Source organism: Tardiphaga sp. P4_G1, assembly GCF_056401215.1.
In genome coordinates this window covers 1-57,671 of record NZ_JBFUJU010000013.1, presented here as the reverse complement: position 1 = coordinate 57,671, position 57,671 = coordinate 1, and the positions used below count along the sequence as shown (strand labels likewise).

At 60.7% G+C, this 57,671-nt stretch carries 48 protein-coding genes and 2 pseudogenes (1 of these 50 running past the window's edge); 17 read left to right on the top strand and 33 right to left on the bottom strand.

Annotated features, from left to right (window positions below):
- Positions 1–1,011: the end of a TonB-dependent receptor gene (locus AC1DUY_RS26820; protein WP_478118264.1), read on the top strand. The gene continues 1,188 nt to the left of window position 1, outside the view; only the last 1,011 of its 2,199 coding nucleotides appear in the window; its start codon lies beyond the left edge, outside the window; the stop codon is at positions 1,009–1,011.
- A gap of 124 nt (positions 1,012–1,135) precedes the next feature.
- On the opposite strand, the gene AC1DUY_RS26815 is transcribed toward AC1DUY_RS26820, so the two are convergent.
- From AC1DUY_RS26815 to AC1DUY_RS26740, 16 genes and pseudogenes are all read right to left on the bottom strand, one after another.
- Positions 1,136–2,104 carry a Bug family tripartite tricarboxylate transporter substrate binding protein gene (locus AC1DUY_RS26815; RefSeq protein WP_231080973.1) on the bottom strand — a complete coding sequence of 323 codons (969 nt, stop codon included), beginning with the start codon at positions 2,102–2,104 and terminating at the stop codon, positions 1,136–1,138.
- A 362-nt stretch (positions 2,105–2,466) separates the two neighbouring features.
- Positions 2,467–4,791: a PAS domain-containing sensor histidine kinase gene (locus AC1DUY_RS26810; protein ID WP_478118261.1), complete on the bottom strand. Its 2,325-nt coding sequence runs from the start codon at positions 4,789–4,791 to the stop codon at positions 2,467–2,469.
- A 244-nt stretch (positions 4,792–5,035) separates the two neighbouring features.
- On the bottom strand, positions 5,036–6,004 hold the full coding sequence (locus AC1DUY_RS26805) for a zinc-binding dehydrogenase (RefSeq protein ID WP_478118259.1): 969 nt from the start codon (positions 6,002–6,004) through the stop codon (positions 5,036–5,038).
- 20 nt (positions 6,005–6,024) lie between these two features.
- Complete coding sequence (locus AC1DUY_RS26800; protein WP_089267106.1) at positions 6,025–7,020, bottom strand: NAD(P)H-dependent flavin oxidoreductase; 996 nt, start codon at positions 7,018–7,020, stop codon at positions 6,025–6,027.
- A 150-nt stretch (positions 7,021–7,170) separates the two neighbouring features.
- A pseudogene (locus tag AC1DUY_RS26795) lies at positions 7,171–7,314 on the bottom strand (fumarylacetoacetate hydrolase family protein); the annotation flags it as partial.
- Positions 7,313–7,618, bottom strand: a pseudogene (locus tag AC1DUY_RS26790) (2-dehydropantoate 2-reductase N-terminal domain-containing protein); the annotation flags it as partial. The pseudogenes AC1DUY_RS26790 and AC1DUY_RS26795, both read right to left, overlap by 2 nt.
- Positions 7,619–7,730: 112 nt before the next feature.
- Complete coding sequence (locus AC1DUY_RS26785) at positions 7,731–8,162, bottom strand: CBS domain-containing protein (protein ID WP_478118256.1); 432 nt, start codon at positions 8,160–8,162, stop codon at positions 7,731–7,733.
- A gap of 279 nt (positions 8,163–8,441) precedes the next feature.
- Positions 8,442–9,752 (bottom strand): oxalate/formate MFS antiporter, encoded by a 1,311-nt coding sequence (gene oxlT, locus AC1DUY_RS26780; RefSeq protein ID WP_478118254.1) that lies wholly within the window; start codon positions 9,750–9,752, stop codon positions 8,442–8,444.
- A 233-nt stretch (positions 9,753–9,985) separates the two neighbouring features.
- On the bottom strand, positions 9,986–11,275 hold the full coding sequence (gene oxlT, locus AC1DUY_RS26775) for an oxalate/formate MFS antiporter (RefSeq protein WP_089267112.1): 1,290 nt from the start codon (positions 11,273–11,275) through the stop codon (positions 9,986–9,988).
- 209 nt (positions 11,276–11,484) lie between these two features.
- Positions 11,485–12,990, bottom strand: a complete 1,506-nt coding sequence (locus AC1DUY_RS26770) for a tripartite tricarboxylate transporter permease (protein ID WP_089267113.1) — start codon at positions 12,988–12,990, stop codon at positions 11,485–11,487.
- 57 nt (positions 12,991–13,047) lie between these two features.
- Positions 13,048–13,545 (bottom strand): tripartite tricarboxylate transporter TctB family protein, encoded by a 498-nt coding sequence (locus AC1DUY_RS26765; protein WP_089267114.1) that lies wholly within the window; start codon positions 13,543–13,545, stop codon positions 13,048–13,050.
- 89 nt (positions 13,546–13,634) lie between these two features.
- Positions 13,635–14,648 carry a Bug family tripartite tricarboxylate transporter substrate binding protein gene (locus AC1DUY_RS26760; protein ID WP_089267115.1) on the bottom strand — a complete coding sequence of 338 codons (1,014 nt, stop codon included), beginning with the start codon at positions 14,646–14,648 and terminating at the stop codon, positions 13,635–13,637.
- A gap of 498 nt (positions 14,649–15,146) precedes the next feature.
- Entirely contained in the window at positions 15,147–15,284 is a 138-nt protein-coding gene (locus tag AC1DUY_RS26755) for a hypothetical protein (RefSeq protein ID WP_165826718.1), read from the bottom strand.
- 233 nt (positions 15,285–15,517) lie between these two features.
- Positions 15,518–16,795: a formyl-CoA transferase gene (gene frc / locus AC1DUY_RS26750; protein ID WP_120290951.1), complete on the bottom strand. Its 1,278-nt coding sequence runs from the start codon at positions 16,793–16,795 to the stop codon at positions 15,518–15,520.
- Positions 16,796–16,874: 79 nt separating this feature from the next.
- Positions 16,875–18,614 (bottom strand): oxalyl-CoA decarboxylase, encoded by a 1,740-nt coding sequence (gene oxc / locus AC1DUY_RS26745; protein WP_478118250.1) that lies wholly within the window; start codon positions 18,612–18,614, stop codon positions 16,875–16,877.
- Between the two features lie 85 nt (positions 18,615–18,699).
- Entirely contained in the window at positions 18,700–19,431 is a 732-nt protein-coding gene (locus AC1DUY_RS26740) for a GntR family transcriptional regulator (RefSeq protein WP_068730533.1), read from the bottom strand.
- 187 nt (positions 19,432–19,618) lie between these two features.
- On the opposite strand from AC1DUY_RS26740, the gene AC1DUY_RS26735 reads away from it, so the two are divergent.
- Entirely contained in the window at positions 19,619–21,781 is a 2,163-nt protein-coding gene (locus tag AC1DUY_RS26735) for an acetate--CoA ligase family protein (protein WP_478118249.1), read from the top strand.
- A 76-nt stretch (positions 21,782–21,857) separates the two neighbouring features.
- On the opposite strand, the gene pncB is transcribed toward AC1DUY_RS26735, so the two are convergent.
- Positions 21,858–23,159 (bottom strand): nicotinate phosphoribosyltransferase, encoded by a 1,302-nt coding sequence (pncB, locus tag AC1DUY_RS26730; RefSeq protein ID WP_093758946.1) that lies wholly within the window; start codon positions 23,157–23,159, stop codon positions 21,858–21,860.
- A gap of 295 nt (positions 23,160–23,454) precedes the next feature.
- Between pncB and AC1DUY_RS26725 the strand changes: the two genes are divergently transcribed.
- Complete coding sequence (locus tag AC1DUY_RS26725) at positions 23,455–24,303, top strand: cyclase family protein (protein WP_170849696.1); 849 nt, start codon at positions 23,455–23,457, stop codon at positions 24,301–24,303.
- A gap of 129 nt (positions 24,304–24,432) precedes the next feature.
- Here AC1DUY_RS26725 and AC1DUY_RS26720 read toward each other — a convergent pair whose 3' ends face one another.
- The 3 genes from AC1DUY_RS26720 to AC1DUY_RS26710 form a co-directional block, all read right to left on the bottom strand.
- Positions 24,433–25,215 (bottom strand): ABC transporter ATP-binding protein, encoded by a 783-nt coding sequence (locus AC1DUY_RS26720; protein WP_478118247.1) that lies wholly within the window; start codon positions 25,213–25,215, stop codon positions 24,433–24,435.
- The gene (locus AC1DUY_RS26715; protein WP_478118246.1) at positions 25,212–25,955 is read right to left on the bottom strand and encodes an ABC transporter permease; all 744 of its coding nucleotides are present in this window, start codon (positions 25,953–25,955) and stop codon (positions 25,212–25,214) included. The genes AC1DUY_RS26720 and AC1DUY_RS26715 overlap by 4 nt, the downstream gene beginning before the upstream one ends.
- A 61-nt stretch (positions 25,956–26,016) precedes the next feature.
- Positions 26,017–26,997 carry an ABC transporter substrate-binding protein gene (locus AC1DUY_RS26710; protein ID WP_478118244.1) on the bottom strand — a complete coding sequence of 327 codons (981 nt, stop codon included), beginning with the start codon at positions 26,995–26,997 and terminating at the stop codon, positions 26,017–26,019.
- A 186-nt stretch (positions 26,998–27,183) separates the two neighbouring features.
- Here AC1DUY_RS26710 and AC1DUY_RS26705 point away from each other — a divergent pair, with 186 nt between their 5' ends.
- From AC1DUY_RS26705 to AC1DUY_RS26670, 8 genes are all read left to right on the top strand, one after another.
- Positions 27,184–28,044, top strand: coding sequence for an alpha/beta fold hydrolase (locus AC1DUY_RS26705; protein ID WP_478118242.1), 861 nt, complete (start codon positions 27,184–27,186; stop codon positions 28,042–28,044).
- Between the two features lie 3 nt (positions 28,045–28,047).
- Positions 28,048–28,836, top strand: a complete 789-nt coding sequence (locus tag AC1DUY_RS26700; RefSeq protein ID WP_309944567.1) for an enoyl-CoA hydratase-related protein — start codon at positions 28,048–28,050, stop codon at positions 28,834–28,836.
- Between the two features lie 52 nt (positions 28,837–28,888).
- Positions 28,889–29,698 (top strand): SDR family NAD(P)-dependent oxidoreductase, encoded by an 810-nt coding sequence (locus tag AC1DUY_RS26695; protein ID WP_089267123.1) that lies wholly within the window; start codon positions 28,889–28,891, stop codon positions 29,696–29,698.
- A 305-nt stretch (positions 29,699–30,003) separates the two neighbouring features.
- Complete coding sequence (locus tag AC1DUY_RS26690) at positions 30,004–31,224, top strand: ABC transporter substrate-binding protein (RefSeq protein WP_120291209.1); 1,221 nt, start codon at positions 30,004–30,006, stop codon at positions 31,222–31,224.
- A 70-nt stretch (positions 31,225–31,294) separates the two neighbouring features.
- Entirely contained in the window at positions 31,295–33,193 is a 1,899-nt protein-coding gene (locus AC1DUY_RS26685; protein ID WP_478118239.1) for an ABC transporter permease, read from the top strand.
- Positions 33,190–33,957 carry an ABC transporter ATP-binding protein gene (locus AC1DUY_RS26680; protein WP_478118237.1) on the top strand — a complete coding sequence of 256 codons (768 nt, stop codon included), beginning with the start codon at positions 33,190–33,192 and terminating at the stop codon, positions 33,955–33,957. The genes AC1DUY_RS26685 and AC1DUY_RS26680 overlap by 4 nt, the downstream gene beginning before the upstream one ends.
- The gene (locus AC1DUY_RS26675) at positions 33,957–34,685 is read left to right on the top strand and encodes an ABC transporter ATP-binding protein (protein WP_092151506.1); all 729 of its coding nucleotides are present in this window, start codon (positions 33,957–33,959) and stop codon (positions 34,683–34,685) included. The genes AC1DUY_RS26680 and AC1DUY_RS26675 overlap by 1 nt, the downstream gene beginning before the upstream one ends.
- 69 nt (positions 34,686–34,754) lie before the next feature.
- Complete coding sequence (locus AC1DUY_RS26670) at positions 34,755–35,216, top strand: MarR family winged helix-turn-helix transcriptional regulator (RefSeq protein WP_478118235.1); 462 nt, start codon at positions 34,755–34,757, stop codon at positions 35,214–35,216.
- On the opposite strand, the gene AC1DUY_RS26665 is transcribed toward AC1DUY_RS26670, so the two are convergent.
- The 5 genes from AC1DUY_RS26665 to AC1DUY_RS26645 all read right to left on the bottom strand — a co-directional run bounded on the left by AC1DUY_RS26665 (position 35,217) and on the right by AC1DUY_RS26645 (position 42,563).
- Complete coding sequence (locus AC1DUY_RS26665) at positions 35,217–37,529, bottom strand: xanthine dehydrogenase family protein molybdopterin-binding subunit (protein ID WP_478118233.1); 2,313 nt, start codon at positions 37,527–37,529, stop codon at positions 35,217–35,219.
- Positions 37,526–38,005 (bottom strand): (2Fe-2S)-binding protein, encoded by a 480-nt coding sequence (locus AC1DUY_RS26660; RefSeq protein WP_089267129.1) that lies wholly within the window; start codon positions 38,003–38,005, stop codon positions 37,526–37,528. The genes AC1DUY_RS26665 and AC1DUY_RS26660 overlap by 4 nt, the downstream gene beginning before the upstream one ends.
- Positions 38,002–40,356, bottom strand: a complete 2,355-nt coding sequence (locus tag AC1DUY_RS26655; RefSeq protein WP_478118230.1) for a xanthine dehydrogenase family protein molybdopterin-binding subunit — start codon at positions 40,354–40,356, stop codon at positions 38,002–38,004. Before AC1DUY_RS26655 ends, AC1DUY_RS26660 begins: the two co-directional genes overlap by 4 nt.
- Positions 40,353–41,210, bottom strand: coding sequence for an FAD binding domain-containing protein (locus tag AC1DUY_RS26650; RefSeq protein ID WP_478118228.1), 858 nt, complete (start codon positions 41,208–41,210; stop codon positions 40,353–40,355). The genes AC1DUY_RS26655 and AC1DUY_RS26650 overlap by 4 nt, the downstream gene beginning before the upstream one ends.
- Before the next feature lie 156 nt (positions 41,211–41,366).
- Positions 41,367–42,563, bottom strand: a complete 1,197-nt coding sequence (locus AC1DUY_RS26645; RefSeq protein ID WP_478118444.1) for an NAD(P)/FAD-dependent oxidoreductase — start codon at positions 42,561–42,563, stop codon at positions 41,367–41,369.
- A gap of 378 nt (positions 42,564–42,941) precedes the next feature.
- On the opposite strand from AC1DUY_RS26645, the gene serA reads away from it, so the two are divergent.
- Both serA and dusA read left to right on the top strand, forming a co-directional pair.
- Positions 42,942–44,204, top strand: coding sequence for a phosphoglycerate dehydrogenase (gene serA / locus AC1DUY_RS26640; RefSeq protein ID WP_089267132.1), 1,263 nt, complete (start codon positions 42,942–42,944; stop codon positions 44,202–44,204).
- Positions 44,205–44,242: 38 nt separating this feature from the next.
- Positions 44,243–45,238 carry a tRNA dihydrouridine(20/20a) synthase DusA gene (dusA, locus tag AC1DUY_RS26635; RefSeq protein WP_478118226.1) on the top strand — a complete coding sequence of 332 codons (996 nt, stop codon included), beginning with the start codon at positions 44,243–44,245 and terminating at the stop codon, positions 45,236–45,238.
- A 5-nt stretch (positions 45,239–45,243) separates the two neighbouring features.
- On the opposite strand, the gene AC1DUY_RS26630 is transcribed toward dusA, so the two are convergent.
- From AC1DUY_RS26630 to AC1DUY_RS26615, 4 genes are all read right to left on the bottom strand, one after another.
- Positions 45,244–45,756 carry a TIGR02281 family clan AA aspartic protease gene (locus AC1DUY_RS26630; RefSeq protein ID WP_439076777.1) on the bottom strand — a complete coding sequence of 171 codons (513 nt, stop codon included), beginning with the start codon at positions 45,754–45,756 and terminating at the stop codon, positions 45,244–45,246.
- A 10-nt stretch (positions 45,757–45,766) separates the two neighbouring features.
- Complete coding sequence (locus tag AC1DUY_RS26625) at positions 45,767–45,985, bottom strand: DUF1289 domain-containing protein (RefSeq protein ID WP_068730727.1); 219 nt, start codon at positions 45,983–45,985, stop codon at positions 45,767–45,769.
- 45 nt (positions 45,986–46,030) lie between these two features.
- On the bottom strand, positions 46,031–47,632 hold the full coding sequence (locus tag AC1DUY_RS26620) for a sensor histidine kinase (protein ID WP_093758930.1): 1,602 nt from the start codon (positions 47,630–47,632) through the stop codon (positions 46,031–46,033).
- A 184-nt stretch (positions 47,633–47,816) separates the two neighbouring features.
- Positions 47,817–48,686, bottom strand: a complete 870-nt coding sequence (locus AC1DUY_RS26615) for an NAD(P)-dependent oxidoreductase (protein ID WP_231080950.1) — start codon at positions 48,684–48,686, stop codon at positions 47,817–47,819.
- 313 nt (positions 48,687–48,999) lie between these two features.
- On the opposite strand from AC1DUY_RS26615, the gene AC1DUY_RS26610 reads away from it, so the two are divergent.
- The 4 genes from AC1DUY_RS26610 to AC1DUY_RS26595 all read left to right on the top strand — a co-directional run bounded on the left by AC1DUY_RS26610 (position 49,000) and on the right by AC1DUY_RS26595 (position 53,836).
- Entirely contained in the window at positions 49,000–50,181 is a 1,182-nt protein-coding gene (locus AC1DUY_RS26610) for an Mrp/NBP35 family ATP-binding protein (RefSeq protein ID WP_478118225.1), read from the top strand.
- 203 nt (positions 50,182–50,384) lie between these two features.
- A complete protein-coding gene (locus AC1DUY_RS26605) occupies positions 50,385–51,473 on the top strand; it encodes a TRAP transporter substrate-binding protein (RefSeq protein ID WP_184515671.1) in 1,089 nt (362 codons plus the stop codon).
- A gap of 212 nt (positions 51,474–51,685) precedes the next feature.
- A complete protein-coding gene (locus AC1DUY_RS26600; protein WP_478118223.1) occupies positions 51,686–52,900 on the top strand; it encodes a hypothetical protein in 1,215 nt (404 codons plus the stop codon).
- A gap of 186 nt (positions 52,901–53,086) precedes the next feature.
- Positions 53,087–53,836: a 2-keto-4-pentenoate hydratase gene (locus AC1DUY_RS26595; RefSeq protein ID WP_478118221.1), complete on the top strand. Its 750-nt coding sequence runs from the start codon at positions 53,087–53,089 to the stop codon at positions 53,834–53,836.
- Positions 53,837–53,841: 5 nt separating this feature from the next.
- On the opposite strand, the gene AC1DUY_RS26590 is transcribed toward AC1DUY_RS26595, so the two are convergent.
- The 4 genes from AC1DUY_RS26590 to moaA form a co-directional block, all read right to left on the bottom strand.
- Positions 53,842–54,189 carry a GFA family protein gene (locus AC1DUY_RS26590; protein WP_184515675.1) on the bottom strand — a complete coding sequence of 116 codons (348 nt, stop codon included), beginning with the start codon at positions 54,187–54,189 and terminating at the stop codon, positions 53,842–53,844.
- A gap of 42 nt (positions 54,190–54,231) precedes the next feature.
- Complete coding sequence (locus AC1DUY_RS26585; RefSeq protein ID WP_120290994.1) at positions 54,232–55,641, bottom strand: TRAP transporter large permease; 1,410 nt, start codon at positions 55,639–55,641, stop codon at positions 54,232–54,234.
- Positions 55,642–55,716: 75 nt separating this feature from the next.
- Positions 55,717–56,253 (bottom strand): TRAP transporter small permease subunit, encoded by a 537-nt coding sequence (locus tag AC1DUY_RS26580; protein WP_089267141.1) that lies wholly within the window; start codon positions 56,251–56,253, stop codon positions 55,717–55,719.
- Between the two features lie 186 nt (positions 56,254–56,439).
- The gene (gene moaA / locus AC1DUY_RS26575; protein ID WP_120290996.1) at positions 56,440–57,471 is read right to left on the bottom strand and encodes a GTP 3',8-cyclase MoaA; all 1,032 of its coding nucleotides are present in this window, start codon (positions 57,469–57,471) and stop codon (positions 56,440–56,442) included.
- Between the last annotated feature and the right edge of the window lie 200 nt (positions 57,472–57,671).

The following is a 57,671-nucleotide window of genomic DNA, read 5'->3' as shown; positions in this document are numbered from 1 at the left end:
AATTTCAACGTAGCGACAGCGGAAGCCGAGACGGGTATTCTCAATGTCTCGGGAGCGCTGTTCAGGTCGAACCTGTACAATCCGCGTCAAAGTCCCTTCCCGAACGTGGACGTCGGCGCGCCTCGCAAAACTTCCGGCACGGACCAGTCCAGTTTCGGTGTTGCCGATACCATGTCGATCTGGAACAACCGGATCCAGCTCACCGTCGGTGTCCGGCACCAATATGTGGAGTCGGAATCGTTCGCCATGGGCACGGGAACGAGGACCGGCGGTTACGATGCATCGGCGACGACACCAGCCTATGCGCTCGTCATCAAGCCGCTGGAGAACGTCTCGGTTTATGCCAACTATATCGAGGCGCTGGAAACAGGCTCGATTGTCGGCGAGAGTTTTGCGAATGCCGGACAGGTGCTGCCGCCATACCGGTCGACGCAGCATGAGATGGGCGTCAAGATCGACTGGRGAAGGATCACGACCACGGTGAGCGCCTTCGACATCATGCGCCCATTCCAGATTGTTGATCGTCCGACCAATACGGTATCGCAGGGAGGCGAAAGCCGGAACCGCGGCGTTGAAATCAATGCGTTTGGCGAGGTGATCGAGGGACTGCGCCTGCTCGGTGGTGTCATGTTCCTCGATGCACGACAGGAGAAGACGGAGAGAGGGACATATGATGGTTTGCGTACCTTCAACGTTCCTGACACGCAGTTTAATCTTGGTGGCGAATGGGACGTACCATTCCTGCGCGGGCTGACGGTGACCGGCCGCGCGATCCATACGGGCGGATATTTTTCGGACCAAGCGAACAAGGTCTCTGGCGCGAGCTGGACACGCTATGACGCGGGGGCTCGCTATACGTTCGCTTCACCGTGGAACAGCAAGCCCGTTGTGATCAGGTTCTCGGTCGAGAATCTGCTCGACAGCAACTACTGGCAGGCGGCGACCAATGATGGATACGTGATCCTCGGTGCGCCGCGCACCTATCTCGTCTCAACGACGTTCAACTTCTAGCCTTGGCTTAGTGCGTCCCGGACGCGGTGCACTTTGATGACACGCACCGCGCCCGGGACTGTCTTCGAACACTGATCCGCTTAAACCAGACTCTGCGCTGCTTGAGAGACGTGTATCGCAGTTCCTACTGCTCCGGCTTGACCTTGCCGATCTCGACAACCGTCTTCCAGCGGGCGAGTTCCTTTTCCAGAAAGCTCTGAAATTCCGCGCTCGTATTGGCGACGACCTCGAAGCCGCTGTCGGTCAGCCGCTTCTTGAGATCGGGCGAGGTGAGGGCGGTGGTGATCGATGTTTCGAGCTTGGTCTTCACATCGGCCGGAAGGCCTTTGGGCGCGACGAAGGCCTGCCACGAATAGATATTGAGATCGTCGACGCCGACTTCCTTCATCGTTGGCGTCTGCGGGAATGAATCAGAGCGCGCGTCACTGGTAACGGCCAGAATTTTCATCTTGCCGCCTCGGATGTAGTTGGCGACTGCGCCGAGATTCTGGAAGGAGACGTCGACATGTCCGCCCATCAGGTCCGTATGGGCCTGCGAGCCACCCTTGTAGGGCGTGTGGATGCCGGTGGTCCCCGTTTTCTGCCAAAACAACACCGCCGTCAGATGGTCGGACGAGCCCACGCCCGATGAGGCGAACGTGACTTTGTCGGGATTCTTCTTGAGATAGTCGATGAGTTCCTGGACGGTATTGGCCGGGAAATCGGGGCGCGTGATCAGCACGTTGGGATTGCGCACAGCGACACTGAGCAGATCGAAATTCTGGAGCGGGTGATAGCCCGGGTCCTTGTAAAGCACCGGATTGATCGCGATGACCCCGATCGAGCCCACCATCAGAGTGTAGCCATCCGGCTTTGAGCGAGCGAGTTGCGTTGCGCCGATGGAGCCGTTGGCGCCGGGTTTGTTCTCGATGATGAAGGACTGCCCGAAGCTTTCCTGCATCTTCTGCGTCGTCATGCGCGCTGTCGTATCGCTGGCGCCGCCGGCAGTGAAAGGCACGATCACCGTGATGGATTTCGCGGGATAGTCTTGCGCGACTGCCATGCCTGGCACTGTCAGACAGAATGCCGCCACGGCGAGATGGCTCAGTTTCATCGTCGTTTCCTCCACTGGAATGCTTTTGTTTATTGAACAGGCGACAATCTCCGTGTCGCTCTTGTCTTGACGGCTCATCCATCTGCTGAAGAGCAGTGTGGTTCGTGAGTTCGGGAGCTCCCTTCAGTCGGCAACCGCTGGAGTTTTGTTGGTAGATACTTCGCAGATGGCCGCTTTGAAAATTGACAGATCACACGAGAAAGAACAGCGGTCCCAGTCCAGACCGGCCGTGCCGACGCGCCAATATAGCGACCTGCAACCTTTAGTATAGGTATGGGCAGGGGCCTCCCAAGCGGCCATTTGACGCTTGGGCATCATGCCATGGGCGTTGGCTCGGCCGGGTCAGCGGTAAGCATCGACGCCTAGGCGGCCTCGGAGATTTCCGCTGGCCTGTGTCTGCCGCGGAGCGGGATGGTGACGCAGACCACGGTGCCGGTGCCAAGCTTGGAGCGCAGCTTCATCGATCCGCCATGCAGGTTGGTCAGCGATTTGGCGATAGCGAGGCCGAGGCCCGAGCCGTGATAGGTCTTGGCGAGCTGGCTCTCGACCTGCTCGAACGGGCGTCCCAGACGCTTCAGCGACTGCGGGGCGATGCCGATGCCACTATCGGCGATCATCAGAGCGACGGAGTCGCGCAGCACGCGGCTGCGCACGGTGACACGGCCGCCATCGGGTGTGAACTTCACGGCATTCGAGAGCAGATTGACCAGGATCTGCTTGATGGCGCGGCGGTCGGCCACCACCGGTGCATCGGCCGCGATGTCGGCGCTGAGTGTCAGATTCTTGTCGTCGGCGCGGCCGGAGACGACACGCAGCGCTTCGGACAGCGTCTGTCCAAGATCGAGCGGCTCGAGGTCCAGCTGCATACGACCGGCCTCGATCTTCGACATATCGAGAATGTCATTGATGACTTCGAGCAGATAGTGACCGCTGGTGAGAATGTCGTGGCAGTATTCGGCATATTTGTCGGAGCCGAGATTGCCGAACATGCCGCTGCCCATGATTTCCGAGAAGCCGATAATCGCGTTCAGCGGCGTGCGCAGTTCGTGGCTCATATTGGCCAGGAATTTCGACTTGGTCTGGTTGGCTTCCTCGGCGCGGTTCTTCTCGTCGGAATATTTCTGGGCGAGGTCGGCGAGTTCGAGCGCCTGTTTCTCCAGCGCAGCCTGGGAGTGCTTGAGATCGATAACGCTGGCGCGAAGGCGCAGATCGTTGTCGACCAGCTTGTGCTCGTGCTCCTTGATGCGGGTAATGTCGGTGCCGACGGAGACGTAGCCGCCGTCCTTGGTGCGGCGCTCGCTGATATGCAGCCAGCTGCCGTCCTCGATCTGCGCTTCGAAGGTACGGGCGCCAGGGGCCGCAGCGCCGGATTCCGCGAGACGCGAGCGGACCTCGGGCATGCTGCCGACTTCGAGCACGGTCTCGTAGGACGTCCCCGGCGACACCGCCGAGTCCGGCAGCTTGTGCAGGCGCTGGAAATGCGAGTTGCAGAGGACCAGGCGATCCTCCGCGTCCCACAGCACGAAGGCTTCGGGAATGGTCTCGATGGCGTCGCGCAGCCGGACGTCGGCCTCGACGGTCTTCTCGGCGAGGCTCTTCTGTTCGGTGACGTCGATGGCGATGCCGATCAGGTGCTGGCTGCCATCGTTCTGGCCCTGCGCGAGTTCGCAGCGCAATTGCAGCCAGATCCAGTGGCCGTTGCTGTGCTGCATGCGGAAGGTCTGGTCGATGTGATCAATCTTGAACGAAATCAGCTGATCGGCGATCTCGAACAGGTTGATGTCGTCGGATTGTACCAGCGCATTGACTTCGCCGAAGGTCAGCAGGTCGCTGCGGCTGTCGAGGCCCAGCATGGTGAACATCGACTGCGACCAGAAGATGCGGCCGCGCGACAGATCCCAGTCCCACAATCCGCAGCGGCCGCGGTTGAGGGCAGTGTCGATGCGGCCACGCACGGCGTCGTTGATGGCGTCGCCTTCGCGGGCGCGGGTCGATTGCCAGTGGAAGGCGAAACCGAGGATCAGCACCACGAAGCCGGTGGTGGCCGAGAGCGTGATCGACAGCGCGGAGTCCGAGCGCCAGATCGGCTCGTTGTTCTCCTGAATGACGACCACCTGACCCGGCAGCGCCTTGACGATGCGGCGGGTGGCCAATGCATGGCTGTTGTCGGGCAGCTTCACATCGACAACGTCAGTGCGTTGACCCTGCGCAGCCGTGGCCTGTGTCGCACTGAGGACGTCGAGGATGCGATTGGCGTCGCCCGGTGGCAGGTCGATCGGCACGCGCGCGAGAATGCTCTGATCGGCGCCCAGCACGATGACGTGGCGTCCCCCGGCGATCCCCCAGGATGGAATCAGGCTGGGCAGCAGGCTCTGCAGGCGCTCGACGGCTGCAGAGCGATCCTGACGGATGGTGCCGTTGCGTTCGAGACGCTCGGCGAGCAGATCGGCGAGCGCTGCGAGATCGCGCTTCATCGATGCCTGCTTCTGCCGGCTCTGATCGACCACCTGCACGAAGGCGCCGAAGAAGATCGTGATGAGAAAAGCGATGATGAGTGTAGGGACGGCTCGGCGAAGTGCCGGCTCTGCGATCAGCAGCCTGTGATAGGCCGGCTTCGCGATAGACTGCGCCAATCCTTTGATCGAATCGGATTGGACGCATGCGTTGTCCGCATGCGCACGCGCCATACCTAAGCCCCCTCGAAGAATCTCGCCCGCGTCGCTCGAAACAACTGCCCCGCCACTTCGAATCGCAAGACCAATAAGAATCCACTTTGCCAGGGCTGTCGAGAGTCAACGAAACGTTAACGTGAAATAAATCGTATCCACCGGAGAATTTCATCACTGTTCGGTACTTGCATGAGTCCGAAACAGGAACGCCGCGCATGAGAATCACGCGCGGCGTTGAAATCAATGACTCGCAGAACGCGCGTTACAACGTGACCACGATCTTGCCGAGATGCTTGTTGGCTTCCATGTGGTCGAACGCCGTTCCGATGTCGTCGAATGTGTAGACCTTGTCGATCGGCAGTTTCAGTTGGCCGGCTTCGATAGCGGGCCAGATGTCCGTACGCACCGCACTGAAGATGTCGCGAATCTCCTGCATCGATCGCGTGCGGAAGGTTACGCCGATATAGGTGATGCGGCGGGCGGCATGGAGATCGAAATTGAAATCGCCATGGGTGCCGCCGAGGCGGCCGACATTGACGATGCGTCCCATCACCTTCGTGGCTTTCAGGTTCTGATTGGCGACGGGCCCCGAGATCTGGTCGACGATCAGATCGACGCCGTCGCCGTCCGTGGCCTTGAGCACCTGATCAACCCAGCCGGCATCTTTCGAATCGATGGCGAGGTCGGCGCCGAAGTCTTTCAGCCGGGCGCGACGTGCGGCGTCGGTGGATGAACCGATCACCGTCTTTGCGCCCTTGAGCCTGGCGATCTGCAGCGCCATCAGGCCGACGCCGGAACTGGCGCCCTGGATCAGGACCGATTGGCCGGGCTGCAGTCCGCCATTGGTCACCAGCGCATTGTGCATCGTGGTGATGGCGACGGGCAGAGTGCAGGCATCCTCGAAACTCATGCTGGCTGGCATGTGGAACAGCCGGCCGTGATCGGTGACGGCGAATTCGGCAAAGGCCGCACCGCCGGAACCCATCACGCGATCCCCGACCTTGACGCCCTTGGCCTCCGGGCCGAGTTCGGCGATCTCACCGGCCCATTCCATTCCCAGCACCGTACCGACGCCGCCGGCAGCGCCGTGGACATGGCCTTTGGTCATGCCGAGGTCGGCGCGGTTAAGGCCGCAGGCTTTCACCTTAACCAGCACCTGCGTGCCGGTGGGCGAGGGCTTCGGGGCATCACCGATCGCAGCGCCATTGGCGCCGTAGACATAAGCTTTCATGGTTCTGCTTTCCGTTCCGTCTATTCAGCGGCCTGGCGCTGGCTGCCATCAAGCATGGCTTCGAAGCGTGCGCGGATAATCGTCTCGGCATCATGCATGATGCGCGACACAAGTTCCTGGCAGCTCGGGATGTCGTGGATCAGGCCCTGGACCTGGCCGGCCGACCAGATGCCATCTTCGGCGTCGCCGTGCGAATAGACCAGCTTGCCGCGGGCACCGGCGACGAGTTCCTTGATCTGTTCGAAAGTGGCGCCTTCCTTCTCCATGGCGACGACCTGTTTGCTCACCGCGTTCCTGGCGACGCGCGAGGTGTTGCGCATGGTGCGGAAGATCAGGTCGGTCTCGCGTTCGTCATTGGCAACGATGCGTTCCTTCACCAGCTGATGGATCGGGCTCTCCTTGGTGCACATGAAGCGCGTGCCCATATTGATGCCCTCGGCGCCGAGCGCCAGCGCGGCGACAAGGCCGCGGCCGTCGCCGAAGCCGCCCGAGGCGATCATCGGGATCTTGATCTTGTCGGCCGCGGCCGGGATCAGGATCAGGCCGGGGGTGTCGTCCTCACCCGGATGGCCGGCGCATTCGAAGCCGTCGATGGAGATCGCATCGACGCCCATACGCTCGGCGGAGAGGCCGTGGCGCACGCTGGTGCATTTATGGATGACCTTGATGCCGTGCTTCTTGAATTCGGTGACGTGTTCCTGCGGCTTGTTGCCGGCAGTCTCGACCACCTTGATGCCGGCCTCGATGATGGCCTGGCGATATTCCGCATAGGGTGGCGGCTTGATGGTTGGCAGAATGGTCAGGTTCACGCCGAACGGCTTGTCGGTCATGTCGCGGCAGCGCGCGATTTCCTTGGTGAGGTCTTCCGGCGTCGGCTGGGTCAGTGCGGTGATCAGGCCGAGCGCGCCGGCATTGGCCACTGCGGCGACGAGCTCGGCGCGGCCGACCCACTGCATGCCGCCCTGGACGATCGGGTGTTCGACACCCACGAGCTCGGTAAAGCGCGTCTTGATCATGATGGTCCTCTGTTCCCTCGCAGGCGCATCGGGTGGGCCCGATGAGGCTTGTTGATCTTTGGGGGGCGGAGGATGCCGTCGCACCGGGTGAATGTCCATCGGACAGCCGGCGGTGCGCCATGCGGATTTGGCGGGGCGAGTGCCTAATTCCTATTGGTGGAATTCGTTATGTAGCTCGCCGATACCTTCGATCGCGATGGTTACGGTGTTGACAGGCTCCTTCATCACGCCGACGCCGACAGGGGTGCCGCAGCAGATCAGATCGCCCGGCAGCAGGGTCATGTCGTGGGAGATTCATCGCGGTGACAATGCGTGTCCTTGGTCCGAGCAGCGGCTGCATCTGTTCGATCACACCGGTGATCGAATGGGCCTTCAGGAAAATGATGACATAATCCTGCTCGCCGAGTTCTGCTGGATCGTCGGTGCAGGGGATATGCACGACGTGTTCTTCTCCTGCTATCAGCAGCTTCAGTCCATTTGCGCGCATCGCCGCAAGATGCGCGCCGCGCGCGACAAGGCTGACATCGGCGCCAGCCCGCGCGAGCTGAACGCCGAGATAGCCGCCGATGGCGTCGGCGCCGTAGATGCAGATCTTCATGAAATGTCACCAAGGCAACGGGCGCGGACAAGGCAAAAGAACTGGCATCACGGACCGCTGGCGGTCCGTGTCGATCCCGGTATGAAACGCGAAGTGAGCTTGAGGCTAGGCCTCAGGCGACCGCTGCACGCGCTTGCGGTACATCCTCATGATCGAGCGCCCTGCTGATGTCGCGGATGCTGATCACGCCGATCAGCGTGTGATCGTCGATGACCGGGACATGGCGAATGTGATGCCTGTTCATCAGGTGTCGCACATGTTCGAGCGTGTCGGTCGAGTGGCAGGAAATCAATTCCTGGACCGAGATCATATCCGAGACCTTGCGATTGACGCCGGCGGCGCCGTGTTCGGCGATCGCGCGCACCACGTCTCGTTCCGAGAACATGCCGACCGCGGTGTTGCCCTCGGTGCGGCACACGTCCTTCACGACCAGTGCGCTGATATTGCCCGTCCGAAGCAACTGCGCCGCGATGGCGACGGTCTCGTTCATGCGGACAGTGGCGATACGGGTGCTCTTCCTACGCAGGATATCTCCGACTTGCATGGCAATAACCTCCCTTGGCTGATCGGCTGAGGATCGATCTTGTAGGCGCAAGATTGGTATACGGTATGCCAGTTGTCAACGCAGAAACCGGGATATCGAGGGGTCGTGGATCAAGAAAGAAAGTCAGTGTTTCTGACGTTTATTTGCTGCTTGGCGTGTATTTCCGATGTGCTTCTGGCGCACTGGCGATATCCAGTCGGAACTCTGGTATGCCAGTTGGGCATGAAAAAAGGGGCGCACTCGCGTGCGCCCCTGAAATCTTGAACGAGCTTCGATTGATCAGGCGGTCTTGGCGCTGTGCGCCGCGGCTTCCGTTACGGCAGGTTCGCTTCCCAGAATGAATGCGCGCCGCATCGGCTTGATGACGAACAAAGCGAGCAACGCAGCCGTGGCATTGAGTGCAACGGCGATCACAAACACGGCCTGCCATCCATAGCTCGCTGCAATCAGGCTCGCGAGTGGTACCAACAATGCCGCCGTGCCCTTTGCGGTGTAGAGCATGCCGTTATTCGTCGCGGCGTATTTGGCGCCGAACGTATCGCCTGACGTCGCCGGGAACAGACTGTAGATCTCACCGAAGACGCCGAAATAGACCGCCGTCGCCAGTACGAAGACGAGTGGGTTGTGGCCATAGGCCGACAGCGTCAGCAGCATCAGCGCGGCGGTGCCGAAGGCGATGAACATGGTGTGTTCACGACCGATCTGATCCGACAACCAACCGAAGAGCGGGCGGCCGAACCCGTCAAAGATGCGATCGAGCGAGATGGCGAAGGTCAGTGCTGCCATCTGGAAGCCGGCCAATGTCACCGGAGAATTCGCAATGTTGTAGTCGTGGGCGATCGGCGCGATCTGCGCTGCGGTCATCAAGCCACCGGCGGCGACCATCACGAAGACCAGATACATGACCCAGAAGATCGGGCTGCGCAGCACTTGCGGCGGTGTGAAATCCGTCTTGGTCTGCGGCAGATTGAGTTGTTTCCTCGTCACCGGCATGGCCTGCAGAGGCGGACGCATGAAGAAGGCGAGCATGAACACGATCAGGCCCTGGCCGATGCCGAAGGTGAAGAAGGCGTGCTGATAGCCGCTCTCGGCAATCATATGCGCAATCGGCACGACGGTGATCGCAGCGCCAGCGCCGAAGCCTGCCGCCGTGGCGCCCGCGGCAAGGCCACGGCGATCGGGAAACCACTTCAGCGCGTTGCCGACGCAGGTGCCGTAGACCGAACCGGCGCCGATGCCACCGACGACGGCGCCGGCGTAAAGCATCACCAGTGAGTCCGCATAGGAGTTCAGCACCCAGGCGAGGCTGATCATGGCTCCGCCGAACATGATGACGACGCGGGGACCGTATTTGTCGACGAACCACGCTTCGACCGGCACCAGCCAGGTTTCGACGACGACGAACAGGGTGAAGGCAAGCTGGATCGCGGCGCGACCCCAGTGATACTTGGCGTCGATGGGGTCGACGAACAGCGTCCATCCGTATTGCAGGTTGGCGATCATCGCCATGCAGACGATGCCCATCACGAGTTGGATCCAGCGGAAGCTGCCGGGTGGGTTGGACGCGGTGGTGAAGTCTGGTCGAGCCATCGTGTTTCCTCCGATGCGCGCTTTTTCCCTTGCGGCGTGGTGTCGCTAAGGTTGTGGCGTATTGCCGCAGGCGTCGCTTGGTCGGAGACTGGTATATTATATTCCACGATGCAAGGTGGTCTTGCCCGATTATTGCGCGAAGGCGATCACGCCTTGGCGAGCAGCGCGTCGCCCACGCAAAACGCGCCCAGCCGGGGCTGAGCGCGTTGTTTTCTTGAGGCTTTTTGCGTTTTTTAGGTCGCAAGCGCCTTGCTGACGACGACCTTACGCCAAGGCTTCAGCACCGCAATGGCCAGCAGTGAAGCCAGGATATTGGCGCCGGCTGCAATGAGAAAGACGCTGTCCCAGGTGCCCGACGACTGCTGCATGTAGTTCGCGACCGGCACCAGAAGTGCTGCCGTCCCCTTTGCCGTATAGAGCAGGCCGGCATTGGTCGTTGCGAACTTGGAGCCGAAGGTGTCCGTACACGTCGATGGGAAGAGCGAGTAGATCTCACCCCATGCGAAGAACACGAAGCCCGACAGCAGCACGAACCACAGGGGATCGTGGCCCCACATATACAGCGCCCAGATGCCCACGCCTTCCATGCCGAAGGCAATGAACATGGTGTTCTCGCGACCGATCATGTCGGAGATCCAGCCGAAGAACGGACGCGTGAGACCGTTGAGTACGCGGTCGATGGTGGCTGCGAAGGTGACCGCCGTCATCGTCATGGCCATCAGCGTGACGGGGACGTTGTCGATCTTCCAGTCGGCCGCAATGGGCTTCAGGTTGGCCGTCACCATCAGGCCGCCGGCCCCCACGATCACGAACATGAAATACATCAGCCAGAAGATCGGATGGCGGATGACTTCTGTCGGCGCGTAGTTGCGGCGGGTCTGGATAACGTTGGCGTTCTGCGTGACCGCCGGTACCTGTCCAGCCTTTGGTGCGAACAGGAAGAAGGAGAGGATCACGATGATGATGCCTTGCCCGAGACCGAAATACAGAAATGCGGTCTGGAAGCCGGAATCTTGGATCATGGCCTGGATCGGAGCGACCGTGAGGGCGGAGCCGGCACCAAATCCTGCGGCGGTGATGCCAGCCGCGAGGCCGCGCTTGTCAGGAAACCACTTCAGGGCATTGCCGACGCAGGTGCCGTAGACGCCGCCAGCGCCGATGCCCGCAACGATCATGCCGAGATAGAAGCCGTTGAGCGTTTCCGCCTGTGCATTGATCGCCCAGCCGATGCCGCAGAGGATGCCGCCGATAAGGACGACGAGCTTCGGGCCGTATTTATCGACGAACCATCCTTCGACCGGCACCAGCCAGGTCTCGAACAGAACGAAGAGGGTGAAGGCCCACTGGATCGACGCACGATCCCAGCCGAACTTCTTCTGGATGTCGGGGACGAAGAAGGTCCAGCCGTATTGATAGTTGGCGATCATCACCATCGCGCCAACGCCGATGGCAAGTTGTGTCCAGCGGTAGGCATCGCTGACACGTGCGGCAGCTGGCGCCACCCCGTGAACTGCATCAGTCATAGTTCCTCCTAAAGCGCTGTTCTATTGAGAGCTCGACAGCTGCGAAGGATAGTTTGGTATATGATATGCCAACTAACAAGCGAAATCTTGCCAATTTGCCGCTGCAAGTTTCGCATGACTGAATGCTGTACTGCGATACTACAAGACAGCACAAAGCCGGCGGTCCAGACCGCCGGCTTTTGGGTTTGAACAGTTATTTGTATCGTTACTTACGCTGCTGCAGTGCGAGTACGCAGCCGGGTGAAGCCGTTCTGGATCACCGACCAGAACAGCGCGATCAGGCCGAGGATCATGATGCTGCTGACCAGTGTGTTCGAGAAGAAGATCCCAAGCGATCCCTGTGAGCCCAGCAATGACTGCCGGAAGGCTTCCTCGGCCTTGTCGCCAAGTACGATGGCGAGCACCAGCGGGGCGAGGGGATAGTTACACTTCTTCAGTGCGTAACCGATGATTCCGAATACCAGCATCATCACCACGTCGAAGGTCGAGTTGTGGACGGAATAGGCTCCGATCGCACAGAGCACCAGGATGAGCGGTGCAATGATGCTGAATGGAACCCGCAGGATTGCTGCGAAGATCGGTACGCAGGTTAGCACGATGATCAGGCCGACGAGGTTGCCGAGATACATCGAGGCGATCAGGCCCCAGACGAACTCCTTCTGCTCGACGAATAGCATCGGGCCGGGCTGCAGGCCCCAGATCAGCAGACCACCAAGAAGCACAGCGGCAGTTGGCGAACCGGGGACGCCGAGCGAGAGCATCGGAAGCAGGGCTGCGGTACCGGCGGCATGCGCGGCCGTTTCCGGAGCGATGACGCCTTCGATCTCGCCCTTGCCGAAATTGTTGCCGTTCTTGGAGACGCGCTTGGCGATCCCGTAACTCATGAACGATGCCGGTGTCGCACCTGCCGGCGTGACACCCATCCAGCAACCAATCACGCAGGAGCGCAGTGACGTCATCCAGTATTGCGGCAGGCTCATCCAGGTACGGAGCACGACGCGAAGATCGATCTTCGCCTTGCCGCCCTGGAAGCGCAGGCCTTCCTCCATGGTGAGGAAGATTTCGCCAAGACCGAAGAGGCCGATGACAGCGATCAGGAAGTCGAAGCCATTGAGAAGTTCGGTTGAGCCGAACGTGAGTCTCAGTTGGCCGGTAATGGAATCGAGGCCGACGGCGGCGAGAGCGAAGCCGATCATCATCGCCGCAATGGTCTTGAAAGGTGGCTCCTTACTCAGCCCGACGAAACTGCAGAACGCCAGGAAATAGACCGCGAACTTCTCCGCGGGTCCGAATCGTAAGGCGAAGCCTGCGACCAGCGGCGCGACCAGGGTGATCATGACGACGGCGAACAGCGCACCAACGAAAGAGGACGTGAAGGCGGCGGTCAGTGCTTCGGCAGCCTTGCCCTGCTGGGCCATCGGATAGCCGTCGAATGTCGTGGCGACCGACCATGGCTCTCCGGGGATGTTGAACAGGATCGAGGTGATCGCACCTCCGAACAATGCGCCCCAATAGATGCAGGACAGCATGATGATGGCCGATGTCGGCGGCATGCTGAAGGTGAGGGGCAGCAGGATCGCAACGCCATTGGCGCCGCCAAGGCCGGGCAGCACGCCGATGATGACGCCAAGCACGATGCCGAGCACCATCACCGCGATGTTGAATGGCTGCAGCGCGACCGCAAAGCCCTGGAACAGATTAGCAATTTCTTCCATTTCGAGTAGTCCTCAGAAAGAGACCGGCAGACGCAACGGAATTAAAGATCGCGGAAATCAGAGACCGAGCAGATCCTCGAGGGGCCCTTTGGGGAGCGGCACGAGAAACCAGCGTTCAAAGATCAGGTAGGTGACGACAGGCATGCCAAGAGAGATCGCGGCGATGATCGGCCACTCATATTTGCCGAGCCAACGCATGAACCATGCGATGAAGATCATCGACGACACGTAGAGTCCGATGAACGGCAGGACGCCGACATAGATGCCGGTGGGAATGACGACACTGAAGACCTGGCGCAGCTGGCCCCATTCGGCGAACAGGCTGCCGTCGTCCTCGCGCAGCGTGTTCCAAATATTGACGAGGCTGGAGATGATAATGAACAGCCCGATATAGAACGGGAAGAATCCGGCTTTCGGTCCCTCTGCGCCCCAGTTGATGCCGGCCTTGACGCTGCCATAGACGACAATGGCGCCGAACAGGCCGATGACGGTGGTGACGCCGGCTTCGACCGATTTGTGAGACGGGCCTGCGTTGTGAGATTGCTGCGTGGTCATGGACAACTCTGTGTGAGAGATCAGCGTCGATCAGCGTGTTGCATGCGCCGGACCTGATGTGCGATCAGGTCCGGCGTCATGGTGCCGCGTCAATTGCCTTGCGCGAGGAAGCCGGCTTCCTTCATCAGCGTCTCGTGGCGCTTCTCTTCGGTGCCAACCCAGCTGGCATATTCACCGCCGGTCATGAAGGTCGTGTTGAAGGCGCCGCTCTTCATCAGGTCCTGCCACTCGGGCGTCGCGCGGACCTTCTTGAACAGTTCGACATAATAATCGATCTGATCCTTCGTCGCTTTCGGCCCCATGAAGATGCCGCGCAGCATCACATATTCGATGTCGAGTCCCTGCGACTTGCAGGTCGGAATGTCCTTCCAGCCCTTGCCGTCGGCAACCTGTTCGTCATAGGCCATCGGCTTGCTGTCGAAGACGCAGAGCGGACGCACCTTGCCGCCGCGCCACTGCGCGACTGCCTCGATCGGATTGTTCACGGTTGAATCGACATGCTGGCCAACGAGCTGTACTGCGACTTCACCGCCGCCCTTGTAAGGGATGTAAGTGAACTTGCTGCCGATCGCCTTCTCGACCGCGACCGTGATGATCTGGTCTTCCTGCTTCGAGCCCGTACCGCCCATCTTGATCGTGCCGGCCGGTGCGGCCTTCACGGCGTCGATATAGTCCTTCACCGTCTTGTAGGGCTTGTCGGCATTTACCCACAATACGAACTCGTCGAGCGCCAGCATTGCGACCGGCGTGAGATCCTTCCAGTTGAAGGGAATGCCGGTGGCGAGTGGTGTCGTGAACAGGTTAGAGAGCGTAATGATGATCTTGTGCGGATTGTTGTTCGCCGACTTCACATCGAGGAAGCCTTCACCGCCCGCGCCACCCGACTTGTTGATGACGACAAGCGGCTGCTTCATCAGACTGTGCTTGGTGATGATGCCCTGAATGGTGCGCGCCATCTGATCGGCGCCGCCGCCGGTGCCCGCGGGAACGATCAATTCGACGGGGCGCGTCGGCTCCCATGCAGCAGATGCCGGGAGAGACGCTCCCAGGCAGAGAATGGATGCAGCGGCGGCTAGCGTGAGACATGAACCTAGGCGTTTCATTGTTTCTCTCCCATTCGTTTTGATAGCGTCGATCGTTCGTCGACTTTGAAATCGTCAATGCGTGGTCGGGTCTTCCTTCGAATGTCCTGACTGCAGGTGTTCAAACGCGCCCTTGCATGCGCCATATGCGCACGTCAGACTGTCGAGCAACAAAGCGGCTCGCCTGCAAAAAGGATGAGTGGGTCTGGATCGCTCTGTCATTGCGCATACGGCATCGCGTGCCCGCGAAGGCGCGCAGCCTTTGTCCTCCCCAGGTATGCTCTCTATTCAGACGTGAAGCATTACCGTTCGCGCATTTTGGTATGCGATATGCCAAGCGGCAAGCGATTAGAGCCGTTAAAAGCCGGGGAGGCTGAAATGTCGCAGGGAACGCGAGACGTCGCTGCGATGCAACTACACAAACAAAAAAAACGGCCCCGGAAATCCGGGGCCAGTCGTCGGGAGGAACGCAGAGAATTTTGCGCGGGCTAGCCGCGCAAAAGTAGTGACGTCGCAGCCTTACAGGCCGAAGCGGGGCAGGTCGCCGTTCCGGGCCGAGATGCGTGCGCTGGCCATCAGCGCGCGATCGAGCGAGGCCATGAAGCGAGCGAAGAAGCTGGTGGACGTTGCGAGGCCGAGAGAAGCAGTCTTCGACATGATTTGATCCTTTGCTGGAGGCCGCCCCGTCTTGGCGCCTCATCATCTGGGATCAATTTACGTATACCAGATGCCAAGGACAATTGTCTTGTTTGCATGGCAGCATGAGGATTTTGCAGTGCGATATGGATCGATTTGATTTTCTTATTAAGGTTCCGCCTTGGTCACCACAAATGAAAAAGGCCGCCAATTGGCGGCCTTTCGCATCTAATTGTATGAAATCGCTGCAAAAATTACTCAGCTGCGACCTTCCGCGGCGGATCGAGTGCGCCGGAGTCGTGGATTTCGGCCACCTGATGATCGCTGAAGCCCAGCACTTGCCTGAGGATTTCGTCGGTATGTTCGCCGAGCAGGGGCGAGCGGGTCACTTCGGTGGGGCTTTCCGATAGCTTAATCGGATTGCCAACCGACAGATACTTGCCGCGTTCGGGGTGATCGACCTCGACCACAGTGCCGGTCGCACGCAGTGACTGGTCTTCGGCCAGTTCCTTCATGGACAGGATCGGCCCGCACGGGATATCGTCCTGGTTGAGGATTTCCATCGCCTCGAACTTGGTCTTGGTCATCGTCCACTGTTCGATCCGTGCGAAGATCGCGTTGAGCTTGGGCAGGCGCACCGCCGGCTTGGCATAGGCCGGGTCGGTCTTCCAGGTCGGTTCGCCGATCACGTCGCAGATCTTCTCCCACACCGGCGCCTGGGTGATGAAGTAGATGTAGGCGTTCGGGTCGGTTTCCCAGCCCTTGCACTTCAGGATGCGGCCGGGCTGACCACCGCCGGAGTCGTTGCCGGCGCGAGGCACGGCATCGCCGAACGGAATGCCTTCGCCGAACTGGCTGTATTCCTTGAGCGGACCGTGAGCGAGGCGCTGCTGGTCGCGCAGCTTGACCCGCGACAGGTTGAGCACGCCGTCCTGCATCGCGGCGGTGACCTTCTGGCCCTTGCCGGTTTGCGTGCGCTGATACAGCGCGGTGACGATGCCGAGTGCGAGATGCAGGCCAGTGCCACTATCACCGATCTGCGCGCCGGTGACGAGCGGCAGACCATCGCGAAAGCCGGTGGTGGAAGCTGCGCCGCCGGTGCACTGCGCGACGTTCTCATAGACCTTGCAGTCCTCATAGGGACCTGGACCAAACCCCTTGATCGAGGCGACGATCATCTTCGGGTTGATCTGCTGAATCTTTTCGAACGGGAAGCCCATGCGGTCGAGCACGCCGGGTCCGAAGTTCTCGACGAGAACATCGCACTCTTTCATCAGCGCGGTGAGGACTTCCTTGCCCTTCGGGTTCTTGGTGTCGAGGGTGATCGAACGCTTGTTGTGGTTCAGCATTGTGAAATACAGGCTGTCCACATTCGGCACGTCCTGCAGCTGGCCGCGGGTGATGTCGCCAACGCCGGGGCGTTCGACCTTGATCACATCGGCGCCAAACCATGCCAGCAACTGCGTGCAGGTTGGGCCGGATTGAACGTGGGTGAAGTCCAGAATGCGAACGCCTTTGAGCGCCTGTGTCATTGTTTTGCTCCCGTAAACTAGTTTTGCCGCCTCGGCATATGAGAAAAGGAGACGGGGTCTCGCGACCCCGCCTGATGTGTTATTTCTTCTTGCTGAGCACGCTCTGCGGATTGAGGTTGCCGATACGGCCGCTCTCGCTGCCGGCTGCCGGATCGATCACCGCATTGATGAGCGTCGGCTTGCCGGAATCCATCGCCGCATTGACGGCGCGCTTGAGTTCGTCGGGCGAGGTTGCGTTCACGCCGATGCCGCCGAAGGCTTCCATCATCTTGTCGTAGCGCGAGCCCTTGACGAAGACCGTCGGCGCCACGTCGGAGCCTCCGGTCGGATTGACGTCAGTGCCGCGATAGATGCCGTCATTGTTGAAGACGACGATGCAGACCGGCAGATTGTAGCGGCAGATTGTCTCCACCTCCATGCCGGAGAAACCGAATGCGCTGTCGCCTTCGATCGCCAGCACCGGTTTGCCGGTCTCAACCGCAGCAGCGATGCAATAGCCCATGCCGATGCCCATGATGCCCCAGGTGCCGACATCGATGCGCTTGCGCGGCTGATACATGTCGACGATGCCGCGGGCAAGGTCGAGCGTGTTGGCGCCTTCATTGACGAGCATCGCATCCGGACGCTCGGCGATGATGGTGCGCAGAACACCAAGCGCGCCGTGGTAATCCATCGGCGAGTTGTTGTTCATCAGGCGCGGCGCCATCTTGGCGACGTTCTCCTCGCGCTTCTTGGTGACCGCATTGGCCCAGTCCACCGGTGCCTTCTGCCAGCCCTTTCCCATGCCATCGAGCAGAGCGGCGACGCAGGAGCCGATATCGCCGACGACAGGTGCGACGATCTCGACGTTGGAGTCCATTTCCTTTGGCTCGATGTCGATCTGGATGAACTTCTTCGGTGCATCACCCCAGCTCTTGCCCTTGCCGTGCGACAGCAGCCAGTTCAGGCGTGCGCCGATCAGCATGACGACGTCCGAATCCTTCAGCACGGTGGAGCGCGCAGCGCCCGCGCACTGCGGATGCGTGTCCGGGAGGAGGCCCTTGGCCATGCTCATCGGCAGGAACGGAATGCCGGATGTCTCGATGAGTGCCTTCACGGCATCGTCGGCCTGCGCATAGGCTGCACCTTTGCCAAGAATGATCAGTGGCTTCTTCGCCGATTTTAGCACGTCGAGCGCGCGCTTGATCGAATCCGGGGCAGGGATCTGCGCCGGCGCGGCGTCGATCACCTTCACGAGCGACTTCTTGCCTGCATCGGCATTCATCACCTGACCGAACAGCTTGGCCGGCAGATCGAGATAGACACCGCCGGGACGACCGGACACCGCGGCGCGGATCGCGCGGGCGAGGCCGATACCGATGTCGGCCGCATGCAGCACGCGGAACGCGGCCTTGCAGAGCGGCTTGGCGATCGCGAGCTGATCCATTTCTTCATAGTCGCCCTGCTGCAGGTCGACGATCTCGCGCTCGGACGAGCCGGAGATCAGGATCATCGGGAAGCAGTTGGTGGTGGCATGGGCCAGCGCCGTAAGGCCGTTGAGGAAGCCGGGTGCCGACACGGTCAAACAGACGCCAGGCTTCTTGGTGAGATAGCCGGCGATTGATGCGGCATAGCCGGCGGCCTGTTCGTGACGGAACGACAGCACCCGGATCCCCTCGGCCTGCGCCATGCGGCCGAAGTCGGTAATCGGAATGCCCGGCACGCCATAGATCGTGTTGAGGCCATTGAGCTTGAGTGCATCGATGATCAGATGGAAGCCATCGGTCAATTCCTGCTCGGCGGCTGCGTTGGTATCGATGCTCTGGACTACTGCGGACATCCCGCTCTCCCTGACTTTTCTTGTGACTGTTGGTCGTTGCTCAATTGGACGTGGTGCGGAGTGGTGAACCGTCGCGAGACGGCGCTTACGTAAACAATTCCTGGCCGTGGGCTTCGACATAAGAAGCCAGACCGAGCGTGTGATCGCGCGCGCGCTTTTCCGCGAGCTCGGTGTTGCGCTCCTCAAGCGCTTCGATGATGGCCAGATGTTCGGGCAGGGACGTCGCGGTACGGTCCGTGCGTCCGATGGTCAGCTGACGATAGCCACGCACATGCAACAGAATATCGTTGGTCATATCGACCAGCACCGGCGACTCGCTGAGCGAGATCAGTGCCTGGTGGAAAGCGATATTCGCTTTCGAATATTCCTCAACGTGGTCCTGTGGCAGACGGTCCTTGTTGAAGTCCTTGAAAAAGTCGCGCAGCGCCGAGATATCTTTTTTGCGTGCGGTAGTCGTGATCAGACGCGCGGCCATGCTTTCCAGCGCCGCCCAGGCGCGGATCATGTCGACGATCTCGACCTTGGTCTTTCTGACAACGACGATGCCGCGGCGTGGCACAGTCTTTACGAAGCCATCCTGCTCCAGCATAGCAATGGCTTCGCGGATAGGTGTGCGGCTGACACCGAGCCGTTCCGACAGAGCGCGCTCGTCAAGCATCACCGGATCGGGTGAGGTGTAGATGTCCATCTTAAGAATGGCTTCTTTCAAGGCTTCATAGGCCTTGGTCTTGAAGCTGGTCTCCGGTGCAATCCGAACGATCGCAATATCGGCTTCAGACATGACGGACGGCGCCTTGGTTTGTTTTCGCGTGGGCATGAATCATCTCCAGTCGAGATGTCCTACCACAGAAATAACGTCAAGAATTTTTGGCATACCAGATGCCAGGATGTCAAGATGACAGCTATTTCAGCAATTTTGCGCTGCAACGCGCCTTGACAATCAAGTTTCTGGCATACCAAATGCCATCAATCCGTCTATTGGAAAAGACGTGAAGGAGGAAGCCATGTCCCAATCGAATCTTGCCGTCAAAGAAGCAACACCATCGGCGAAACAGGCCGTCCGCAAAGTTCTCGATGCGGTCAAAGCCGACAAGCGCACCAGCCTGACCGCCCCCGAGGGCAAGCTTGTGTGTGACGCATACGGCATTCCCGTGCCGAAAGAAGGCGTGGCCACCTCAGCCGCTGACGCTGCCAAGATGGCAAGCGGCATGGGCTTCCCGGTCGTGATGAAGATCGTCTCGCCGGACATTCTCCACAAGACCGAAGCGGGCGGTGTCATTGTCGGCGTCAAGACCGCCGAAGACGCGCAGAAAGCTTACGACACCATTCTGGCCAATGCCAAAAAGTACAAGGCCGATGCCAAGATAGAAGGTATCCAGGTTCAGCAGATGCTGATGGGCGGCACCGAAGTGATCATCGGTTCGATCACCGATGGTTCGTTCGGCAAGCTGGTGGCCTTCGGCCTCGGCGGTGTGCTCGTCGAAGTGCTGAAGGACGTCACTTTCCGCCTCGCGCCCGCCACCAATGATGACGCGCTGTCGATGCTCGATGGCATTCAGGCCGCCGAGATGCTGCATGGCGTACGCGGCGGCGATCCCGCCAACCGCGAAGCGCTGGCCGACATCATCGTCAAGGTATCGCAGCTCGTCAGCGATTTCCCGGAAATGGTCGAACTCGATCTCAACCCGGTCTTCGCCACCAAGAAAGACGCGATTGCCGCCGACGTGCGCATCGTCGTCGACTTCGACTACAAACCGCGCCCCGCGCCGCGCTCCAACGCCGAAATCGTCACGGCGATGAACCGCATCATGATGCCGAAGGCCGTCGCTGTGATCGGCGCTTCCGCCGAAGATGGCAAGATCGGCAATTCGGTGATGAAGAACCTCATCAACGGCGGCTACAAGGGCGACATCTACCCGATCCATCCGAAGGCCAAAGAGATCATGGGCCGCAAGGCCTATAAGAGCGTCAAGGATGTTCCGGGCGTGATCGACACCGCGGTATTCGCGATTCCCGCCAAGTTCGTTGCAGGTGCGCTGATCGAGTGCGGCGAGAAGAAAATTCCGGGCGCGGTGCTGATTCCGTCGGGCTTTGCCGAAGCCAACGAGCCTGCGCTGCAGGAAGAGATTGTCGAAATCGGCAAGAAATATGACGTCCGTCTCATGGGGCCGAATATCTATGGCTTCTATTATACGCCGGCCAATCTCTGCGCGACTTTCTGTACAGCCTATGACGTGAAGGGTTCGGCGGCATTGTCGTCGCAGTCCGGCGGCATCGGCATGGCGATCATCGGCTTCTCGCGCTCCGCCAAGATGGGCGTGTCGGCGATCGTCGGCCTCGGCAACAAGTCGGATATCGATGAGGACGATCTGCTGGCGTTCTTCGAGCAGGATCCCAACACCACGATCATCGCGCAGCACTGCGAGGATCTGAAGGATGGCCGTGCCTTCGCCGAAGCCGCCAAGCGCGTCTCCAAGATCAAGCCGGTTGTCGTCCTCAAGGCCGGCCGCACCTCGGCCGGCGCCAAGGCGGCCTCGTCGCATACCGGCGCACTTGCCGGCAACGACAAGATCTATGAGGACGTGTTGAAGCAGTCGGGCGTCATTCGCGCCCGCTCGCTGCGCCAGCTGCTCGAATTCGCCCGTGGCATTCCCGTGCTGCCGACGCCGAAGGGCGAGAACGTGCTGATCATCACCGGTGCCGGTGGTTCGGGCGTGCTGCTGTCGGATGCGGTGGTCGATAACGGCATGTCGCTGATGGCGATGCCGCCGGATCTGGATGCGGCGTTCCGCAAGTTCATCCCGCCGTTCGGCGCCGCCGGCAACCCGGTCGACATCACTGGTGGCGAACCGCCGATTACTTACGTCAACACCGTGAAGCTGGGCCTCACCGATGATCGCATCCACTCGCTGATCCTCGGTTACTGGCACACGATCGTGACGCCGCCGATGGTGTTCGCGCGCAACATGGTCGAGATCAAGAACGAGATGAAGGCCAAGGGCATCGAGAAGCCGATGGTGGCTTCGCTCGCGGGCGACGTGGAAGTCGAGGAAGCCGCCGAATATCTCTACCAGAACGGCATTCCGGCTTACGCCTATTCGACCGAACTCCCGGTCGAGGTGCTCGGCGCCAAGTACAAGTGGGCGCGGGGAGCGGGCCTGCTGTAAGCAGCTTCGATCTATACACAAAAACAAAGCGCCGTCCGGGAAACCGGGCGGCGCTTTTTTGCGTTTGCGGTTCTGGCTAGACGATCACCGGCTGCTCGGCGACGCCCTCACGGCCGAAGATGCGTAGATAGCGTTCGATCTCCGCTGGGCTGCTGCCGGTGGTCTTGGCCGGATTGTCCGACAGCTTCACGGCCGAGCGGCCGTTGGCATAGGTGACCTTGCAGACCAGGCTGATCGGGTCGAGTGAATCGAGCCCGCGCGGATGCGCGCCGCGGAAGTCGTTGGTGGCCATGGTGCCCCAGCCGAAGCTCTCGCGGATGCGCCCACGGAAACGCTGATGCAGATCGATCATCAGATCGACTTCGAGACCGTCGCTGAACATCGCGCGCTTCTTGCGCGGATCCTCGCCGCGCATCGCATACCAGGCGATCATCTCTTCGCCCGCCGCAACCGGCTCCTTGCTGTCCATGCGCATGCCGGTCCATTGTGAGGCCCAGGGCGGTGCGTCGCGCAGGAACTGCGTCATGCCGAACGTATCGGGCAGAATGATCAGCAATTCGCCGTCATAGACCTCCTGCCATTTCGCCAGCACGTCATATTGCGCGGTCTTCAGCTGTTCGTCGTTTTCGGCGAGACAGGCGAACACCATCGGCAGTTCGTGCGAATTGGTGCCGATGGCCTCGAATGAATGCTTGAAAGCGAGCAGGGCGTTCGACGTTCCGACGAAGCTGCGGCCAAGCTCGTTGGCCATCGCGTCCGTCACCCATTCCTGCCACAGGAAGCCGTGGCGGCGACGGGTGCCGAATTCCGCGAGCCGCATGTCCGGATAGGATTTCAGCTTCTTGATCTTGTTCCAGATCTTGGTCTTGGTCTGGGCGTAGAGAATATCCAGCTCGAACTTGTCCAGCGTGGCCATGGCGATCCGCGATCGCAGCTCGCTGACGATGGCGAGGGCGTAGATCTCCCACATCGTGACTTCAGCCCAGTCACCTTCGAAGGTGAGGACATATTGACCATCGATGGTCTCAAGCTTGTAGTCAGGCAACCTGAAGCTGCGTAAATATTCGATGTATTCAGGACGGAAGATGTCGCGGCGGCCATAGAAGCGGTTGCCGGCCAGCCAGATCAGTTCGTTCTCGCGGAATGAAAGCGTGCGGGCGTGATCGAGCTGCGCGCGCAGCACCGCTTCCGGAATGATCTCGGCAAGGCGGACGGTCTTGGTGCGGTTGATCAGGCCGAAGGTCACGGGCACCTTCGGATAAAGCATCCAGATGAACTGATGCATCAGGAATTTGTAGAAGTCGGTGTCCAGCAGCGACCGGATGATCGGATCAAGCCGGTAGTTGTGATTGTGGACCCGGGTGGCGAAATCCATCATGGCAACGCCACTCCTGGTAACGTGCCTGATCGTGGCACCTGCACCGAAACGGCAGTGGCCGCATCGCTGACGCTGTCTTTGCAGCAGTTCATTAAATTGGCGTATCCGCCGGGTTTATCGATGTCAACGCAAGCGCTGAACGGCGCTTTCACAATCGAGGATTGTCGTGGCAGCCCAGCGTTTGTCCATCTGTTTTTGGCCCTGATCCTGCATCTGCGGGCATTGCGCAGAATTGTTTGCATGCTTACGATTTCCACCTGCCGGTGGGCGCCCCGAAACGATGAAGGACAGCACCATGAAAGTCGTCGATCTCTCCCACGTCATGAACATCCACACGCCCGGCTGGGTCGGCTATGCCGGCAACAAGATGTATTATGCGCAGAACCTGCAGACGCAGATGATCGTGGCGCAGCGGATCGAGACGGCGCTGCATGCCGGCACCCATTTCGACGGCGCGATGCATGCCACCGACGGGCGCAAGGGCGACATGGCCTCGCTGCCGCTGGACTACCTGTTCAATCGCGGCGTCGTCGTCGACATCTCAAGCCAGATGCACGACTGGGCGGTGATCACGCCTGAGATGCTTGAGAAGTCCGGCGCGGATATTCGCGAAGGTGACATTCTGATCCTGCACACCGGCTGGCATAAATATTACGAAGGTCAGGCACAGCAGGATCTGGTGAAGTACTTCTGCTATCACCCCGGTCCGAACCTCGACACCCTGCACTGGATGCTAGAGAAGAAGATCAAGTGGTTCGGCATGGACACGGGTTCCTGCGATCACTCGATGAACACCTCGATCCGCAACATGCGGCCAGACATCGCTGCGCAGTTCACCAAGAAGCACGGCAAGACGCCGGCAGAATTCTTCGGCACGTTTGAGTATAATCACAAGCTCTCGGGCCGCCACGTGACTGCCGACATGTTTCCGTTCCACAATTACGCGTTCCAGGAAGGCTTGTTGCATGCCGAGAATATCGGCGGCGACATCGAGCTAATGCTGAACCAGCGTTGCCTGATCGGCGCCTTCCCATGGCGCTATGATGGGCTTGAGTCATGCCCGTGTCGTATCCTGTGCTTCACGGATACGGGCGATGCCTCGGTGGAAGCCATGGGCAATGCCGCAAAGGCGATCATGGGGTGATGTAGTTTAGGTCCACACCGTCATGGCCGTGGCTCGTCCTGGCCATCCCCGTCCGTCTGGACTAGCGGCCAAGTCGTGGATGCCCGGGACACGCCCGGGCATGACGTGGAGAGGTCGGTGGATCGTTGTCTAGCGCCTCAGCCTCGCATCTGGCGCATTTGCCTGCAGTGTATTCTGAATCGCCTCGCGGAGCAGGGGATAGTCCGCACGATCCCAGTCCGACATTCGCACGTCCGCCAAAAGCGCCGCTGACTTGCCGAACACGACGATGCGGTCGCCCACCGCCATGGCCTCTTCGAGCTGATGCGTAATCAGGATCGCGGTCGATTTGAACTCCCGTGCCAGATCGACGAAGGTCTTGCGCAGCTCGTTGGCGGTGACTTCATCGAGCGCACTGAAAGACTCATCCGCCAGTAGAATTTCCGGCTGCACGGCGAAAGCTCGAGCGATGGCCACGCGTTGCCGCATGCCGCCGGAGAGTTCACGTGGATAGGCGTTCGCGAATTTTTCCAATCCCAGCCGCTTCAGCCAGGTCATCGCGCGCTCCTGCTGAACATCTTCAGCGTTGCCGATCAGTTCGAGTGGGAGCTTGACGTTGTCGAGTGCGGAGCGCCACGGAAACAGCCGGTCCTGCTGGAAGATCGTCGCGATCTTGCCGCGGAAGGCGTTGAAGTCGTCATAGGGTGTTTTTCCGCCGATGGTGATGCTGCCGGCGGTGGGATGTTCGAGGCCGATCAACAGATCGAACAGCGTTGACTTTCCGCAGCCGGTCTTGCCGACTATGGCGATGAGTTCGCCGGGATCAATCCGCAGCGACAACTGGTCGATGGCCGTAATCGATTGACCCGATGTGGTCTGGCGGAAGACCTTGCGCAGGCCGGCGATCTCGATGGGCGCTGAAGCTGCCGTCATGCCCGCCACCGCAATACGTGCGTTTCGAGCCTGACGAGCAATGCCTCGAGGAAGAACAGCAGCACGACCAGCACCAGCGTCCAGRCAAACACGTCGGCCACCGAGAATAATTCCTGGGCGACCGAGAGCTGATGCCCGATGCCGGTTACCGCACCTACCAGTTCAGCGATGGTCACGACGCGGATGGCCAGGCTGAGTGTGATCTTCCAGCTCGTGATGATCCCCGGCGTGATCGCCGGCAGCATCAGCTTGTGAAAGAACTGCAACGGCGTCGGCCGGAAGGAGCGGATCATCTGCTTCAGATCGCGCGACACTTCGCGCATGTTGTCGAGGGCGTCGACGGTAAAAACCGGCGCGCAAACCACCACCAGCACGAAGACGATGCGAAACTCGACGCCCTTGAACCACAGCACCGCGAAGAGGATCCAGGAGACGACCGGCACGGCCATCAGGATCCGCACCATTGGGCGCAGATATTTCTCGACACTCTCGGACAGATACATCAGCACTGCCACCAGTAGTCCGATGACGAATGACACGACCAGCGACAGCAACACGCGGCCGAGCGTCACTGCGACGTCGAGCGGGGTGATCTTGGTCAGGCTTTCCGCAATACGGCCGAGGCCCGGGATCGCGAAAGCGGGGATGCCCAGCGACGGTGCCAGATAGGACATGACCTGCCAGACCGCTGCGAAGAGTACGATCGATATGATCGTCTCGCGCGGCAGGCTGGAGATCATCAGGCTTCGCGGTGACCTTTCGAAGATCGGTTCCTCGAATGGCGTGGCAGGTCTCGGCTCGTCAGGGGGCATAGATGATCGCTTCGTCAGGCAGCTTTGGATGGAAGCCGGCGGCGACGGCGCGCTCGAACGTATCCCAGATGCTCTTGCGTTCGGTGGCGTCCCAGGCTGGCCTGGCGTCGAAGTCCCAGCGCTTGGCGAGCACGGCTTCCTTCAAGATGCCGGGGGGGAGTTTGACAGTCTCGACTGCGATCTTGTCAGCACCATCCGGATCGCTGCGCAGATATTTGGTGACGTCCGCCAGCGCCGCGACGAACTTCTTCGGCGCATCCGGGGCTTTCTTGATGGTATCCTCGCGCATGGCATAGACCAGCTCCCAGCCGGTGGTGCCCGCAATCTCCTTCCATCCGTCATTGGCGTTGAAGATGATCTTCAGCGACGGATCGTCCTTCATCATCATGGTGGCGATCGGCTCGATGATCATCGCGGCATCGACGCGGCCGGCGGCAAGCTGCGCACGCGCTACAGCGAAGTTCGCGTTGACCAATGTCATGTCCTTGGCGAGGTCCATCTTTTTGGATTTCGCGTAGATCGACAGGATCTGGAATTGCCCGCTGCCCATGTCGGCGGCGAGTTGCTTGCCTTTGAGGTCGGCCAGCGACTTGATGGCCGGGTCCTTGGTGATGATGACGAGATCGGCGAGCGTGGCACCTGTTGCGACGATTTGCAGCGGCACGCCTTCGAGGCGCAGCTTCTGGAAGTAGGTGGGCCCGCCGATCAGCGTGTCGATTTCGCCGGTGGCGAGGCCCGCATAATAAGAGGAGAAGGAAGGGTAGACCTGAACTTCGGCCTCGAAACTGTTCTTGGTATCGAACTTCTGCGCCTTCATGATGTTGATGATGATCGGCGCGAAGACGGGAAGTGTCAGGCTACCCACGCGGATTTTTGTCGGCGCCTGCGCCTGCGAATTTGTTGCGAGCGCGCTGCTCATCAGCGTAGCAGCCGTGCCCATTGTGAAGGCGCGTCGCGAAAGACCGGTCATGACATCTCCTCAAGAAACGTTGTGGCGCGTGGCTTTTCGATCGGTTTATGCGGCGTTGCGATATTTGTTTGTAAGCAAATGATATGCCAAAATTGAATCCACTAAATCCTCTTGCAGTCGTGAAATAACGCTACTAGCATTTCGTTTGTGTGCAAATGAAATCTGCTCTGACTGCAGGAGGCGACGATGCCGCACGTGACGACGCCCGACGGGACGCAACTCTATTATGAGGAAGTCGGCACCGGGAGTCCTGTGGTTTTCGTCCATGAGTATGCGGGGGATTACCGCACCTGGGAGCCGCAGCTTCGTTACTTCTCGCGCTCCTATCGTTGCGTCACCTACAGCCAGCGCGGTTATCCGCCATCGGATGTACCGACCGATCCCGCGCGTTACGGCCAGGATATTGCACGCGATGACGTCATCGCATTGATGGATGCACTGAAGATCGACAAGGCGCATATCGTCGGCCATTCCATGGGCGCGTCGACGGCGCTGCATGTCGGCATTCATTATCCCGATCGTTGCTTGTCGGTGACGGCTGCGAGCTGCGGCTACGGCTCCAGCCCCGATCCTGCTTTTGTGGAGCAGGGCCGTGCAGCCTCGCGCGAAACCGCAAAAATGTTCGAGACGGTCGATTTTCCGACCGCTGCAGCGCGCTATGCCGATGGTGCAACGCGTCAGACGCACAAGAACAAGGACCCGCGTGGTTTCGCCGAGTTTGCGCGGATGCTCGCGGATCATTCGCCGGTCGGGCACGCGCTGACCATGCGCGAGTTGCAGGCCAAGCGGCCGATGCTGTGGGAGATGAAGCCGCTACTCGAGACATTCACGCCGCCACTGCTGATCATCGTTGGCGATGAGGACGATTGGTGCCTCGATCCCAGCATCTTTCTCAAGCGTACGGTGCCGACAGCAGGTCTTCTGGTACTGCCGCGTGCCGGCCATACCATCACCAGCGAAGAGCCGGCGGCATTCAATGCAGCGCTGGCCGAGCTTTTCCCAGCGGCCGAATCCGGTCGCTGGATGTCGCACAAGCCGGCGGCCTGAGCGATGAGCACGCCCGGCGATATCGTCATTGATATTGCGGACGGCATCGCGACGCTGCGTCTGGCCAATCCGGCACGACGAAACGCGATCTCGACGGCGATGTGGAACAAGATCGCCGCCTTTGCCGGCGACGTCGCGACACGCAAGGATATCCGCGTTGTAGTCATCCGCGGCGAAGGCGATCTGATGTTCTCCGCCGGTGCGGATATCTCGGATTTCGCGACGGCGCGAAGTGGCGAGGGCAATGCCCGGGCCTATGACGATCTGGTCGAGAATACCTGTCTGGCGATCGAGGCGATCCCGCAGCCGACCATCGGCCTGATCTATGGCGGCTGCATGGGTGCCGGGTCATCCGTTGCTGCGAGTTGCGACATGCGCGTTGCTGCGGATGATGCCTTCTTCGCAGTACCCGCCGCCAAGCTTGGTCTGGGCTACGATCCGCGCGGCATCGCGCGCTTTATCCGCGTGTTCGGCGCCGGTGCGACGCGGCAAGTCTTGTTCACGGCGGATCGTCTGCCTGCCATACGCGCTCATGCGCTGGGCGCGGTGCATGTCATCGCACCGAAGGCTGACATTGAATCGCTGGCAGGTGAGCTTGCAAGGAAGATCGCGGGCAATGCGCCGCTGACCATCAAGGCGGCCAAGGCTGCCATCCGTGCACTGAGCACCAACAACGCCGAACTCCTGGCTGAAGCCGAGCAGTTCTATGCCGCGGCGGACGCCAGCGCCGACTACGCCGAAGGCCGCAAGGCCTTTGCCGAGAAACGACCCCCGCGCTTTACAGGAAGCTGATTGACCTAAGAATTTTCGTTTTCATTTCCGCCAACCTCAGAAGGACACGCACATGGATCTCCAACTCAAAGGCAAATGCGCTCTCGTCACCGGCGGCAGCGAAGGTATCGGCAAGGCGATTGCCATGACGCTGGCAAAGGAGGGCGTCAATGTCGCCATCTGCGCCCGTCGCATGGAGCCGCTGGAGAAAACGGCTGAAGAAATCCGCAACGCCTACGGGGTGACGGTGGTCGCGATTACCGCCGACCTCACCAAGGATGCGGATGCCAAGGCTTTCGTCGAGAAGGCCGCCAAGGAACTCGGCAGCATCGATCTGATGATCAACAATGCCGGTTCGGCGCCGGGCGGCGTGATCGAGACGCTCACCGAAGCCGACTGGGAACAGGCGCTGCAGCTCAAATTCATGGGCTATGTGCGCTGCCTGCGCTACGCGCTGCCCATCATGGTCAAGCAGGGTGGTGGCCGCGTGGTCAATCTGATCGGCAATGACGGCGTCAAGCCATCGTATTGGGAAATCGCACCGGGTGCTGCGAACGCTGCTGGTCAGAACATGACCCTGTCGCTCGCCGGTCAGTACGGCCGTCACAACATCTCGTTCTGCGCCGTCAATCCGGGCCCGGTTCGCACCGAGCGCTGGGCTGGCCTCGTCAACGCCATGTCGCGCGACATGAAGATCTCCTACGAGGAAGCCGACAAGCTTGCGCCGGCCTCGATCCCGCTTGGCCGCATCGCGGAAGTCGAGGAAGTTGCAAATCTCGTCGTCATGCTCGCGTCACCACTCGTGCAGATGGCCAACGGCACGATGATCGAAATCGATGGCGGTCAGGACAAGGCGCTGATGGATCGCTTCCGCGACCGGTAGTCGTCAAAACAGAACGCGCGGCGGCGGAATATCGCTGCCGCGCAGCTCTGCGAAATTCGGTCGCAGATGCGCGCGCATCGACCGACATCAGATGATCAAAACTTCGGCGATGTGCTAGGCATGTTGCACCAAGACCGGTCTTGACAACGAAGAGGGTGCGCCGGACTATTTGCGTACAAACTAATTCGCGTTGCAAACATGGGGCTGTAAGCGACGCAAGGGCGAACGGTTGATCCGTTTCTTGCGAAGGCTTCGGCGAGAATCACTTCTATCGCAAACGTCGATCACAACGGAGTTCGATCATGATGACGGCTCGTTCCCTTCACTCACTCGCGATTGCCGGCACAATGGCCGGCGCACTGACATTGTCGTTCGGCCACGCGGTTCTCGCGCAGGACACGATCAAGATCGGTGAGCTCAACAGCTACAAGACACAGACCGCATTCCTTGATCCCTACAAGAAGGGCTGGGAGCTGGCGATCGAACAGATCAATGCCAAGGGCGGCGTGCTTGGCAAGAAGCTTGAAGTGATCTCGCGCGATGATGGCTCGACGCCGGGCGATGCAGTGCGCGTGGCCGATGAGCTGGTGACGCGCGAAGGCGTCAACATCATCGCCGGAACGTTTCTCTCGCATATCGGTCTCGCCGTGACTGAATTCGCCGGCAAGAAGAAAGTGTTCTTCCTCGCTGCAGAACCGCTGACTGACAAGATCACCTGGCAGAACGGCAACAAGTATACGTTCCGCCTGCGTGCCACGACCTATATGCAGGTCGCAATGCTGCTGCCGGATGCGCTGGCTGCAAAGAAGAAGCGCTGGGCGCTGGTCTATCCGAACTTCGAATATGGCCAAGCGGCGGTCGCGACCTTCAAGGAAATGATGAAGGCGAAGCAGCCTGACATCGAATTCGTCACCGAGCAGGCACCGCCGCTCGGCAAGGTCGATGCCGGCGCCGTGGTGCAGGCCATCGACGATGCCAAGCCGGACGCGATCTTCAATGTGCTGTTCGGCGCGGACTTCTCCAAGCTGGTGCGTGAAGGCACCACACGTGGCGTGTTCAAGGATCGCACCGTCGTGAGCCTGCTGTCGGGCGAACCGGAATATCTCGATCCGGTGAAGGAAGAAGCGCCGGTCGGCTGGATCGTCACCGGCTATCCCTGGGACAAGATCAAGACCCCGGAATACCTGGCGTTCCTGACGGCCTATCAGAAGAAGTACAACGATTATCCGCGTCTTGGTTCGATCGTCGGCTATGTCACGATGACTTCTCTGGCTGCCGGTATCGCCAAGGCAGGTTCGACGGACACCGACAAGCTGATTACGGCCTTCGAAGGTCTGAAGCTCGACAGCCCGTTCGGTCCGTTCATGTATCGCGCCAGCGATCATCAGGCGACGATGGGCGCTTACGTGGGCAAGATCGCGCTTGAAGGCGGCAAGGGCACCATGGCCGACTTCAAATATGTCGATGGTGCATCTGTGCTGCCCAGCGACGCCGAAGTGAAGAAGCTCCGTCCCGCGACCGAGTAAGAGGAAGTACGACGATGATCGCCGTTGATACTCTCCCCGCGCGCCCGTTGCGGGGAGGGGGATTCCTCCGATGAGTTTCAACGCGTTTCTGTTTCAGGCACTGAACGGCCTGTCGGCCGCCTCCGGCCTGTTCTTTGTGGCCGCTGGGCTGTCGCTGATCTTCGGCGTCACCCGGATCGTCAATATCGCCCACGGGTCCCTCTATATGATCGGGACCTATATCGCCTACAGCATCGCCATCAAGGTCGGCGGTGCCGTGGGTTTCTGGGGCGGCATTGTTCTGACCGCATTGCTGGTGGCTCTGATTGGCGCTGCGATCGAGATCCTTCTGCTGCGGCGGATCTATCGCGCACCTGAGTTGTTTCAATTGCTCGCCACTTTCGCGTTGGTGCTCGTTATCAACGACGCGACGCTGTGGATCTGGGGTCCTGAGGATTTGCTTGGCCCGCGCGCGCCAGGCCTGACCGGCTCCATCGAGGTGCTCGGCCGCCGGCTGCCCACTTACGATATCTTCCTGATTTTCGTCGGCCCCTTCGTGCTGTGGATGCTGCATCTGGCGCTGGCCAAGACCCGCTTCGGTCGCTTGATGCGCGCGGCCACGCAGGACCGTGAGATGGTGGGCGCGCTCGGCGTCAACCAGGCCATGCTGTTCACGGGCGTGTTCGCGCTCGGCGCTTTGCTCGCTGGCCTTGGCGGCGCGCTGCAGATTGCGCGCGAGCCGGCAACGCTGGCGACCGACCTGATCGTGATCGGCGACGCCTTCGTCGTCGTCGTGGTCGGTGGCATGGGTTCGATCTCCGGCGCCTATCTCGCGGCGGTCATCATCGCCGAGGTCAAGGCGCTGTGCATCGGCCTCGGCGTGGTCAATTTCGGCGGCTTCACGGTGAACTTCTCGAAGCTCACGCTGGTGGCTGAATTCCTCGTGATGGCTGCAGTGCTGATTGCGCGACCATATGGTCTGCTCGGTCGGGAGCAGGTAGCCGTGCGCAGTGTCGCCGAGCCTGAAGAGCCGCTACGTCCGGCGACTGCGGCCACAAAGATCGCTGGCCTCATCCTTCTTGTCGTTCTCGTGTGCCTGCCACTGATCGCCAAGAGTTCGCCCTATACGCTAGTGCTCGGCATCGACGTGTTGATCGCCGTGCTGTTCGCGACCAGCCTGCATTTCATCATGGGGCCGGGCGGTATGCATTCCTTCGGCCACGCGGCCTATTTCGGCCTCGGTGCTTACGGCGCAGCGCTGCTGGTGAAATGGTTTGCTGCGCCGATGGGGCTCGCACTGGCCGCCGCGCCAGTGCTGGCGCTGGTCGGCGCGCTGCTGTTCGGCTGGTTCGCTGTGCGACTGTCCGGTGTCTATCTGGCGATGCTCACACTCGCCTTCGCCCAGATCGTATGGGCGGCCGTGTTCCAATGGGAAACACTCACAGGTGGCTCCAACGGCGTGCTCGGGGTGTGGCCGTCGGCGCCATTCGACAGCCGTGGAGCATTCTATTTCCTGACACTCGCACTCGCTGCGCTCGGGGTGTTGCTGCTCCGCAAATTCCTGTTCGCGCCATTCGGTTACGCGATGCGGGCAGGGCGTGACTCTCCCTTGCGCGCCGAAGCGATCGGTCTCGACGTCAAGCGCGTGCACTGGCTTGCCTTCGCCATTGCCGGCGGCATCTGCGGCATCGCTGGTGGATTGTTCGCCTTCGCCAAGGGCTCGATTTCGCCGGAGACCATTGGCGTCAGCCGCTCCATTGATGGTCTCGTCATGGTTCTCCTCGGTGGCATCCAGACGCTGACCGGCCCAATCGTCGGCGCCTCCGTATATGCGGTGCTGCAGGATTTCATGATGCGTTCGACAGAGTACTGGCGTGCATTGCTTGGCGGCATCATCCTGCTGCTTGTGCTTGCGTTCCCGAGTGGCATCGTCGGCGGCTTCGTCAAGCTGATCTCACGACGAAAGACAACATCGAAGGCCGCATCATGAGCGACCTCGCCATTCGTTCGCTCTCGAAATCCTTCGGTGGTGTGCGTGCCGTCAACGAAGTGTCGTTCGACATCAAGCGCGGCGAGTTTCTTGCGCTGATCGGCCCGAATGGCGCCGGCAAGTCGACCTGCTTCAACATGATCAACGGCCAGCTGCCGCCGGATTCCGGCGAGATCTGGTTCGAGGGGGCGAAGCTCAACGGCAAGAAGCCACGCGATATCTGGCGCCTTGGTATCGGTCGTACCTTTCAGGTCGCCGCCACCTTCAACTCGATGACGGTTATCGAGAATGTGCAGATGGCGCTGATCTCCCACGCCAATCAGGTCTATCGGCTGTGGAAGCCGGCATCGTCGCTGCATCGCGAGCGCGCGCTGGAGCTGCTGGCCCAGGTCGGCATGCAGTATGCCGCTGATCGGCCGAGCCGCGAGCTGGCTTATGGCGACGTCAAGCGCGTCGAACTGGCGATTGCGCTCGCCAACGATCCGCGGCTGCTGCTCATGGACGAGCCGACTGCCGGCATGGCGCCCAAGGAGCGCAACGACCTGATTGCGCTGGTGAAGCGTCTGGTGATCGAGAAGGGCATCTCCGTGCTGTTCACCGAACATTCGATGGATGTTGTCTTTGCCTTCGCCGATCGCATCATCGTGTTGGCGCGCGGACGGCTGATCGCCGATGGCGATGCGAAATCGATCCGCGACAATCCGCAGGTGAGGGAAGTGTATTTCGGCACCGGCAAGACCTTCCAGAAATCGGAGGCTCACTGATGAGTGCCCCGATGCTCTCGGTCGAAAATCTCGGTGCGTCCTACGGAGCCGCGCAGATCCTTTACGACCTCAGCCTCAATGTCGGGCGCGGCGAGGTCGTGGCACTGATGGGCCGCAACGGCGCCGGCAAGACCACGACCATGAAGGCCATCATGGGCCTGATGGCGCAGTCTACCGGCAAGATCCGGTTCGATGGCCACGATATCTCCGGTCGGCAGCCTTACGAGATCGCGCGGCTCGGCCTCGGCTTCACGCCGGAAGACCGTCGTATTTTCTCCGACCTGACGGTGCTGGAAAATCTCGATATCGGCCGTCAGCCGCCACGCAAGTTCAGCGACGGCGTGCCGGCGCCGGTCTGGACCGAGGAGAAGTTGCTGGCGCTGTTTCCCAATCTCGGTGAAATGCCGAACCGTCCGGGCGGCCGGATGAGCGGCGGCGAACAGCAGATGCTCACCGTGGCGCGGACGCTGATGGGCAATCCGCTGCTGATCCTGCTTGATGAACCGTCCGAAGGCGTCGCCCCCCTGATCGTCGAGCTGATGGCCAACACCATTCTTGAGCTCAAGAAGGCGGGGGTGTCGATCCTGCTGTCGGAGCAGAATGTGCATTTTGCCGAACTGGTCTCGGACAGGGCCTATGTCCTCGAAAAGGGCCAGATCCAATGGAATGGCACGATGGCCGAGCTGGCGGAGAATATTGACATTCAACGCGCTTATTTGACGGTGTAACGACCAAAACTTCAACTGTCGCGGCAACCGAAGATCGTTCATAACTAGCAGGAGATCATCGGGGACGACATGGCGCAGAAACCGACCAAGCTGAAGGCCCTTCCGGCCGCGGAGACGCCGCCGGACTATGTCCTCGACTCCCAGGTCGGCTTCCTGATGCGCGTGGCGATGCAGCGCCACACCTCCATCTTCATGTCCAACATGATCGAGGATCTGACCCAGACGCAATTCGCCGTGCTGGCGAAGCTGCATGAGGTCGGCCCGAGTTCACAGAACCATCTGGGGCGGCTGGTCTTTCTCGATGCCGCGACCATCAAGGGGGTAGTGGATCGGCTGGGCCTGCGCGGCTTCATCACCACCGGCAGCGATCCCACGGATCGTCGCCGTCGTGCTGTGTCTTTGACCGAGAAGGGCACCCGTGTGGTCGATGCCGCCATCCGCGTCGCCGCGGAGGTCAGCGCCAAGACGCTGCGACCGTTGACGGCCGAAGAGCAGCGCACGCTGACGCGGTTGCTGAAGAAGATTACCTGATCACATTTTGCTATTGAGCAGCGCCTTGATCCGTTGCGGCGAGACCGGCAGCTGCGTGATGGCGCCGGGCTGGCCGAGCGCGTCGTCGATGGCCGCTGCAATCGCTGCGCCGACGGCATTGGTGCCGCCTTCGCCGGCGCCCTTGAGCCCCATCGGGTTCAGCGGGCTGGGCGCATCCTCGGAAATGATCACTTCGACATCAGGTACTTCGCGGGCCGTCGGCATCAGATAGTCGGCGAAGGTTACCGCCAGCGGTTCACCGCGGTCGTCGTAGGTGAACTCTTCATAAAGCGCACCACCAATGCCTTGGGCCACGCCGCCAACGATTTGGCCATCGACCAGCATCGGGTTGATCGCTTTGCCGATGTCATAGGCGACAAGATACCGCTCGACGCTGATGCCGCCTGTATCGCGCGCCAGCGAGACCACGGCGACATGGACGCCGTATGGGTAGGTCATATGCTTGGATTCGAACGACGCTTCGGCGAAGAGGCCAGGTTCGCTATCACCGACCAGATTGCCTCCCGGTTCGAGCGCCTTTGCGATCTCGCCGAGCGTCATCGATGGGCCGGTACTGCCATCAAGGCGGACAATCTCGCCATCGACGATGTCGAGTTGATCGGCCGTCAACTGCATCAATTCAGCTGCGGCCGCGAGAGCCTTGTCGCGCAGCTTCAGTGCGGCTTGCCGCGTCGCTTCGCCTGTCATCACGGAGACGCGCGAGGCGAAGGCGCCGAGGCCTCTGGCGATACGGTTGGTCTGGCCGTGGATCACGCTGACATTGTCATAGCTGGCGCCGAGTTTCTCTGCGCAAATCTGAGCGATGACAGTTTCGACGCCCTGGCCGACCGAAGCGGCGCCGGTGACGACTTCCACGAGCCCGTCGGTCCCCACATTGATCCGCACGTCGTCGAATGGGCCAAGACCGCTTTTCTCGACGAACATGGCGACACCGGAGCCGACCAGTTCGCCTGCCTTGCGCCGCGACGTAATCTGCGTCTGCAGGTCGTCCCAGCCGATGCCATTCAGCGCCTTGTCCAGCAACTTCGGATAGTCGCCTGAATCCAGCACGATGTCGGTGCCGAGCGTTTCCAATGCACGCGTGACCGGCATCTCGCTGGTCGCGATGAGGTTACGGCGACGGACCTCGACGCCGCTGATCCCCACTTTGGCCGCGACCGCATCCAGCAAGCGTTCGCGCACGAAAGTGCTCTCATAGCGGCCGGGCGCGCGATAGGTGCCGCCAGGCGTCTTGTTGGTCAGGCGGATATGGCCGAGCACGCGATAAGCGGGAATGCGATAGGGGCCGGGTAGCATCGCAGCGGCGAGGTCGGGCACGGTGGCGGCATGCGTGCGCATGTAGCCGCCCTGATCGTGGAAGAACTCGTTGTCGATCGCCAGAATATTGCCGTCGTGATCGATCGCCGCGCGGATGTGATGGGTCTGCTGCCGCGAGTGATTGGCCGCGATCAGATGCTCGCGGCGATCCTCGATCCATTTTACCGGGCGGCCGAGGCGCAGCGCGGCCAGACACACCAGTACGTCCTCGGGATACATCTCGCCGCGAATGCCGAAGCCGCCGCCGACATGGCCCTCGAACAGATTGGTGTTGGCAGCGGTGCGGCCAAACATTTTCGCAAGCTGGTCGCGATTCCAGTGCGGCACTTTCGCGGCGCCGTACATTTCCAGCATGTCGGTCTCGGCGATATAGCGGCCGATCGCGCCGCGCGTCTCCAGGGGAACGCCGGAATGACGGCCGATGGAGAGCGAAAGGCTGACTATGGCATGCGCATTGGCGAATGCTCCATCGACGTCGCCATAACCTTTCTCGATCAGCGCGGTCTCGGTCGGTAGTCCGTCGCGGAACTCGCCGACCTCGCCATCGGCCTGAAGGATCACCGGCAGTTCTTCTATCTCGACGTCGACATGCTCGGCGGCATCTTCGGCGAGATAGGGGTCTTCGGCGAACACGACGGCGACGGGATCGCCGACATAGCGCACCTTGTCCTTGGCCAGAATAGTCTGGCGATAGGCGGCGAGCTGCTCCAGCCGGGTCAGGCGAAAGTCGATTGGCGGGATCTCGGAGACATCGGCAAAGCTCCATGCGGCGACCACGCCGGGAATGGCGAGCGCCGGCGCGAGATCGACCGAGACGATATTGCCGTGGGCGTAGGTCGAGCGCACCACACGCATATGGAGTTGGTTCGGGAAATTGATATCGGCGGCAAACTTGCCCTGGCCGCGCAGCAGCGGGCCGTCTTCCTTGCGAGTGACGGATTGGCCAACCAGTCCCGGTTTGGCGGCAGCAGTCACGACTGGCGCATCTCCACCGCGGCGGCGCGGACCGCCTTGATGATGTTCTGGTAGCCGGTACAGCGGCACAGATTCGACGACAGCACGTCGACCAGATCATGGTCGGAAATATCCGGTTCGCGCTCCAGCACGCCGACGGCAAGCATCAGGAAGCCGGGTGTGCAGAAGCCGCATTGCAGGCCGTGGTTCTCCATGAAGGCGCGCTGCATCGGATGCATCTCGTCGCCATCGGCGAGGCCTTCGACGGTGCGGATCTGCTTGCCGTCCGCCTGCTGCGCAAACATCAGGCAGGAGCGCACCGGTTCGCCATTCACCAGCACCGTGCAGGCGCCGCACACGCCGTGCTCACAGCCGATATGCGTACCCGTTTGACCGCAATCCTCGCGGATCGCGTCGGCGAGGGTCCGGCGCGACTCGACGCAGATGGCGTGGGACTGGCCGTTGATGATGAGGGTGATGTCGGTCTTGTCGCTCATGCAAGTTTTCCGTTGCTTGGCAATTTTCCGCTTGCGCGCAGCGCCGCACGAATGCGCTGCGGCGTTGCCGGCATTTCGTCGATGGAGATTCCGAAGCAGGACAACGCGTCGTTGATTGCGGAGATCACCGCTGCCGGCGCGCCGATGGCGCCGCCTTCGCCGAGGCCCTTGGCCTTGGTGATGGAGTTACCGGTCAGGGTCTCGATGTGATGCAACTCGATCTCGGGAATTTCGTGCGTCGTCGGCGGTAGGAAATCCGCCAGCGTGCTGGTCAGGATGTTGCCGGTCTCGTCATAGATGATCTCTTCCAGCAGCGCGTTGCCGATGCCCTGAGCGACCCCGCCATGGACCTGACCATCGGCGATCATCGGATTGATGATCAGCCCGGCATCCTCCGCGACCAGAAATTTCTCCATCTCGACGCGGCCGGTCTCGATATCGACCTCGACAATCGCGACATGGCAGGCGTTGGAGAAGGTGCCCGACGGATCGTAGGTGCCGGTCTCGGTGAGGCCCGGTTCGATCTCGCCCTTGAAGATGTGGGTCTGGTGATAGGCCGCACGCGCCATCGACGCGATGGTGACGGAGCGATCGGTGCCGATGACATGCGCCGATCCGGATTGCAGCGTGATGTCCTCGGGCGCGGCTTCCAGCAGATGGCTCGCCATCTTCAGCAGTTTGGCGCGGATCTTTTGCGCGGCGAGCAGGCTGGCGCCGCCCGACAGCACCAGAGAGCGGCTGGCAAACGTGCCCCAGCCATAGGGCGAGCGGTCTGTGTCGCCGTGAACGACCTTGATGAATTCCGGATCGATGCCGATCTCGTCGGCGATGATCTGCGCCAGTGATGTGCGCAGTCCCTGGCCATGCGGCGACGAGCCGATCCGCGCTTCGACGAAGCCCGAGGGATCGATGGTCAGATACACGGTCTCGAAGCCCGGAGTGATCTCCATCCCGCGTGCCGCGAAAGCCGGGCTGCCATAGCCAGTACGCTCGGAGAAGGTGGCAAAGCCGATACCGAGATAGCGGCCGGCATCGCGCGCGATCTTCTGGCGCTTGCGGAATGCGTCGAGGTCGATGGCCTTGATGGCCATCTCCATGGTTTCCTTGTAGCTACCGTCATCGAAGACGAGCCCGGTCGCCGACGTGTAGGGGAACTTGTCGATCAGATTGCGGCGGCGCAGTTCGGTGGGCTCGATGTCGAAGGCGGCGGCCGCCTTGTCCATGAGACGTTCGAGCACGAAGGTGATGACCGGCCGCGAGACACCGCGATAGGGCGCCATCGGACAGGTATTGGTCATCACGCCGCGCGAGCGACAATCATAGGCGCGGACGTCATAGGGGCCGGGGAGTTCGGCCAGCGCCATCAAGGGCTCGACGCCGCAGGTTGTCGGGAAACAGGAATAGGCGCCGATATTGGCGACAATGTCGCCGCGCAAAGCGAGCAGCTTGCCGCTCTTGTCGAATGCGCCTTCGAGCTGCACATGTTGATCGCGGCTGTGAAAGCTCGCAATCAGGTTTTCGCGGCGATCCTCGGTCCAGGCCACGGAGCTGCGTAGTTTGCGCGCCAGCCACACCAGCAGCACATATTCCGGCGCCAGCGACATCTTCTGGCCGAAGCCGCCGCCGACGTCGGGCGCGACGACGCGCAAATCGGATTCGGGAATGACGAGGATGTCACAGATAGCGGTGCGCGTCAGATGCGGCATCTGGGTGGTGCAGGTCAGCGTCACCCGCCCGGTCGATCCGTCATAGGAGGCATGACCTGCGCGGGCCTCCATCGGCGTCGCATTCTGACGGTGCGAGCGCGCTTCAACATGCAGCACCTTGTGTGCGGTCTTCCAGATATCCTCGAAGCCGGGTGTCGCGATGCGACCCTCGACGATCACGTTGTGGTCGGTGTCGGCGTGAACCAGCGGAGCATCTTCGGCAAGCGCATCCATCGCATCGATCAGCGGTGCGCCTTCGGATATTGCGACCTCGACCTGATCGGCAATGTCCTCCGCCTGATCCTTGCTCGGCGCGTAGACGGCCGCGATGGACTCACCTGTGAACCGCACGACTCCATCGGCAAGGATCGGCTGACCCACGGCGACATAGTTGAACTTGCTCAGCATGGGCCGGATCGGCTTCAGCTTTGCGAGGTCCTTGGCCGTGACGATGCCTGCGCCCTCCGGTGCCGTGATATTCTCGATCGTTCCGGCGGCCACGCTGCTGCGGACGAAGCGCACCCAGTGTGTGGCGGGCATATCGGCAGTGAAGCGGCCGCGACCGGTGACGAGGGCGGGATCCTCGAGCCGGCGGATCGAGCGCCCAACCCAGGTCGTGCCGGTGCCCTTGGTGTGGATCGTCATTGCGTCGACCGCTCCAGCGCGCGGCGCGTCACGGCGCGGACCAGATCGCAGCGATATTCGGCCGTGGTCTGAATATCCTCCAGGGGTTCGATTGCATTCGCTGCGGCTTCACCGGCGGCGACGAACAGGTCCGGCGAGGGCGCGTTACCGTTCAAGACATCTTCGGCTTCGAGAATGCGTCGCGCGCGATCCTCGGCACCGCCGATGCCGACATGCGCATGGGCGATCACGCCATCGACGAGACGATAGGTAACGAGTGCGGCAGACATCGCAAAATCGCCCGCACGGCGGCTGAATTCATAGAAGCCGAATTTGGTATCGTCGGGCAGCAGCGGCAAGCGCGCTTCGGCGAGGAACTCATCCTCGGCCAGCGATGTCGACATGATGCCTTCGAGGAAATCGGTGACCGGCACGATGCGTTCGCCACGCACGCTCTTCACCACCAGACTGGCGTCCAGTGTTGCCGCGACGAGGCACCATTCCGATGCAGGGTCGGCATGGGCGAGGCTGCCGCAAAACGTGCCGCGCATGCGGATTGGATAATGCGCGATGTGGCTGACCACGAAAGCGAGGAGCTTACCGAGCGGACCGTCGATGACAGGCTTGTGGAATGCGCCGTGGCGCACCCGCGCGCCAATCGAGAGATAGTCGCCGTCGACAGCGAGGCGGTCGAGCCCTTCGACCTCATTGATATCGATCAAGTGTGCTGGCCGCGCCATGCGGAACGCCATGATCGGCACCAGGCTCTGGCCGCCCGCCAGAATGCGGCCATCGAGCGGCGCAAACTCGGCCAATGCACTCACAACTTCATCCACGGTGCGTGGGACGTGTCGCGTGAACGGCGCCGGCTTCATATGGAAAACCCCGGGCAGGAGGGCCAAAATTCACTTGTATGCTAACAATCGTCTTTTGGAAGTCAATCAGTGTCGCTGACGCAAAACGGGGCGTTCGCCGCCTGCGTTTTGATCACACGGGGATAGCTGAATTCGCCGAGTCGAGCGCGCTAAGTTTCAGGCGATATCGCGCTGCAGCGCGAAGTCATCCAGCAATGGCGAGCGTTTGCCCGCGATCATCCCGCCGATCAGTTGCGCTGCAAGATAACTGAAGGTGATGCCGTTCCCGCCATAACCATAGGCGGCATAGAGATGCGGATGGCCGGGCACGGGTCCGATCAGCGGCAGGCCATCGCGCGTGGTGTCGAAAGTGCCGGCCCAGCGATAGTCGATGGCAAGTTCGGCGCGTGGCCAGAGTGATGCGAGCTTCTCCTTCAGCGCACGTGCCTTGGCAGGTATCAGGGCATCGCGTGCATCGGGATCGATGATCTCGTCGCTGTCTTCGCCGCCGATGATGATGCGGCCGGATGCGGTGGTTCGGGCGTAGAGATAATCCTTGCTGTCTTCCCAAATCAGCACGCCGTCGCGCCAGAGTCTGTCCGGCTGCGGCTTCGTCGCGATCGCCCAGCTCGAAGAGGGTTTCTGTACCGTTGTGTGCACGATATCGGGCATCACATAGCCGGTGGCCAGCACGACGTGGCGGGCCTCGATGGTGTGGCCGTCCGTCAACTGAACGCCGACGGCGTGGCCTGCGGAGTCAAACGTGGCCGTCTCCGCCTCGAATAATCGCGCGCCGCGCGCTGTCGCGACATTCAGCAGCCCCAGCGCCAGTTGCAATGGATCGGAATCTGCCGAGTCCGGCGAGATGATGGCACCCGCCCGGGCAATGTCGTATTCGGACAGGAGGGTCTTGTGATCGAGGAGTGTGCCGGGCAGGCCGGCGCGCGCGCGAAGCGCGTGTTCCTCGATCAGCCCTTTGGCACTCTCGCCTGCGGCAAGATAGAGCGAGTCCTTCGCGCGCATGTCACATCGCAGGTTGAGCGTCCGGACCAGCGCCTTCAATCCATGGACGGCGTCATAGCTGGCGCGATAGGCACGCGCGGCGCGCTCATAGCCATAGAGATGTGTTAGCTCCTGCAGCGATCGATCGATCTCCCACAGCAGCATCGACGTGCTCGCTACTGTACTGCCGCGCCCAGGCAATTCGCGATCGACGATCACCACATCCAGTCCCTGCCGCGTCAGTTGCTCGGCCATCAGGGCGCCGGTGATACCGCCGCCGACGATCAGGGCATCGCATGTGATGTCTTCGGTGAAGGGCTGGCGGGGGGCATGCTGCAGGCCGGCAAACCACGGCGAACGTCCGCCGCGCAAATCAGCGTGCTCGGTGGTATCGGGATCGAGATCGGAAATGGGGCACCATGAGGCTGGGGAAGCAAGGCGCTGTCCGCGCCTCGTACTGAAGTCACGTGACAATTTCCCGGGTCCTGTTCCGTTCCCTGGGGAACGCGCGGGTGCGCAGGCTGCTCCAGATTCTCGCAGGCCGCAGCGCGGTCCCGAGCCGGCTTCTCTATGACCTTGGATCAGAGATAAGTGATTTCAATGAGTTAGATACCCGTAGCAAGATCGGCGCGGTGACGTTAAACAGGCGCCAAACCAAACCAGACGATGTGAGCCGGACCAACCGGGGCTTTACCGCTCCAGCGTGGTTTCTATCTCATTCATTGCTCAAAGGACGCCGCGACCGTGACCATGAACAGCCTGCCTTTGCCGCAGCTTTCCCTCCCGAAAGACAAGATCAAAATCCTTCTGCTCGAAGGCGTGAACGACAGCGCGGTCGAGCTGATCGAGGCGGCGGGCTATTCGAGCGTGACGCGGCTCTCCAAGGCGCTCGGTGGCAATGAGCTGAAGGAAGCACTCAAGGGCGTACACATTCTCGGTATCCGGTCGCGCACGCAGATCACCCAGGACGTGCTCGATGCCGCGGACCGGCTGATCGCGATCGGTTGCTTCAGCGTCGGCACCAATCAGGTGGATATCGACGCGGCGCGCCGTAGTGGCATTCCGGTGTTCAACGCGCCGTTCTCGAATACGCGCTCGGTTGCCGAACTGGTGATCGGCGAGATCGTCATGCTGTTCCGCCGGATCATCTCGCGCTCCAATCTGGCGCATGAAGGCGGTTGGGAGAAATCCGCCAATAACAGCTATGAAGTGCGCGGTAAGACGCTCGGCATCGTCGGTTACGGCAGCATCGGCTCGCAGCTCTCGAACCTGGCGGAAGCACTGGGCATGCGCGTGATCTTCTACGATCACACCGATCGATTGCGTCACGGCAACACCGAACCTGTAGGAAGCCTGCAGGAACTGCTAGCGCAGAGCGATGTGGTCAGCATGCATGTGCCGGAGACACCGGCCACGCAGGGGATGATCGGTCGCGACGAGTTCGCCGCCATGAAGGACGGCGCCTATTTCATCAACAACAGCCGCGGCACCGTGGTCGATCTCGATGCGTTGGCCGATGCACTGCGCCAGGGCAAATTGCGTGGTGCGGCCGTCGACGTATTCCCCGTCGAGCCCAGCTCCAATCAGGAGCGCTTCGTGACCCCACTGCAGGGTCTGGAGAACGTCATCCTTACGCCGCATGTCGGCGGCTCCACCGAAGAAGCTCAGGAGCGCATCGGCGCGGAAGTCGCACGCAAACTGATCGACTACAGCGACAGCGGGTCGACTATGGGTACGGTGAACTTCCCGCAGGTACAACTGCCGGCGCGCCCGTCAGGTACCCGATTCATCCAGGTCCAGCGCAACGTTCCGGGCATGCTGGGACGGCTGAACGAGGTGCTGGCGCGCCATGCGGTCAACATCGCCGCGCAATATTACGAGACCAACAACGACATCGGCTATGTCGTCCTCGATGCCGATGCATCGGCGGCGGATAGCGAGCGGGTGCTGGCGGATATTAGGGCGCTGGAAGGTACGATCCGCGCGCGCTTGTTGTATGAATACAAGGACTGAGCCCTGGTTCTGCTCAACGAACGACATGGAATAGACGCTTGAAGCACGAGGACATCCGTTTCTCCATCGCCCCGATGATGGACTGGACCGACCGGCATTGCCGCGTCTTCCATCGTCTGCTGTCGCGACGGGCGCGGCTCTATACGGAGATGCTGACGACGGGCGCCGTGATCCATGGCGACCGTGCGCGGCTGCTTGGCTTTGACGACAGTGAACATCCGGTGGCGCTGCAGCTTGGTGGTTCGGAGCCGGCGCACCTCGCGGAGGCTGCGAAGATCGGCGTGGATTTCGGCTATGACGAAATCAACATCAATGTTGGCTGCCCCTCGGATCGTGTGAAGGACGGGCGCTTCGGGGCGTGCCTGATGGCCGAGCCGGATCTGGTGGCGCGCGGTGTGGCCGCGATGAAGCAGGCCGTGGACGTGCCGGTCACCGTCAAGTGCCGCATCGGCATCGACGATCAGGATCCCGAAGTCGCACTCGATACGCTGGCACGCGCGGTGGTCGCCGCCGGCGCCGATGGCCTGATCGTGCATGCGCGCAAGGCGTGGCTCAACGGCCTGTCGCCGAAAGAGAACCGCAACATTCCGCCGCTGAACTACGATCGCGTCTATCGGCTCAAGGCGGCAATGCCCGACGTGCCGATCGTCATTAATGGCGGCATCATCGGCATCACTGAAGCCGCCGAACATCTGGCGCATGTGGATGGCGCGATGCTCGGCCGCGCGGCCTATCAGGAGCCGTGGCGGCTGCTGTCGGTGGATCCCGAATTGTTCGGCGAGCCCGCGCCGCATGCGACGATGAAAGACGCCTTCGCGGCGATGATGCCCTATATCGAGGATCAACTCGCGCAGGGCACGCGGCTGCATTCGATCACCCGGCATTTTGTCGGCGCATTCCACGGCGTGCGCGGCGCACGCGCATTCCGGCGTTATCTGGCGGAGAATGGCGTCAAGCATGGCGCCGGCATTGATGTGCTCCGGGAAGCCATTGCACAAGTTGAGGACGAACCTGCGGTGTCCGAAGCGGCCTAGTCTGGTTACGGATAGCCGCGCAGCATCAGTCTGTCGGCGCGGACTTCCCAGCTTTCCAGGCGATCGAGAAAGCTCATTCCCAGCAGGTTGGTCTTCATCTGCCCACGCGGCACCACCAGCGCCGGGACGGATCGCTCGACGAGTTTGCCGACCGCCAGACGATCCAGCGTCAATCGCGCCGCCTTGGTGCGGCCGCCCGCAGTCTCGACGTCGACATTGTAGTCGAGCAATTCGAGCGGCAGGCCCGCGGCCTTTGCGGTTTCATAAGTCAGCACCACCGAGGTTGCGCCGGTATCGATCACCATCGCCGTCTGGACGCCGTTGATCTTGGCCTGAAGTCCGAATTCGCCCGTATTGCCGCGCGGGACGTCGACCAGCCGCAGTGGCGGTGGGCTTTGCTTGCGCAAAATTTCTGTGACGAGATTGCCGGCCTTGGAAATTTGTTTGGGATCGCCATAGGCGAGGGCGGCGCCCGCAGTCGCGACGATGACGATGACAAGAAGAAAAACCCGGCTCATGGCGAGCCTCTCAGGTGGCCGCGGATGTCCTCTTCGCTGCGTATGTTGACGAAGGCTCCAGCCCCGCCTCGGCCATGCGGGCCGGCAGCAGTGCCATCGTATCCAGACGCTCCGCGCTGTCCATTTTTCCCCAGCGCGCGATCTCCGGCAGCGTGCGTCCGCAGCCGAGGCAGAGCTTGGTCTTGGGGTCGATGAAGCAGACTGCGATGCACGGCGTTTCTTTGCTCATCCAGTAATATTGAAGCGGATCGGCTCGCTTGCGCAAGCGTCGAAATCACAGCCCGGTTCCTGCATTCATGATGGGTTTGTTACGGGCTCGGCGTTTTTCGTCGGCGACGTTCATCTCGTAATCGGGTTGCAGCGGTGGCCCATCGGGCGCCATCGGAGCAAGCGCGGACATCACACGCTCCGGCGGGAAAGTGATGATCACCTCGGTGCCGATCCGCAGTTTCGATTTCAGCGTGAATGTGCCGCCATGCATGTCGATCAGGCTCTTGGCGATCGGCAGACCGAGACCGGCACCCTGTTCGGCCGATTTGATCGAGTTCGATCCCTGGCCGAAGGAGGCCAGCACGATCGGGATCTCGTCTTCGGCGATGCCCGAACCGGTGTCCCTGCAGCTCAGATACTGGCCGCCGGAGGCGGTCCAGCCGACTTTGAGCCAGATCTCGCCGCCCTGCGGCGTGAACTTGATCGAATTCGACAGCAGGTTCAGCACGATCTGGCGGCAGGCGCGCTCGTCGCCCCAGACCCGCGGCATGCCATGTTCGAATACTTCGTGGATGGTGATGCCGCGGCTCGATGCGCGCAGCTTCAGGAGGTGATGGCAGTCCGCGACGACATGCACGAGCGACACGGCTTCTTCGTTCAGCTCGTAGCGGCCGGCTTCGATGCGTGACAGATCGAGGATCTCGTTGATGAGATTCAGAAGGTGCACGCCGGAATTATGGATGTCGGCCGAGTAGTCCTTGTAGACCGGCACGGCATGGCCACCGAAGATCTCGCTCTTCATCACTTCGGAAAAGCCGAGAATGGCGTTCAGCGGCGTGCGCAGTTCATGGCTCATCTGCGCGAGGAAGCGCGACTTGGCGACATTGGCGGCTTCGGCGCGGTGGCGCGCTTCGTCGGAGATAGCCTTGGCCTGTTCGAGCTCGCCGATCAGGGCGTCCTTCTCGGCGCGGGCTTCCAGTGTCGCGAGCGTGGTCGAATGCAGCCGCTGCGCCAGCAGAGCGAAATAACCCTCGGCGGCGACAGCCAGAACGGCCAGCACGTAGTTGTCGAAGGTGCCGCGCAGGATGAAGCTCAGCGCTACGCCGAGGGTCACCGGCGCGGTGGCGGCAAAGGCGGCAATCGGCAGGCTTGCGGCGAGCATGCTGGAGACCGCGACCACTAGCAGCATCAGGAACATCATCAGCGAATTGGAGACGACGTCGACGCCGGTCGGATGCACGAGGATCACCGTCCACGACAGGCCGTAGAGCAGATCCAGAAAGATAAAACGCAGCCGCCATTTATGCGTGCTGCTGGGTGTCGGTGTTTCCGCCAGATAGCGATTGCAGGCGCGCAGGATCACCGCGTGAATGCACAGCATTCCGCATGACCATGCGGCGGCCGGCAGCGGCTGCATCCAGAACCCGAACAGGATGCCTGTGCCGACCACCAGCAGCGTGATGACGAGCGAGGCGGAGAGGCGGGTCTGGGCGTATTGGCGGAGCAGTTCGCGATCGAAAGCGGGGCGCGTTCCCGATGTCGAGGTCAGCCGGTCGCGCGCTTCGCGCACCCGCTGTTGCGCCGCCCGGCGATTGCGCGGCGGAACAGCGACGGGCGTTTCAGCCGGAAGCTGGACGACCTCGGGCCTGGCGGCGGGCTCACTCATCACTCGTACACAAATCCTGCACGCAAACGCGCGCGGTTTTTCACAGACCCTATCTGTGCCGCACAATCATTAAGAGGTGCCTTAAAGAACGAAGTAATCCGGTTAATATTCAATAAAAATGGTATCGACGGAGGGCGCCTGTCGGGCGCCGCTCCGCCGTGATTTGTTCAGGAAACCTAGATGGTTACCGGGGCAATCTTGCCAAGAGGCTTGAAGTGTCCCACCGCTTGCCACCGAGCGCTTCTACCTCGCCGTAGAACTGATCGACAGTGGCCGTGACCGGCAGGCTGGCACCGTTGCGGCGGGCCTCGGCGAGACAGATCGAGAGGTCCTTGCGCATCCATTCGACGGCGAAGCCGAAGTCGAATTTTCCGTCATTCATGGTCTTGTGACGGTTCTCCATCTGCCACGACTGCGCGGCGCCCTTGGAGATCACCTCGACCACCGCATTCACATCGAGACCGGCCTTCTTGGCGAAGTGAATGCCTTCGGACAGCGCCTCGACAAGGCCGGCGATGCAGATCTGGTTGACCATCTTGGTGAGCTGGCCGGAGCCCGCGGGGCCGAGCAGCTTCTGCATCTTGGCGTAGGCGGTGATCACCGGTTCGACCTTGGTATAGGCCGCTTGGGTGCCACCGCACATTACGGTCAGGGCGCCGTTCTCTGCGCCAGCTTGGCCGCCCGACACTGGCGCGTCGATGAACTGGAAGCCGGCTTTGGTCGCCGCGGCATCGAGCTCGCGGGCCACTTCGGCGGAGGCGGTGGTGTGATCGACGAAGATCGCGCCCTTGGTCATGCCGCTGAATGCGCCGTCGGCGCCGATGGTGACCGAACGCAGGTCGTCGTCATTGCCGACGCAGCACATCACGAAGTCCTGGCCTTCGGCAGCCGCTTTTGGGGTCGGTGCGGACTTGCCGCCGAACTTCTCCACCCATGCTTTGGCCTTGGCTGCGTTTCGGTTGTAGACGGTGACCTCGTGGCCGCCCTTGGTGGCAAGGTGGCCGGCCATGGGGAAACCCATGACGCCGAGACCGATAAATGCAACTTTGGCCATGTCCGTACCCTTTGGATGCTGTCGGCTTTGCTGCCGAACGTCGACTGTTGGGAAGTGAGGCGCCGCCCTGGTTCGTGGCGGCGAGATCGCTGGTGATGAGGAGCGCCAGCATAGTCGCTGCACAGGACGCGGCAAAGCCCCCGTTACCACTCATGGCTGCAGCCGCCTATGGTGCGCTGCAAAAGAAAATCTGGTGCTGGTCTTGTGCCAGAGCAATCTCGGAATTCTCAACATAGCCTAGAAACGGCATGGACTTAGGGCGGAAGTTCTCTATCTGTGCGGTCTAGTTTGTCCGTCGATCGGGAGACACGCATTGAGCGTTTCGCAGCAGCAGGTTCTGGATGGTCTGGCCAAGGTGACATCGCCGCGCGGCGTGCCGCTGATCCATGCGGATGTTTTGTCCGAGATCGTCGTGACCGACGGCAAGGTGCTGTTTTCGATCAATGTGGACGCCGCTGAAGCGCGGGCCTGGGAAAGCGTGCGCGCGCAGGCGGAAGCCGCGGTGCGGGCGATCCCTGGTGTTACCGGTGCAATGGTCGCGCTGACCGCCGAGCGCAAGCCGGGCAGCGCACCGCCTGCGCCGCAGCGCCACGACCACGCAGGACATTCCCATGGTCCCGGTGGGCATTCGCATGGTCCGCAGTCCGGCGGCGTGCAGCCGGTCTCGGCGCATCGCCCGCATGCGAACCCGGCCAACTCGCCAATGTCAAAACAGGCTGAAATTCCTGGCGTTGCCGCGATCATCGCGGTGGCCTCGGGGAAGGGCGGTGTCGGCAAGTCCACGACGGCGCTCAATCTGGCGCTGGGCCTGCGCGATCTCGGCCTGAAGGTCGGTCTGCTCGACGCAGATATCTATGGTCCTTCGGTGCCGCGGCTGACCGGCATCAATGAAAAGCCTGTTCTCGACGACAACAGGAAGATGATTCCGATCGAACGCTTCGGTCTGTCGATCATGTCGATCGGCTTCCTGGTCGAGGAAGAGACCGCGATGATCTGGCGCGGGCCGATGGTGATGTCGGCGATCACCCAGATGTTGCGCGATGTCGCCTGGGGTACGCTCGACGTCCTTATCGTCGACATGCCCCCCGGCACCGGCGATGCACAACTCACGCTGGCGCAGAACGTGCCCCTGAAGGGTGCTGTGATTGTCTCGACGCCGCAGGATCTGGCGCTGATCGATGCGAGGCGCGGCCTTGCGATGTTTACCAAGGTCAATGTGCCCGTGCTCGGCATCATCGAGAATATGAGTTATTTCCAGTGCCCGGAATGCGGCACGCGCTCCGACATTTTCGGCCATGGCGGCGCCCGTCATGAGGCAGAGCGGCTCAAGGTGCCGTTCCTCGGCGAGGTGCCGCTGCATATGTCCATCCGCGCGATGTCGGATGCCGGCACGCCGGTGGTCGTGAGCGAGCCCAACGGCCCGCATGCGGCGATCTATCGGGCCATCGGCACGCAGATCCGCGACCGGTTGCAGGGCATTATTGCGGCAGCGTAAGCCGGCCGATGGCCGGGGCCGAGATGTCGCATAGAACTTTCGTTCAATTGGGCTGGCAACGACGTTCGTCGTGTTTTCCGCGGCTGAATAACCGTGTTAGACAGCCTCTGCACCAGAGCGTCTTCGGTTGAATCGCGCAACGATTTGCCGCTGAATATGCTCAAAGGAATTCTAGGGAAAACGCCCGCAAAAGGAGAGCTTGAATGAAGCGTCGTGAGTTTTTGAAGGTTTCGACGGCCGGCGCCGCGGTGGCCGCCGTTGCCTCGCCGGCGATCGCGCAGTCCGCGCCCGAGGTCAAATGGCGCCTCGCATCGAGCTTCCCGAAGTCGCTCGACACCATCTATGGCGGCGCCGAGATGATGGCGAAGCAGGTCGCCGAAATGACCGACAACAAATTCCAGATCCAGGTCTTCGCGGCCGGTGAACTGGTCCCCGGTCTGCAGGCGCTCGATGCGACATCGAACGGCACCGTCGAAATGTGCCACACCGTGTCCTACTACTATGTCGGCAAGGATCCGACCTTCGCGATCTTCGCATCGGTGCCGTTCGGTCTGAACGCGCGCCAGCAGAACTCCTGGTGGTATCAGGGCGGCGGCGAACAACTCGGCAACGAGTTCTTCAAGAAGTTTGGCGTCATCGGTCACCCCTGCGGCAATACCGGCACCCAGATGGGCGGCTGGTTCCGCAAGGAGATCAAGACCGTTGCCGATCTCTCCGGCCTCAAGATGCGCATCGGCGGCATCGCCGGTCAGGTACTGCAGAAGGTTGGCGTTGTGCCGCAGCAGCTCGCGGGCGGCGACATCTATCCGTCACTGGAAAAAGGCACCATCGACGCTGCCGAGTGGGTCGGTCCCTATGACGATCAGAAGCTCGGCTTCCAGAAGGTCGCGAAGTACTACTACTATCCAGGTTTCTGGGAAGGTGGCCCAACGGTCCACGCCTTCACCAACCTCGAGAAGTACAATGCGCTGCCGAAGAGCTATCAGGCGATCCTGACCAATGCCTGCGCCAATGCCAACAGCTGGATGGCCGCTCGTTACGACATGCAGAACCCGGCGGCGTTGAAGCAGCTCGTCGCGGGTGGTACGCAGCTGCGTCCGTTCACCAACGAAGTTCTGGATGCATGCCTCAAGGCCACCAACGAACTCTGGGCTGAAATCTCCGCGAAGAACGCCGACTTCAAGAAGTCGATCGATGCGATGCAGGCCTATCGTTCGGACGAATATCTGTGGTGGCAGGTCGCTGAATACACCTTCGACAGCTTCATGATCCGCTCGCGTACCCGCGGCTGATCTTAAGCCTCGATCAAACATGAAGCCCGGCCTTCGCGAGAAGGTCGGGCTTTTTGATATTTGCGTTAGGATATTTCGTTAGCGCCGCGGCGTGATAAAGCATTCTCATTCCGCATTGACTATTCGATAAATCGAATTATGCGTCTGCTTTATGCCACTTGGCAGCGCTACCTGTTTAATTTTCAGAACAAGAAAATTGGAAGGGGTGCAACGTGAGAAAAAAGCAAAGCGTTCAATTAGTTTTCAATAGCGAAAAGAATTCTCATGAACAGGCTTTAACTGAACTACTTCAAGGCGCAGATCGAATTGATTGCGTCGTGGCATTCGCGAAAGTTTCGGGTTTCAACCTGATAAAAAGCTCTCTAATCGCGAGCCTGAAAAATGGTCTTAAGGCGAGATTTTCCGTTAGCTTAGACTTCTATCTGACTGATCCAGATATTCTGCAGAGATTGTTCAATCTGCATAAGAAGTATGATCTCGAACTTTATGTCAGTCGTTCTAGGTGGACCTTCCATCCTAAGGTTTTTGCAATCACTAGTAAGACCGGATTTGCGCTACTGGTCGGTTCTGCAAATTTCACGTCCGGTGGTTTGAGGGACAACTATGAGGCCTCAACCTTGTCCGTAGATACGAGCGGCGTTCTTGTCCGCGAGTTTTCTGCACATGTCGACGACTTGATCATTCAGGAAGAGCTTGTCGAAGCGACGCCTGACATGATCGAGGACTATAAGCGCTTATATAAATTGTATCGCGCAAATCAAAATCTCGCGGAAATGCGCTTTAAGAGGATAGAGCGCGAGCCCGCGGCTGGTATCGATATCCTTGAAGGATTTCTTCGGGACATGAAGCGTGATCGCTCTGAGCAGGGGTTTGAGGAGCAGCGCCGCCTTCGGCGAAACACTCAGCAAGATGCCTTAAGAATAATCAAGGCGCTGGCTTCAACCCAAAAGCTAACACAGCAGTCTTTCGCAAGACAATATGAGCAGCTTTTAAGCACCTTTCATTCCGGTGGTTTGCATCGTGGCAAAAACATTGTCGCAAAAAATGCTGGGAAATTTAAGAAAGCGCTGGTCGCAGTTCTTCAACTAAGAAATCCGTCTCCGGCAGTTGCGTATCAGTTGCTGTATGAGCAATTCCAACAAATTCCTCGGGCTGGGGTTAATCTGCTAACGGAGATATTGCTTGCCTTGGATAGCAAACGCTTCGCGATCATGAATCAGAACGCTGTATCGGGTCTATCAAGAGCCGATATTCTCACTTTTCCTGCGAAGCCGAACAAGGAGAATGTGAGTCCGGAGACTTATGCTCTATTTTGCCAAGAGGCACAGCTAGTCAGAGATCAGTTGCGGCTGAATGACTTTCTTGAACTGGATGCCTTGTTTAATTACGCATATTGGCGGCACGATGAGACAGATGAGAACGGATAGCAAATGCGATTTGAGATATCGAGTATGGCTTCGATAGTTTCATGATCCGTTCAGGCACTCGCGGCCTCGCGAGAAGGTCAGGCTTTTTTGTTGGGGCACGCACGCATGCCGCGCGGTATTGCCGGGCACGGAAATCCGCTAAGTCTCATGGACGCCGCAGAGCTTTTATCCTTGAGAGATGCCGTCATGACCGAACCCGAGATCGCCGTAGCCGCCGACATTCTTGCCGAAGCGCGCCGCAACGGGACGCAGATCGAAGGACTTCCGGTAACGCCGTCTTCGGTAGGAGAGGCGCACGAGATTCAGGATCGCGTGGCCACTCTCGTCGGACAGCCCATTGGTGCCTTCAAGGCCGGTGCGCCGCCCGAGGGCGAACCGACACGTGGTCTGATCGAAGCCCGGATGATCCGTTCGAGCCCGGCGCATATGTCTGTGGCTGAAGTCCCGCATCTTGGCGTCGAGGGCGAGGTCGCCTTCCGCTTTACCCGCGATCTGCCGGCGCGCAGCGCGCCCTACACGCGCGATGAGGTGGCGCAATCCGTGGCCGTGCTGCCGGCCATCGAGGTGGTCTCCAGCCGGTTTCGGGAGCCGACGAGCCGGCCGCGGTTGGAGCAGCTCGCCGATTGCGGGATCAATGGCGGGCTGGTGCTCGGGCCTGAGATGGCCGACTGGTCACATCTCGATTTGCCGAACCTGCACATCACGTTTGTTGTGAACGGCGAGACGGTGCTGGAGCGCAAAGGCGGCCATCCGACCGACGATCCGCTTGCCGCTGCAATCGCGCTGGCCAATATGTGGCGGGATGCCGGAGGCTTGAAAGCAGGGCATATCGTCACGACAGGCAGCTGGACCGGCATGCCGTTCCTGAGGCCCGGCGATCACTGTGTGGTGCGATTTGAAAAGCTCGGCGAGGCCGAGATCATGTTTGTCGGCTGATCGCGTTAGCGATCCTTGCCATCGAACTGCTGGATATCCAGAGCGCTCAGATCGACCGCAGGCAAGCAGCGCACATTGACCGATGCCATCATCATTCCGTTGGGCGCTTTTCCTTCGCCGAACGGGGCAATGCCGCAGGTGCTGCAGAAGTGATGCTGAATGGCGTGGTGATTGAACGTATAGGTCGACAGGTTTTCTTTTGCGGTTTTCAGCACCAGTTTGTCGCGTGGAACGAAAGCGAGCAGGCCGCCGCGCCGCCGGCACATCGAACAGTTGCAGTCGATGGCCGAATTGAAATCGCCCTCGACTTCAAAGGCGATGTTGCCGCAATGGCAACTTCCTTCATGCAGCATCGGTTATCCCCTGATCGTAAAGCGCGATAGTAACGTCATTCGCTATTTTGCTGGTCCGAAGTCCGGCATCGCCGGCATCTCGATCTGCGGAATCTCGATCTTCACGTTGGACGTATCCACAGCCGTGTTGTCGATCCAGTAAGTCACGAGACCGGGCCAGTAGATCACGATGATCACCAGGATGATCTGCATCCCGACCCATGGCAAGGCGCCGAGATAGATATCGCGGCTCTTCACTTCGGGCGGTGCAATGCCGCGCAGATAGAACAGCGCGAAGCCGAACGGCGGATGCATGAATGACGTCTGCATGTTCACGCAGAGCAGCACGCCGAACCAGACGAGATCGATGCCGAGCTTGGCCGCGACCGGAGCCAGCAACGGGATGATGATGAAGGCGATCTCGAAGAAGTCGAGAAAGAACGCCAGGAAGAACACGAAGATGTTCACGAAGATCAGGAAGCCGATCGCGCCGCCGGGCAGGCCGGTGAGCAGATGCTCGATCCAGCGCGCACCATCCATGCCCTGGAAGACGAGGCTGAAGCAGGTCGAGCCGATCAGGATGAACACCACCATCGAGGTCAGGCGCATGGTCGATGTCATCGCCTGGTCGATCAGCGGCCAGGTCAGGCGGCGATGTAGTGCGGCGAGCACCATCGCGCCGACCGCGCCCATGGCGCCGGCTTCGGTGGGCGTCGCGAGGCCGAGGCCAATGGTGCCGAGCACGAGGAAGATCAGCACGATCGAGGGGATCATGCCCCACAGCACACGGCTGATGAGCTTCCAGTTCATGGGCTCGCGCGCATGTTCCGGGATCGGCGGCATCGCGCTCGGCTTCAGGATCGACAATACGACGATATAGAGAATGAAGATCACGACCTGGATGATCGAAGGGCCGATGGCGCCGAGATACATGTCGCCGACCGAACGGCCGAGCTGGTCGGCGAGTACGATCAGCACCAGCGACGGAGGGATGAGCTGCGTGATGGTGCCCGATGCGGCGATGACGCCGGTGGCGAGCTTCATGTCGTAGCCGTAGCGCATCATGATCGGCAGCGAGATCACGCCCATGGCGATGACCGAAGCCGCAACGGTGCCGGTGATGGCGCCGAGCACGGCGCCGACCAGGATCACCGCATAAGCGAGACCGCCTGGGATCTTGCCGAACAACTGGCCGGTGCCTTCGAGCAGATCTTCAGCAAGGCCGCAGCGCTCGAGGATTGCGCCCATGAAAGTGAAGAACGGGATCGACAGCAGCAGGTCGTTCGAGATCGTGCCGTAGAAGCGGAACGGCAGGGCCTGCAGGAAGGACGGATCGAAGTGACCGGTGAAGATGCCGAGAATGCCGAAGAACAGGCCGACCGCGGCCAGCGAGAAGGCGACCGGGAAGCCGAACACCATGAAGCAGATCATGGTGCCGAACATCAGCGGGGGGAACACGCCGTAGGAAAACATCGGTGGTCCTGACTATCGAACTGGTTCTATCGAACGGATTGGTCAAAATGCGAGAGGCTGAAAAAGCGAACGCCGCTATTGCAGCGGCGCTTCGTAATGGGTGTCGATCTTGACGACGCCGGCGAGCGCGGCGATGCGCTTGGCGAGTTCGGCCACACCCTGCAGTAGCAGCAGACCAAAGCCGAGCGGCAGCACCAGCTTCACCGGCCACAGGATCAGGCCGCCCGCATTGCTGGAGACCTCCTGCGAATTCCAGGAATTCAGGAAAAACGGGAACGTCATGTAAGTGAGGTATGTCATCGCCGGCAGCAGGAAGATGCAGAGGCCGATGATGTCGATCCACAGCCGCGCGCGATCGGAGACGGCCGAATAGAGCAGATCGACGCGCACATGCTCATTGAGGCGCAGTGTCTGCGCCGCGCCGAAGAACACGATGCCCGCGAACATGTACCACTGGATTTCGAGCCAGCCGTTCGACGAATAGTTGAAGAGATAACGGATCGTGGCGTTGCCGGCGCTGACGAGGCAGGCAAGCAGCACGAGCCACTTGGCGATGAAGCCGAACACATCGCTCAGTGCATCGATCGCACGTGTGAATTTGAGTACGTCCACAGTTCCCCCCGAAAGTCGCCCCGCTGTCCGCTCATCACGTCTTTCTCACTGAGAAAGCGCAGCTTTTTCCGCTGGGCGAAAGAATTCGGCGGCACCATTTCAGCGCGTCATGCAATCGTCAATCGGAAATTGACGGTTTGTCGCAGGCCATTGGTCGAGGGGGAAGGACGGAGCACCGCCGGTGGGTTACCCCCCGGTCACGCTCATATGCCGGCTGACGCTCGGCCGGTTGTGGCGGCGATCGATGATGAAATCGTGCCCCTTTGGCTTCAGGCCGATGGCGCGGTCGATCGTGGCGTTCAGGAGGTCGTTGTCGGCGGAAGCGCGCAGCGGCTTGCGGAGGTCGGAGGCATCCTCGTGGCCCAAGCAGGTATGGATCGTTCCGGTGCAGGTGATGCGCACGCGATTGCACGACTCGCAGAAATTATGGGTCATCGGCGTGATGAAGCCGATCTTGCCGCCAGTTTCAGCAACGCGAACATAGCGGGCAGGACCGCCGGTATCGTCGGTCAGATCGGTCATCGTGAACTGACTGGCCAGGCGTGCGCGCAGCATAGACAGCGGCACATACTGGTCGATGCGGCCTTCGCCGATATCGCCCATCGGCATCACTTCGATCAGCGTCAGCGCCATATCGCGGCCGTGGGCCCATTCGATCAATGAGGGGATCTCGTCCTCATTCATGTTCTTCAAGGCAACCGTATTGATCTTCACGGCCAAGCCCGCTGCCTGCGCGGCGTCGATGCCGGCCAGCACCTTGGAGAGATCGCCCCAGCGTGTGATGGTGCGGAATTTTACGGGATCGAGCGTGTCCATCGAGACGTTGATGCGCTTCACGCCGCAATCGGCCAGTTCAGCGGCATATTTGGACAGCAGCGAGCCGTTGGTGGTCAGCGTCAGCTCTTTCAGCGCGCCGGTCTTGAGGTGGCGCGACAGTGAACGCACGAGGCCCATGACGTTGCGCCGGACCAGCGGTTCGCCGCCAGTGAGCCGCAGCTTGGTCACGCCCTTGGCGATGAATGCGGAGCAGAGCCGATCGAGTTCTTCCAGTGTCAGCAGGTCGGCCTTGGGCAGGAACGTCATGTCTTCCGACATGCAGTAGAAGCAGCGCAGATCGCAGCGGTCGGTCACCGAGACACGCAAATAGTTGATCCGCCGGCCGAACGGGTCGGTCATGGCAGAGGAGGCCAGGGCGGGGCTCAACTCGGAGACGGTCATTCAGATGCCTGACTGCAAAACATGAATTGCTCGCGCGGCGAAAAACGCCGCACGTTCAATCTAGTCACGGGTTGCAGCTGGCACAATCACGCCAACGTATATGTTTGGTGGATCAGCGGGGGGCGGGGAACGGCGAGCCCGCCGCAGATGCGGCGGCCGCCGGGGCCGCGGCAGGCGCTGCTGCACAGGCGCTGCTGCAC

What these genes read in the sequence shown, in the direction of transcription:
- AC1DUY_RS26680 (WP_478118237.1), top strand. Translation starts at nt 33,190, where the DNA reads ATGAGCGACCTCGCCATTCGTTCGCTCTCGAAATCCTTCGGTGGTGTG.
- AC1DUY_RS26805 (WP_478118259.1), bottom strand. Translation starts at nt 6,004, where the DNA reads ATGAAAGCTTATGTCTACGGCGCCAATGGCGCTGCGATCGGTGATGCC.
- AC1DUY_RS26685 (WP_478118239.1), top strand. Translation starts at nt 31,295, where the DNA reads ATGAGTTTCAACGCGTTTCTGTTTCAGGCACTGAACGGCCTGTCGGCC.
- oxlT (WP_478118254.1), bottom strand. Translation starts at nt 9,752, where the DNA reads ATGGCTCGACCAGACTTCACCACCGCGTCCAACCCACCCGGCAGCTTC.
- serA (WP_089267132.1), top strand. Translation starts at nt 42,942, where the DNA reads ATGAACAGCCTGCCTTTGCCGCAGCTTTCCCTCCCGAAAGACAAGATC.
- AC1DUY_RS26815 (WP_231080973.1), bottom strand. Translation starts at nt 2,104, where the DNA reads ATGAAACTGAGCCATCTCGCCGTGGCGGCATTCTGTCTGACAGTGCCA.
- AC1DUY_RS26725 (WP_170849696.1), top strand. Translation starts at nt 23,455, where the DNA reads ATGAAAGTCGTCGATCTCTCCCACGTCATGAACATCCACACGCCCGGC.
- moaA (WP_120290996.1), bottom strand. Translation starts at nt 57,471, where the DNA reads ATGACCGTCTCCGAGTTGAGCCCCGCCCTGGCCTCCTCTGCCATGACC.
- AC1DUY_RS26720 (WP_478118247.1), bottom strand. Translation starts at nt 25,215, where the DNA reads ATGACGGCAGCTTCAGCGCCCATCGAGATCGCCGGCCTGCGCAAGGTC.
- AC1DUY_RS26605 (WP_184515671.1), top strand. Translation starts at nt 50,385, where the DNA reads ATGAAGCGTCGTGAGTTTTTGAAGGTTTCGACGGCCGGCGCCGCGGTG.
- AC1DUY_RS26800 (WP_089267106.1), bottom strand. Translation starts at nt 7,020, where the DNA reads ATGATCAAGACGCGCTTTACCGAGCTCGTGGGTGTCGAACACCCGATC.
- AC1DUY_RS26615 (WP_231080950.1), bottom strand. Translation starts at nt 48,686, where the DNA reads ATGGCCAAAGTTGCATTTATCGGTCTCGGCGTCATGGGTTTCCCCATG.
- AC1DUY_RS26690 (WP_120291209.1), top strand. Translation starts at nt 30,004, where the DNA reads ATGACGGCTCGTTCCCTTCACTCACTCGCGATTGCCGGCACAATGGCC.
- AC1DUY_RS26620 (WP_093758930.1), bottom strand. Translation starts at nt 47,632, where the DNA reads ATGAGTGAGCCCGCCGCCAGGCCCGAGGTCGTCCAGCTTCCGGCTGAA.
- AC1DUY_RS26660 (WP_089267129.1), bottom strand. Translation starts at nt 38,005, where the DNA reads ATGAGCGACAAGACCGACATCACCCTCATCATCAACGGCCAGTCCCAC.
- AC1DUY_RS26735 (WP_478118249.1), top strand. Translation starts at nt 19,619, where the DNA reads ATGTCCCAATCGAATCTTGCCGTCAAAGAAGCAACACCATCGGCGAAA.
- AC1DUY_RS26630 (WP_439076777.1), bottom strand. Translation starts at nt 45,756, where the DNA reads ATGAGCCGGGTTTTTCTTCTTGTCATCGTCATCGTCGCGACTGCGGGC.
- AC1DUY_RS26810 (WP_478118261.1), bottom strand. Translation starts at nt 4,791, where the DNA reads ATGGCGCGTGCGCATGCGGACAACGCATGCGTCCAATCCGATTCGATC.
- AC1DUY_RS26590 (WP_184515675.1), bottom strand. Translation starts at nt 54,189, where the DNA reads ATGCTGCATGAAGGAAGTTGCCATTGCGGCAACATCGCCTTTGAAGTC.
- pncB (WP_093758946.1), bottom strand. Translation starts at nt 23,159, where the DNA reads ATGATGGATTTCGCCACCCGGGTCCACAATCACAACTACCGGCTTGAT.
- AC1DUY_RS26765 (WP_089267114.1), bottom strand. Translation starts at nt 13,545, where the DNA reads ATGACCACGCAGCAATCTCACAACGCAGGCCCGTCTCACAAATCGGTC.
- AC1DUY_RS26770 (WP_089267113.1), bottom strand. Translation starts at nt 12,990, where the DNA reads ATGGAAGAAATTGCTAATCTGTTCCAGGGCTTTGCGGTCGCGCTGCAG.
- AC1DUY_RS26700 (WP_309944567.1), top strand. Translation starts at nt 28,048, where the DNA reads ATGAGCACGCCCGGCGATATCGTCATTGATATTGCGGACGGCATCGCG.
- frc (WP_120290951.1), bottom strand. Translation starts at nt 16,795, where the DNA reads ATGACACAGGCGCTCAAAGGCGTTCGCATTCTGGACTTCACCCACGTT.
- AC1DUY_RS26760 (WP_089267115.1), bottom strand. Translation starts at nt 14,648, where the DNA reads ATGAAACGCCTAGGTTCATGTCTCACGCTAGCCGCCGCTGCATCCATT.
- AC1DUY_RS26785 (WP_478118256.1), bottom strand. Translation starts at nt 8,162, where the DNA reads ATGCAAGTCGGAGATATCCTGCGTAGGAAGAGCACCCGTATCGCCACT.
- AC1DUY_RS26710 (WP_478118244.1), bottom strand. Translation starts at nt 26,997, where the DNA reads ATGACCGGTCTTTCGCGACGCGCCTTCACAATGGGCACGGCTGCTACG.
- AC1DUY_RS26655 (WP_478118230.1), bottom strand. Translation starts at nt 40,356, where the DNA reads ATGACGATCCACACCAAGGGCACCGGCACGACCTGGGTTGGGCGCTCG.
- oxc (WP_478118250.1), bottom strand. Translation starts at nt 18,614, where the DNA reads ATGTCCGCAGTAGTCCAGAGCATCGATACCAACGCAGCCGCCGAGCAG.
- AC1DUY_RS26675 (WP_092151506.1), top strand. Translation starts at nt 33,957, where the DNA reads ATGAGTGCCCCGATGCTCTCGGTCGAAAATCTCGGTGCGTCCTACGGA.
- AC1DUY_RS26695 (WP_089267123.1), top strand. Translation starts at nt 28,889, where the DNA reads ATGGATCTCCAACTCAAAGGCAAATGCGCTCTCGTCACCGGCGGCAGC.
- AC1DUY_RS26625 (WP_068730727.1), bottom strand. Translation starts at nt 45,985, where the DNA reads ATGAGCAAAGAAACGCCGTGCATCGCAGTCTGCTTCATCGACCCCAAG.
- AC1DUY_RS26650 (WP_478118228.1), bottom strand. Translation starts at nt 41,210, where the DNA reads ATGAAGCCGGCGCCGTTCACGCGACACGTCCCACGCACCGTGGATGAA.
- AC1DUY_RS26585 (WP_120290994.1), bottom strand. Translation starts at nt 55,641, where the DNA reads ATGTTTTCCTACGGCGTGTTCCCCCCGCTGATGTTCGGCACCATGATC.
- AC1DUY_RS26595 (WP_478118221.1), top strand. Translation starts at nt 53,087, where the DNA reads ATGACCGAACCCGAGATCGCCGTAGCCGCCGACATTCTTGCCGAAGCG.
- oxlT (WP_089267112.1), bottom strand. Translation starts at nt 11,275, where the DNA reads ATGACTGATGCAGTTCACGGGGTGGCGCCAGCTGCCGCACGTGTCAGC.
- AC1DUY_RS26755 (WP_165826718.1), bottom strand. Translation starts at nt 15,284, where the DNA reads ATGTCGAAGACTGCTTCTCTCGGCCTCGCAACGTCCACCAGCTTCTTC.
- AC1DUY_RS26705 (WP_478118242.1), top strand. Translation starts at nt 27,184, where the DNA reads ATGCCGCACGTGACGACGCCCGACGGGACGCAACTCTATTATGAGGAA.
- AC1DUY_RS26670 (WP_478118235.1), top strand. Translation starts at nt 34,755, where the DNA reads ATGGCGCAGAAACCGACCAAGCTGAAGGCCCTTCCGGCCGCGGAGACG.
- AC1DUY_RS26740 (WP_068730533.1), bottom strand. Translation starts at nt 19,431, where the DNA reads ATGCCCACGCGAAAACAAACCAAGGCGCCGTCCGTCATGTCTGAAGCC.